General features: G+C 70.4%; 46 protein-coding genes, 7 pseudogenes and 1 riboswitch (1 of these 54 cut by a window edge). Of the genes and pseudogenes, 30 read left to right on the plus strand and 23 right to left on the minus strand.

Annotated features, from left to right (window positions below):
- Positions 1 to 148: pseudogene (locus tag OO54_RS49050) on the plus strand (DUF4097 family beta strand repeat-containing protein); the annotation flags it as partial.
- A 1,064-nt stretch (positions 149 to 1,212) separates the two neighbouring features.
- Here OO54_RS49050 and OO54_RS27185 read toward each other — a convergent pair.
- Positions 1,213 to 2,106, minus strand: a complete 894-nt coding sequence (locus OO54_RS27185) for a serine hydrolase (RefSeq protein WP_078905364.1) — start codon at positions 2,104 to 2,106, stop codon at positions 1,213 to 1,215.
- 438 nt (positions 2,107 to 2,544) lie between these two features.
- Here OO54_RS27185 and OO54_RS27190 point away from each other — a divergent pair, with 438 nt between their 5' ends.
- Positions 2,545 to 2,928, plus strand: a complete 384-nt coding sequence (locus tag OO54_RS27190) for a hypothetical protein (RefSeq protein WP_200146747.1) — start codon at positions 2,545 to 2,547, stop codon at positions 2,926 to 2,928.
- Positions 2,929 to 2,933: 5 nt separating this feature from the next.
- On the opposite strand, the pseudogene OO54_RS43965 reads toward OO54_RS27190, so the two are convergent.
- A pseudogene (locus OO54_RS43965) lies at positions 2,934 to 3,739 on the minus strand (IS5 family transposase).
- 48 nt (positions 3,740 to 3,787) lie between these two features.
- Here OO54_RS43965 and OO54_RS47585 point away from each other — a divergent pair.
- Positions 3,788 to 4,240, plus strand: a complete 453-nt coding sequence (locus OO54_RS47585) for a hypothetical protein (RefSeq protein WP_234439517.1) — start codon at positions 3,788 to 3,790, stop codon at positions 4,238 to 4,240.
- A 201-nt stretch (positions 4,241 to 4,441) separates the two neighbouring features.
- The gene (locus OO54_RS43970; protein WP_234439516.1) at positions 4,442 to 5,152 is read left to right on the plus strand and encodes a transposase family protein; all 711 of its coding nucleotides are present in this window, start codon (positions 4,442 to 4,444) and stop codon (positions 5,150 to 5,152) included.
- Between the two features lie 47 nt (positions 5,153 to 5,199).
- On the opposite strand, the gene OO54_RS27215 is transcribed toward OO54_RS43970, so the two are convergent.
- Entirely contained in the window at positions 5,200 to 5,568 is a 369-nt protein-coding gene (locus OO54_RS27215; protein ID WP_033207457.1) for a VOC family protein, read from the minus strand.
- Between the two features lie 234 nt (positions 5,569 to 5,802).
- On the opposite strand from OO54_RS27215, the pseudogene OO54_RS48850 reads away from it, so the two are divergent.
- Positions 5,803 to 6,179: pseudogene (locus tag OO54_RS48850) on the plus strand (transposase); the annotation flags it as partial.
- A gap of 29 nt (positions 6,180 to 6,208) precedes the next feature.
- Here the strand turns inward: OO54_RS48850 and OO54_RS47595 are convergent.
- Positions 6,209 to 6,463: a DUF6924 domain-containing protein gene (locus OO54_RS47595; protein ID WP_234439515.1), complete on the minus strand. Its 255-nt coding sequence runs from the start codon at positions 6,461 to 6,463 to the stop codon at positions 6,209 to 6,211.
- Positions 6,463 to 6,630: a DUF6924 domain-containing protein gene (locus OO54_RS45985; protein WP_157856524.1), complete on the minus strand. Its 168-nt coding sequence runs from the start codon at positions 6,628 to 6,630 to the stop codon at positions 6,463 to 6,465. The genes OO54_RS47595 and OO54_RS45985 overlap by 1 nt, the downstream gene beginning before the upstream one ends.
- A gap of 782 nt (positions 6,631 to 7,412) precedes the next feature.
- Here OO54_RS45985 and OO54_RS27230 point away from each other — a divergent pair.
- Entirely contained in the window at positions 7,413 to 7,898 is a 486-nt protein-coding gene (locus OO54_RS27230; protein WP_033207458.1) for an AbfB domain-containing protein, read from the plus strand.
- 1,063 nt (positions 7,899 to 8,961) lie between these two features.
- On the opposite strand, the gene OO54_RS27240 is transcribed toward OO54_RS27230, so the two are convergent.
- Entirely contained in the window at positions 8,962 to 9,633 is a 672-nt protein-coding gene (locus tag OO54_RS27240; RefSeq protein WP_033207460.1) for a TetR/AcrR family transcriptional regulator, read from the minus strand.
- Positions 9,634 to 9,805: 172 nt separating this feature from the next.
- Between OO54_RS27240 and OO54_RS27245 the strand changes: the two genes are divergently transcribed.
- Positions 9,806 to 11,542, plus strand: coding sequence for an amidase (locus tag OO54_RS27245; protein ID WP_033207461.1), 1,737 nt, complete (start codon positions 9,806 to 9,808; stop codon positions 11,540 to 11,542).
- 392 nt (positions 11,543 to 11,934) lie between these two features.
- On the opposite strand, the gene OO54_RS27250 is transcribed toward OO54_RS27245, so the two are convergent.
- Positions 11,935 to 12,672 carry a DJ-1/PfpI family protein gene (locus OO54_RS27250; protein WP_033207463.1) on the minus strand — a complete coding sequence of 246 codons (738 nt, stop codon included), beginning with the start codon at positions 12,670 to 12,672 and terminating at the stop codon, positions 11,935 to 11,937.
- Between the two features lie 196 nt (positions 12,673 to 12,868).
- Between OO54_RS27250 and OO54_RS27255 the strand changes: the two genes are divergently transcribed.
- Genes OO54_RS27255 through OO54_RS27265 form a run of 3 tightly spaced genes read left to right on the plus strand, consistent with a single transcriptional unit; the run spans position 12,869 to position 15,137 of the window.
- Entirely contained in the window at positions 12,869 to 13,504 is a 636-nt protein-coding gene (locus OO54_RS27255) for a metal ABC transporter ATP-binding protein (protein ID WP_017238370.1), read from the plus strand.
- Positions 13,501 to 14,379: a metal ABC transporter permease gene (locus OO54_RS27260; RefSeq protein ID WP_033207464.1), complete on the plus strand. Its 879-nt coding sequence runs from the start codon at positions 13,501 to 13,503 to the stop codon at positions 14,377 to 14,379. Before OO54_RS27255 ends, OO54_RS27260 begins: the two co-directional genes overlap by 4 nt.
- Positions 14,328 to 15,137 carry a metal ABC transporter solute-binding protein, Zn/Mn family gene (locus OO54_RS27265; RefSeq protein WP_033207466.1) on the plus strand — a complete coding sequence of 270 codons (810 nt, stop codon included), beginning with the start codon at positions 14,328 to 14,330 and terminating at the stop codon, positions 15,135 to 15,137. The genes OO54_RS27260 and OO54_RS27265 overlap by 52 nt, the downstream gene beginning before the upstream one ends.
- A gap of 51 nt (positions 15,138 to 15,188) precedes the next feature.
- Here OO54_RS27265 and OO54_RS27270 read toward each other — a convergent pair whose 3' ends face one another.
- Together OO54_RS27270 and OO54_RS27275 are read right to left on the minus strand one after the other, a co-directional pair.
- Entirely contained in the window at positions 15,189 to 16,862 is a 1,674-nt protein-coding gene (locus tag OO54_RS27270; RefSeq protein ID WP_033207467.1) for a class I adenylate-forming enzyme family protein, read from the minus strand.
- Positions 16,859 to 18,646, minus strand: coding sequence for a CoA transferase (locus OO54_RS27275; RefSeq protein ID WP_033207468.1), 1,788 nt, complete (start codon positions 18,644 to 18,646; stop codon positions 16,859 to 16,861). The genes OO54_RS27270 and OO54_RS27275 overlap by 4 nt, the downstream gene beginning before the upstream one ends.
- 144 nt (positions 18,647 to 18,790) lie before the next feature.
- On the opposite strand from OO54_RS27275, the gene OO54_RS27280 reads away from it, so the two are divergent.
- Positions 18,791 to 19,972, plus strand: a complete 1,182-nt coding sequence (locus tag OO54_RS27280; protein ID WP_033207469.1) for an acyl-CoA dehydrogenase family protein — start codon at positions 18,791 to 18,793, stop codon at positions 19,970 to 19,972.
- 112 nt (positions 19,973 to 20,084) lie between these two features.
- Here OO54_RS27280 and OO54_RS27285 read toward each other — a convergent pair whose 3' ends face one another.
- Complete coding sequence (locus tag OO54_RS27285; protein WP_078905367.1) at positions 20,085 to 21,191, minus strand: sugar ABC transporter permease; 1,107 nt, start codon at positions 21,189 to 21,191, stop codon at positions 20,085 to 20,087.
- The gene (locus tag OO54_RS27290) at positions 21,170 to 22,393 is read right to left on the minus strand and encodes an MFS transporter (protein ID WP_033207470.1); all 1,224 of its coding nucleotides are present in this window, start codon (positions 22,391 to 22,393) and stop codon (positions 21,170 to 21,172) included. The genes OO54_RS27285 and OO54_RS27290 overlap by 22 nt, the downstream gene beginning before the upstream one ends.
- A gap of 241 nt (positions 22,394 to 22,634) precedes the next feature.
- Here OO54_RS27290 and OO54_RS27295 point away from each other — a divergent pair, with 241 nt between their 5' ends.
- From OO54_RS27295 to OO54_RS27310, 5 genes and pseudogenes are all read left to right on the plus strand, one after another.
- Positions 22,635 to 23,324 (plus strand): hypothetical protein, encoded by a 690-nt coding sequence (locus OO54_RS27295; protein WP_051787220.1) that lies wholly within the window; start codon positions 22,635 to 22,637, stop codon positions 23,322 to 23,324.
- 156 nt (positions 23,325 to 23,480) lie between these two features.
- Positions 23,481 to 24,176: a sigma-70 family RNA polymerase sigma factor gene (locus OO54_RS27300; protein ID WP_051787221.1), complete on the plus strand. Its 696-nt coding sequence runs from the start codon at positions 23,481 to 23,483 to the stop codon at positions 24,174 to 24,176.
- A gap of 401 nt (positions 24,177 to 24,577) precedes the next feature.
- A pseudogene (locus tag OO54_RS43985) lies at positions 24,578 to 24,742 on the plus strand (dihydrofolate reductase); the annotation flags it as partial.
- Between the two features lie 461 nt (positions 24,743 to 25,203).
- Positions 25,204 to 25,632: a protein-tyrosine phosphatase family protein gene (locus tag OO54_RS27305; RefSeq protein ID WP_033207474.1), complete on the plus strand. Its 429-nt coding sequence runs from the start codon at positions 25,204 to 25,206 to the stop codon at positions 25,630 to 25,632.
- A 429-nt stretch (positions 25,633 to 26,061) separates the two neighbouring features.
- Positions 26,062 to 28,212, plus strand: a complete 2,151-nt coding sequence (locus tag OO54_RS27310; protein WP_051787226.1) for an ATP-binding SpoIIE family protein phosphatase — start codon at positions 26,062 to 26,064, stop codon at positions 28,210 to 28,212.
- Positions 28,213 to 28,279: 67 nt separating this feature from the next.
- Here OO54_RS27310 and OO54_RS45215 read toward each other — a convergent pair.
- From OO54_RS45215 to OO54_RS27320, 3 genes and pseudogenes are all read right to left on the minus strand, one after another.
- Positions 28,280 to 28,845 (minus strand): annotated as a pseudogene (locus OO54_RS45215) (IS5 family transposase); the annotation flags it as partial.
- 29 nt (positions 28,846 to 28,874) lie between these two features.
- Positions 28,875 to 29,822, minus strand: a complete 948-nt coding sequence (locus OO54_RS27315; protein WP_051787222.1) for an ATP-grasp domain-containing protein — start codon at positions 29,820 to 29,822, stop codon at positions 28,875 to 28,877.
- A complete protein-coding gene (locus tag OO54_RS27320) occupies positions 29,819 to 30,073 on the minus strand; it encodes a hypothetical protein (RefSeq protein WP_033207475.1) in 255 nt (84 codons plus the stop codon). Before OO54_RS27320 ends, OO54_RS27315 begins: the two co-directional genes overlap by 4 nt.
- 251 nt (positions 30,074 to 30,324) lie before the next feature.
- Between OO54_RS27320 and OO54_RS47600 the strand changes: the two are divergent.
- Positions 30,325 to 30,480, plus strand: a pseudogene (locus OO54_RS47600) (IS5/IS1182 family transposase); the annotation flags it as partial.
- Here OO54_RS47600 and OO54_RS27330 read toward each other — a convergent pair.
- Both OO54_RS27330 and OO54_RS41785 read right to left on the minus strand, forming a co-directional pair.
- Entirely contained in the window at positions 30,459 to 30,971 is a 513-nt protein-coding gene (locus tag OO54_RS27330; RefSeq protein WP_033207476.1) for a hypothetical protein, read from the minus strand. The pseudogene OO54_RS47600 and the gene OO54_RS27330 overlap by 22 nt on opposite strands.
- Positions 30,972 to 31,213: 242 nt before the next feature.
- Positions 31,214 to 32,928, minus strand: a pseudogene (locus OO54_RS41785) (sugar-binding protein); the annotation flags it as partial.
- Between the two features lie 1,050 nt (positions 32,929 to 33,978).
- Positions 33,979 to 34,120: riboswitch (SAM riboswitch) on the plus strand.
- Between the two features lie 190 nt (positions 34,121 to 34,310).
- Here OO54_RS41785 and OO54_RS27340 point away from each other — a divergent pair.
- From OO54_RS27340 to OO54_RS27355, 4 genes are all read left to right on the plus strand, one after another.
- Entirely contained in the window at positions 34,311 to 35,033 is a 723-nt protein-coding gene (locus OO54_RS27340) for an IclR family transcriptional regulator (RefSeq protein ID WP_033207478.1), read from the plus strand.
- A gap of 370 nt (positions 35,034 to 35,403) precedes the next feature.
- A complete protein-coding gene (locus OO54_RS27345; RefSeq protein WP_051787223.1) occupies positions 35,404 to 35,988 on the plus strand; it encodes a matrixin family metalloprotease in 585 nt (194 codons plus the stop codon).
- 2 nt (positions 35,989 to 35,990) lie between these two features.
- Positions 35,991 to 36,569, plus strand: coding sequence for a hypothetical protein (locus OO54_RS27350; RefSeq protein WP_033207479.1), 579 nt, complete (start codon positions 35,991 to 35,993; stop codon positions 36,567 to 36,569).
- Between the two features lie 1,385 nt (positions 36,570 to 37,954).
- The gene (locus OO54_RS27355; RefSeq protein WP_200146746.1) at positions 37,955 to 38,785 is read left to right on the plus strand and encodes a DUF2785 domain-containing protein; all 831 of its coding nucleotides are present in this window, start codon (positions 37,955 to 37,957) and stop codon (positions 38,783 to 38,785) included.
- Positions 38,786 to 39,281: 496 nt separating this feature from the next.
- On the opposite strand, the gene OO54_RS27360 is transcribed toward OO54_RS27355, so the two are convergent.
- Entirely contained in the window at positions 39,282 to 39,494 is a 213-nt protein-coding gene (locus OO54_RS27360) for a DUF4287 domain-containing protein (protein ID WP_033207481.1), read from the minus strand.
- A gap of 76 nt (positions 39,495 to 39,570) precedes the next feature.
- A complete protein-coding gene (locus OO54_RS27365; RefSeq protein ID WP_033207483.1) occupies positions 39,571 to 40,239 on the minus strand; it encodes a DUF998 domain-containing protein in 669 nt (222 codons plus the stop codon).
- Positions 40,240 to 40,709: 470 nt separating this feature from the next.
- On the opposite strand from OO54_RS27365, the gene OO54_RS27370 reads away from it, so the two are divergent.
- Positions 40,710 to 41,162, plus strand: coding sequence for a hypothetical protein (locus tag OO54_RS27370; protein ID WP_234439514.1), 453 nt, complete (start codon positions 40,710 to 40,712; stop codon positions 41,160 to 41,162).
- A 370-nt stretch (positions 41,163 to 41,532) separates the two neighbouring features.
- Entirely contained in the window at positions 41,533 to 42,117 is a 585-nt protein-coding gene (locus OO54_RS27375; RefSeq protein ID WP_033207484.1) for a DinB family protein, read from the plus strand.
- A gap of 57 nt (positions 42,118 to 42,174) precedes the next feature.
- On the opposite strand, the gene OO54_RS27380 is transcribed toward OO54_RS27375, so the two are convergent.
- Positions 42,175 to 42,741 carry a DUF4291 domain-containing protein gene (locus OO54_RS27380; RefSeq protein WP_033207485.1) on the minus strand — a complete coding sequence of 189 codons (567 nt, stop codon included), beginning with the start codon at positions 42,739 to 42,741 and terminating at the stop codon, positions 42,175 to 42,177.
- A gap of 784 nt (positions 42,742 to 43,525) precedes the next feature.
- Here OO54_RS27380 and OO54_RS27385 point away from each other — a divergent pair.
- From OO54_RS27385 to OO54_RS27395, 3 genes are all read left to right on the plus strand, one after another.
- Positions 43,526 to 43,810 carry a hypothetical protein gene (locus OO54_RS27385; protein WP_033207487.1) on the plus strand — a complete coding sequence of 95 codons (285 nt, stop codon included), beginning with the start codon at positions 43,526 to 43,528 and terminating at the stop codon, positions 43,808 to 43,810.
- A gap of 67 nt (positions 43,811 to 43,877) precedes the next feature.
- Positions 43,878 to 44,195 carry a hypothetical protein gene (locus OO54_RS47605; protein WP_234439513.1) on the plus strand — a complete coding sequence of 106 codons (318 nt, stop codon included), beginning with the start codon at positions 43,878 to 43,880 and terminating at the stop codon, positions 44,193 to 44,195.
- 136 nt (positions 44,196 to 44,331) lie between these two features.
- Positions 44,332 to 45,105 (plus strand): DUF485 domain-containing protein, encoded by a 774-nt coding sequence (locus OO54_RS27395; RefSeq protein WP_033207491.1) that lies wholly within the window; start codon positions 44,332 to 44,334, stop codon positions 45,103 to 45,105.
- A 114-nt stretch (positions 45,106 to 45,219) separates the two neighbouring features.
- Here the strand turns inward: OO54_RS27395 and OO54_RS27400 are convergent, their stop codons facing one another.
- Both OO54_RS27400 and OO54_RS27405 read right to left on the minus strand, forming a co-directional pair.
- Positions 45,220 to 45,777, minus strand: a complete 558-nt coding sequence (locus tag OO54_RS27400) for a TetR/AcrR family transcriptional regulator (protein ID WP_418953277.1) — start codon at positions 45,775 to 45,777, stop codon at positions 45,220 to 45,222.
- A gap of 5 nt (positions 45,778 to 45,782) precedes the next feature.
- Positions 45,783 to 46,145, minus strand: coding sequence for a DUF1304 domain-containing protein (locus OO54_RS27405; RefSeq protein ID WP_033207494.1), 363 nt, complete (start codon positions 46,143 to 46,145; stop codon positions 45,783 to 45,785).
- 233 nt (positions 46,146 to 46,378) lie between these two features.
- Between OO54_RS27405 and OO54_RS27410 the strand changes: the two genes are divergently transcribed.
- Complete coding sequence (locus OO54_RS27410) at positions 46,379 to 46,891, plus strand: GNAT family N-acetyltransferase (protein WP_033207496.1); 513 nt, start codon at positions 46,379 to 46,381, stop codon at positions 46,889 to 46,891.
- A 126-nt stretch (positions 46,892 to 47,017) separates the two neighbouring features.
- Here OO54_RS27410 and OO54_RS27415 read toward each other — a convergent pair whose 3' ends face one another.
- The gene (locus OO54_RS27415; RefSeq protein WP_033207499.1) at positions 47,018 to 48,010 is read right to left on the minus strand and encodes an aldo/keto reductase; all 993 of its coding nucleotides are present in this window, start codon (positions 48,008 to 48,010) and stop codon (positions 47,018 to 47,020) included.
- Positions 48,011 to 48,150: 140 nt separating this feature from the next.
- Here OO54_RS27415 and OO54_RS27420 point away from each other — a divergent pair, with 140 nt between their 5' ends.
- Positions 48,151 to 49,035 (plus strand): LysR family transcriptional regulator, encoded by an 885-nt coding sequence (locus tag OO54_RS27420; protein WP_033207500.1) that lies wholly within the window; start codon positions 48,151 to 48,153, stop codon positions 49,033 to 49,035.
- Positions 49,036 to 49,283: 248 nt separating this feature from the next.
- Here the strand turns inward: OO54_RS27420 and OO54_RS27425 are convergent, their stop codons facing one another.
- Positions 49,284 to 49,889 carry a hypothetical protein gene (locus OO54_RS27425; protein WP_157856525.1) on the minus strand — a complete coding sequence of 202 codons (606 nt, stop codon included), beginning with the start codon at positions 49,887 to 49,889 and terminating at the stop codon, positions 49,284 to 49,286.
- 929 nt (positions 49,890 to 50,818) lie between these two features.
- Here OO54_RS27425 and OO54_RS41790 point away from each other — a divergent pair.
- On the plus strand, positions 50,819 to 52,165 hold the full coding sequence (locus OO54_RS41790; protein ID WP_209440904.1) for an MFS transporter: 1,347 nt from the start codon (positions 50,819 to 50,821) through the stop codon (positions 52,163 to 52,165).
- A gap of 11 nt (positions 52,166 to 52,176) precedes the next feature.
- Positions 52,177 to 57,334: the beginning of a hybrid non-ribosomal peptide synthetase/type I polyketide synthase gene (locus OO54_RS27440; protein ID WP_078905370.1), read on the plus strand. It continues 6,089 nt past the right edge of the window; 5,158 of the gene's 11,247 nt are visible here — the first part of the coding sequence; the start codon lies at positions 52,177 to 52,179; its stop codon lies off the right edge, out of view.

The raw sequence follows: 57,334 nt of genomic DNA on the forward strand, positions 1-57,334 counted from the left end.
CGCCGCCCGCGGCACCTCCGCCACCCTCGACGCCGGCACCGCCTACGGCCGCATCTCCAACAGCCTCACCAACAGCGAAGGCGCCGACGCCGCCCTCGCCATCCACGCCACCACCTCCTACGGCAACATCACCGCCCGCAGCAACTGAACGACAACTCACCCCGGCGAAGCCGACAAGAACGCGTGAGAAGCGAAGAGGAGGGATCGCCCGGGAGGTAGCTGACAGCAGCACGGATGCAACGACTTGGGGGAGGCGACACTTCCTACGGCATGCACAGCGCTTCAGTCCTCCCCCGGCAACTCCCTCCGTCGCCTGTTGTCGTTGACCTGGTGGTCAAGGCGAGGGAGAAGGAACATGGTCACTGCTGAGGTCGCCAGCCGCATCAGGCGGCACTACAGCCCCTGCCCGGCCAAAGCCGAGGCCCGGTGGACGCTGCCTGGCAACGCTACGAGAACCGCCCCGGAAACCAGGAAGAGCCAAAGCTCCCTCACTAGATGATCCGACCGAACCGGTCCGGAGGGTCCTGCACCGGAACCGCTTTCGCTCTTTCGCGACGGTCGGGGTCGAAGCAGCGCCCGCCAGCGTCCGGGACAGGACTCTGACCAGGTCGGACCAGCAATGCTCATGTCCGGGACAGTCGGACACCGTTGCTCCGGCCCGGCCCATACGAGCAAGCTCGACGCCGCACATTCCTCATGCCTGAGTGCTGACTTTCCTGGGAGGAAGGTCTTCCACCACACGTCTCGATCAGGACGCGCCGCCGCTACACTCGCTGCGGCCTTCGGGCTCTTCGCCACGGCCTCGCCACAGCGCCTTCCGCCCTCGCAGCGTGAGGGAGGTGTCCCCTCGCGCGCAGGAATCAGGCGCCCCGGACAAGACGGGGAAGGACCCGTTGGGCCCTGCCGCGTGCGCGGCGGGGCCCAACCCCGCGCGAGCGGCAAGCAGCGTGTGCGCAGCTTGCCGCGGAGCAGGCGGGTGGGACCGTCCCTGCCGTACGCGGCGGGCGGCGTCCCCTGCTCCGCGCGGTGCGGGAGGCAGGGGACGGCGGTTACGGCCATCCCGATGGCCGGCGGGGCCATCCCCTGCAGGTGCGGGAAGCAGTGCTTCCGGAGCAGGTATTCCAGCTCGGGTGTGGCAGGAGGCGACGCAGGACGCTGCGGGAAGTGTGGCTCACGTGCTCCGTTCGCCCTCTTCGCGCGTGATCGAGGGCGTCAGCCCTGGGGCACCGCGACGTACGCCTCCCTGGGCGTGGTGGTCGGTACGTAACGGGTGGCGGTGCGCGCGGTCGGGATCAGGTCCCGGTGGATCACCTTGGACACGGCCTGGATCGTATTCACGCCGTAGGTCATCGTGCTGTTGCCGTCGGTGAGCACGGTGATGGTGTAGTCGTGGGCGGCGTCCTTGAAGGTGCCGATGCTGTGCACGCGCCAGCCACGTGTGGCGCGCTGCAGCCAGCCGTTCTTGACGTGCACGGACAGGGAGGAGGGCGCGCCGGCGGGGGTTCCCCACTTCTGCGAGGTGATGACGTTGCCCATGAGCTTGAGGATGTAGGCCCGGGCGTTGTCACTCAGGACGTTGTTCTTGGCGGTGATCAGTGAGAGCAGCCGCTGCTCGTCGGTGACGTTGATCCGGGTGAGCCCCCAGTAGCCGCCGGACCCCGGCACCGTACGCGTCATGCCGGCGGCCGCCAGGAAGCCCTTCACCTTGGTGACGCCGAGCTGGTTCCACAGGGAGGTGGTGGCGGCGTTGTCGGACTTGGTGATCATGGCGGTGGCGAGGTTGGACTCGCGTGCGGTCAGCTGCCGGTTGGTCTTCTTGGCGTCCCACAGGAGCGTCGCGAGGACGGTCACCTTCACCACGCTGGCCGAGTCGTAGGCGGTCGTGGCGCGCAGGGTGCAGGTGGTGTTCGTGGTGCGGTCGCGCAGGCCGACAGCGACCGTGCCGGCACGTGTGGCGAGGGCGGCGGTGATGTCCCTCTGCAGCTTGGCGGCGAGCCCGGCCTTGCCCGACGTGCAGCTGACCTGCGGCGCGGTAGCCGCTGCAGCAGGCGCCGCGCCCACGGCGACGGGCACGAGCACCCCGGCCGCAGCCACGGCCGGCAGCATCCGGGCACGCAGGAATATGTGGTGAGTCATGTGGGTCCCCCCGTAAACGAAACGAACACGCCTGCGGCGCACTCGTCATAGATGACTCTCGAGCGTGCGGATGGTTGTACGAACCCAGCAAAAACTCGGGGAATCAGGCGCCACCCGTGGCACGATGCCACCGCGAACAGCCCGGCTGCTGGTCCCGGAACAGCAGCCGGTCACCTATGGACGGGTTGACGCTCCGGGGCCTGCCGCCAGAGCTGACACATCTGCACCGCTTCGAGGCGGCTGAGACAGTGGACGTCTGATGTGACAGATGGGGCGGGCGACGCCCTTCGGAGGTCCGTTTCGGTCCTTTCGCTCCTGTCGGATCCCAACACCGCGAGCGGCACATCGGCGTCGTCACACTCGGGCTCCTCCTAGGGACTGTCTCTTTGAACCGCCCGTGAGATCGTCGTGCTCGTGATCGAGTCTTGGGTGATCAGTGACGACAGCCCTGTGCCTGTGTCGTCCGAGGTGGTGCTGGAGGCTCTTCAATCGAGGATCGACGGCGGGCAGCTGGAGACGTGGCTGATCAGTTCGTCCGGACGGTCGTTGGCCTTCGTGACAAATGCCGAGCGCGCGATGGTGATGCTGCTCGAAGACGAGGGCGATCCCGGCGAGCATGCCGTGGACCCCGGGGCCCAGGGGTCGAGCGGCGGGTTCGTCCTCTCCAATGGGCAGGACGACGAGTACCCGGATGAGGACACCGTCCCCCTCCGTGAGGCGTTCCGGCTCGTGAAGCAGATCGTTGGCACGGGCTCTTGGCCTGCGGACGCGCGCTGGGTGGTCGATCGCTGAGCGGGCTATCGCCGTGCCCGGATGAGAATGGCGGCGAGGTGGAGTGCGGCCTGGTAGGCGATGGCGAGCTTGTCCGTTCGCATGGCCAGGCCGCGCTACTGCTTGAGCCGGTTGATGCAGCGTTCGACTGAGTTGCGCTGCTTGTATGCCTCGGCGTCGAACGCTGGTGGGCGACCGCCGACACTGCCTCGCCGCAGCCGGTGGCCGATCTGGTCGGAGGGCTGGGGGATGACAGCGCGGATTCCGCGTCAGCGGAGGTGACGTCGGATCGCGCGGGATGAGTACGCGCGGTCCGCCAGGACGACATCGGGGCGGGTCCTCGGTCGTCCGGGGCCGCTTCGCGGAACGCGGATGGCGGCCATGACGGTCTCGAAGGCCGGGGCGTCGCCCGCCTGGCCTGCGGCGACGCGAAGGGCCAGGGGCCGTGCACGGGCGTCGCTGGCGAGATGGACCTTTGTGCTCAGGCCGCCGCGGGAGCGTCCGAGCGCGTGATCGTCGGGTTCGGCCCGGCCTGGAGCCCCTTTTTCCTGGCTCCGGCGGCGTGCTGGTGCGCTCGGCAGACGGTGGAGTCCACCGACACGGTCCAGCCGATGTCGTCAGCGTCGTCGGCAGTTGCCAGAACTGCGGCGAGGATGCGTTCCCAGGTGCCGTCCACGGCCCACCTGATCAGGCGTTTGTGGGCGGTCCGGAACGAGCCGAGCTCGTCCGGCAGGTCGCGCCAGGGAGAGCAGGTGCGGTACTTCCACGCGATGGCTTCCAAGGTTCGGCGGTGGTCGGCCCACCGTCGGCCGCGGACCGGATCGGCCGGCATCAGCAATTCCCGTCCGGCACTGCCGGGGCCGCTCCTACGATCCGCCGTATGGAGCTCGAGGTGGTGGAGCGGATCACCGCGCGACGTGCGGAGCTGGACGAACTCGAGGAACAGCCGGCCAAGCAGTTGTCCGAGGTGCGGGCCGAGCGGGACGAGCTCGCCGTGGCCGAGCGAGTTTTGCGGCGGATGGGCGAGCAGATCGCCGAGGAGCGGGCGGCGGCCGGCTCGCCGGTCGTCCAGGTGGCGGGGCGGTCGGTGCGGTTGGTCCCGGACCGTGCGCCGGGCGTGGCGGAGAGTGCGCTGCCGGCGGAGTACCAGCGCATCCTGGTCGCCGTGCGGCAGGCCGCCGGTCCGGTCGCGACCCGGCAGATCGGTGAGGTGCTGGGGCTGGAGGTCGGGGTGCGGGGCAAGCTGGAGCCGCTGCGCGGAAAGCTGACCAAGCTCGCAGACCGCGGCTGGCTGCACAAACGGCCCGACGGCCGGTTCACCGTCCGCCCATGACCCTGGCGGGAGCACGAACGACGGCGCCCGGGAGCGTAACTGCAGCGCCCCCGGTGGCCGTTGGGATTGTGTGACGAAAACCAAAGACCGGGCCGGGGACGCCGTGTCCCTGGTTTACCAGTGCCGCCTGCCGCTGTCCACGCGCACCCTGTCCTACCTCGCCGACCTGCTGCGACGCCATCTCAAAGCGATACGGTCGAGGTGGCGGACACTGCCACCTGGGAAGACCGCCGTGATCGTCCTGGCCGTCGTACTGCGGCACGACCAGCGCCTAGCCGACATGGCCGGCGGGAACGACATCTCCGCCACCACCGTGCGTCGCTGGCGGGACGAGCTGATCGGCTGCTGGCCGCGAAGGCCCCACGCCTGGACCGCGCCCTGAAGAAGATCGCCCGGCGGGGCGGCGAGGTCGTCCTGATCGACGGCACCCTCATCCCCACCCAGCGCCGCACCGGGAAGGCGAACCGGCCGAACTACTCGGGCAAGCACCACCGTCACGGCCTGCACGTCCTCGCCCTGACCGACGAGAAAGGCCGGCTGATCTGGATATCTGCTGCCCGGCCCGGCCGCACCCACGACATCACCGCCGCCCGCCGCGACCACCTGCTGGCCCACCTGCGCGCTGCCGGCCTCGGCGCCCTGGCCGACCTGGGCTTCCTCGGCCTGGACGACGATACGGACAACCCCGTAGTCGTCACCGGATTCAAGGCCACCCGCGCCCGCAAGCTGACCCCCGGCCAGAAGGACGCCAACCGGGCACTTGCCGCCGGACGCGTCCCCGTCGAACGCGGCTTTGCCCATCTAAAGAACTGGCGGATCCTCACCAAGCTCCGGACTGACCCCGCCCGTGCCACCCACCTGTTTCGCGCGCTGCTCGTCCTGACGAACATCGAGGCCACTAGCGACAATTGATCTCTACCGCAGGTAGCCCACGATCAGCACATGCCCTCGGAACCGCGTCACCGGGCCGGGATCGGCTGAGTGAGGTTCACCGGGTTGCCATCGGGGTCCTTAATGTGGGCGACGCGCTGTCCCCACGGCATGTCGTTGGGGCCTCCGTTGACCGAGCCGCCGAGCGCCTCCACCCGGGCGAGCGTCTCGTCGACGTCGTCGACACCGATGCTGAGCAGGATCCGCGGCGCCGCTCCGGTGCCCGGGTTCGCCTTGGCCACCAGCCCGAGGTCGGTGTCGCCGATGCGCAGGCCGAGGTAGAAGGCGGCGCCTTCCTCCGGTACCCGGAAGATCTCCTCAGCGCCGAACAATTTCGTATAGAAGCCGAGCAGAACGTCCTGGTCGGCAGTCAGGATCACGGGCTGGATGGTGGACATGGCACTCCTGTCGAGAACGGTCGTGTCGCTGGGTAGACCGTTCGAGGACGGTGAACTCATCGGCGAAACCACCCCGCCGGACGATCTACAACACAGACTGCCGCCCGCCACCAGCACGAGCACCCCGAAACGAGGTCACGCCACCCCCGCTGACCAGCCACTTCAAGATGGCGCGGCTTCACTAATCGGACGGACACATCTGATCAACTGACCATCCGATCAAAGAGACACGCTCTAGCCGTGCTGGTCACCGCAGCCGGTGTCTCCGACGACGTCGGCGGCATCCACCTGCTCTCGAGCATGGCCGTCGACCGCCCCCGCATCACCAAGGCCTCGGCCGACACCGGCTAGCGCACCAAAGCCGTCGAGCACGGCGCTCGGCTCGGCATCGACGTCGAAGCCATCCGCCGCGACCCGCCCAGAAGGGCTTCAAGGTGATCCCGCGGCGCTGGGTCGTCGAGCGGATCTTCGGCTGGCTCATGCATCACCGCCGCCTCGCCCACGACTACGAAGCCCTGCCTACCCGATCCGAAGCCATGATCAGCCCCGCGACGATCGACCTGATGAGCTGTCGGCTCATCCGAGAAGCCACGTTGAACTGGCGTGGTAGCCCGCCCCGGCGGGCCGCAACGAGAAGGCATCACCCTTCGTCGAAACCGCGGAAGGTTCGTGATTCATCAGTGGCGTCGGCGAACTCCACAAAGTCCATGTTGGCGATGCTGAGGTTGGCCGAGACGTCAGGGAACCACCGAGCGGGGACCCTGAACGTCTCCCCAGGTTCGTTTGAGAGATCTATGACCAGGAGCGGGTGATCTGGGTCGTTCAGCGTGGTTGCGTCCGCCAGGAACACGTCGCCGATCTGGTCGTCTTCGTCCGCAGCAGCCTCTTCTACCATCAAGGCATGGTCCCCACGTCGACGAAGCGGAGATCGCTGACATACGTCGCAAAGGAGTACTCGCCAGCCGCATCAACTGCGGCGCGAACCAAGTCCCATGCCCCCTCGTCGCCGAAGTCGGTACGCAGGACCAGCGAAGTCAGATCGTCAGGCTGAGGCAGAGACATCTCGTGACGCTCTCACCGACTCCTGGTTTCTCGAACCCACCAAGGCCGACCCCTGGGCCGGAAACCGGCTTCCACACTTCGAAGGCCCCCTGCGACACGCCCTCGTGGCCACGGCCATCGACCGCACCAATACCTTCGAGGAGCTCCTGCCGGCCGCCCTGGCCTCCGTGTCGTTGTGCAGCAACCTCACCATCGCCGACGACTGGGCCCCTGCTCGCCGCGGCCTTCCCGTCCGGCCACGACCAGCGCACCCCTCTCACACCGGCCCAACACCGCTACCTGAACGCTCTCGTCGACCACAACCTGTGCTGGCGCCACACCCACCTCATCACCACACGGTTCGACGACCTCGGACTCCCTACCCACCCGCAACGCCATCAAAGCCCTCCTGACGGACCGCCACCGTGCCAACAGACCGACCCCCGAACCGAACCTCTCCCCCACCACGGCATCACAGGAATACCGCACAGTCCGAATGACTCCCCATTCCGCTGAGCAGAGTTCACGGAGCCTGGCGCGAGACATGCACGAAAGACCAGGACAGCCCTGACGGCGATGTGCCGGCTGGGGTGGTCGAAGCGGTCAGGCTGTCCCAGCCGTGGGTGAGGGTGTCGGCGATCGGGTCGTGGGAGACCTTGGGCTCACTGCCGGTGCGTCGGCGCGTCGGTCGGCGTGTAGGGCATGGATCGGTGGGCCTGCACACCGCCACGCACTCAAGGCGCGTAGCCGCACCATTGCTTCTAGCATGGAAATTGACACCTTGCTGGCTTGAAGGAGTCAAAATGGTAGAGATGGTGAATCTTCAGTCATTCAATCGTCAAGACATGTACATTCAATCCCATAATTTTGAAGGCGAATTGAATCCGTTCGATCCGAACAGGAAGTCCCGATTCGTCTTCCAAGTTGAGCGCGGAAACGCTTTCGACGGCACTGAGACCGCGCCCACGGTCCGCTTCAAGTCCGTCCGTCTGGACGAGGGAAATTTCTACCTACGCCATCGGAACTTCCGGCTCTATCTTGAGGCTTGGAACCCCCCGGCGCCCGTCGACGGCTTCCTGGACGATTCACTCTACTTCCTGCGTGGCGGAAAGGCTGGAAACGTGGATGCCGGCTGGGTTTCCCTCCAGTCGTTCAACTTCCGCGACCGATGGATTCGGCACCGCGACTATCACGTCTACGTCGAATCCCTGGGCGTCAACCCGGCTTCTGCAAAGGAAGACGCCACGTTCAAGATGGTGCCGACAAGCTGGTTCTTCTTGGAGCCGTAGATCGGCTGAATTGCGACCCGGCGCCGAACCGGTCCGGTGTTCGTACGACTGCGGCCAAGTGGTGAACTTCCGGGCGGCATTTGGAGATGCCGATGGCAGCACCGGCCAGGGCCTGGTGGCTTTGTCCACGAGACGGGTTCTGGTTCAACTCCGTGCTGAATGGCGCTCCGTTGCGGCGGGACGTCGAAGAGAGCGATGGAAGGGGTGGCGGGGCGAGGAAGGCGGGTGAGTATGGTTCGCCACTGCTTCCATCCTTCCGGGTCGAGCCAGTCTGAGGCCGGCCCGGCCCATCGTCGTCGCCGACCACATCGCTGACCCGAACCTCCCTCCCACCAGGGCGGAGCGGGAATACCCCTCATCTCGCGTGACGCTCCCTGCCAGCTGACGCGAGCGCTTGGACGCCGCGCGGCGGGAGGCGTACGCGTCCCGACGTGGCAGTGGCCTGACGAGGTGGGGAAGCTACGAGCGATGACGTCCTGTCGATCATTCCAAGTGATCCGCGGTGGCAGCCGGATCACGATACCGTCGATCGCGTCATCACTCTCGTCGAAGACCTGACTCCCGGAGCTGCCGACTGGGTGAGCGTGGAGATCGACGTGACGTGGCACGACGTAGTGACCCTCGTCGACTGAAGGGGCACCTGGCGAACATCGGCTGCCCCTTCCGCCAAGCATCCATCGACACGGATTGGTGGGGCGACCGCGTGGAGGCTCACTGCGACAGTGTTCCTCGAAGCCTCGCGCGTGGTCGTCGGCGTGGGAGCTGCGGCCTCACACCATGGCCACGCCTGATACGAGATCGCCACAGGAACGATGACGCCGGCCACCATCGGCTTCGCGGCGACACCCAGCGCCGGAATCGTCAGTTGGCTGCTCGGCGACCGACTCGTCTCCCTGACCGGCCGACGCGCGCTGCCCCGCTCGGGACACGTCCCCGTCATCGCGCCCGCCCGCTCAATCTGGCACCGCACCAGGGATGTCACCGCGTCCGACGCATCCGCTCCGCTCCGAAGCGCCCTGGGTCGAATCCGCCGGTGACGCCCGCGGGCACCGGGTTCCGGTGGTCAGTCCTGGCCGGCGGGACGCAGTTCGCGTTCGAGGGCGGACAGGGCGAAGGTGTGAGGGGAGGTGTGCCTCCAGCGGGAGCGGCCGAACATCACGTCCTCGGAGAGTCCGCTCAACATGGCCACGGCCCGGATGGTGAACTCGGGGAGGTCGACGTCGGCGAAGTGTCCCAGGTCGCGGCCCTCGCGCAGGATGGCTTCCAGGCGCTCGTCCCAGCCGTCGAGCAGTTCGGTGAGGATCTGGTGGCCCGCTTCGTCGTGGCGCTGGGCGAGGACCTGTGTCCACAGTGCGTAGCGTTCGTCGCCTTGGTGGCGGGGCAGGTAGAAGCGTACGAACAGGTCCAGCTTCTCGGCGGGAGACGCAGCCTGGTCGGCGGCGTGCTGGAACCGGGTCCAGAGGTCCGCTTGGCTCCAGGCGAGGACTTCGAGCAGGAGCCGGTCCTTCTTGCCGAAGTGGTAGAGGATGTGGCCCGTGCTCATGCCGGCGCGGGCGGCGATGTCCGACATTCGCAGGGCCGCTGTGCCCTTCTCGGCGATGACGCTGATGGCGGCCCGCATGGCCCGCTCCCGCGCGTCGTCCCCGCTGGGCTGACGTTTCCTGTCGATCGGGACCCGGGCGGCGGGCCGCGAGGCGGCGCCGTTCTCGACGGGCCCGGTCTCTGACGTCGGCATGCGCTCACTTTCGGTTCCGGAAATCCAGGTTTCAAGTGTAGGTTCCGAAATTCTAGACTCTTAGTCTAGACTGAAAATCAAGTCAGAGCGATGGGGTGTGACGGCCGGCAGTGCGCGGTCGCCCCGACGGCCAGCGGCCCGCCTGCCCTACTCACCCCCAGGAGACACCCACATGACGAGCGGATTCGATGTCGTCGAGACCTGTATCGCCGACCTGCGCGCAGCGCTGGAGAAGGGCGAGACGACGGCGGTCGGCCTGCTCGACGCCTATCTCGCGCGGATCGACGCGTACGACCGGCCCGGTACGGCCACCGCTCTGAACGCGATGGTCGTGATGAACCCGCACGCCCGGGCGGAAGCGGAGGCCTCCGACGCCCGCCGTGCCCGCGGCGAGACGCTGGGCCCGCTGGACGGCATCCCGTACACCGCCAAGGACAGCTACCTCGCCGAGGGGCTCACGGCGGCGTCCGGCTCCCCGGCGTTCGAGCACCTCGTCGCCCAGCGTGACGCCTTCGCCATCGAGCGGCTGCGCGCGGGCGGCGCGGTGCTCATCGGGCTCACCAACATGCCGCCCATGGCGAACGGCGGCATGCAGCGCGGCGTGTACGGCCGTGCGGAGAGCCCGTACAGCGCCGACTGGCTCACCAGCGCCTACGGCTCCGGCTCCTCCAACGGCTCCGGCACGGCGACGGCGGCGTCCTTCGGCGCGTTCGGCCTCGGCGAGGAGACCTGGTCCTCGGGGCGCGCGCCCGCGTCGAACAACGCGCTGTGCGCCTACACCCCCAGCCGCGGAGTGATCTCGGTCCGCGGCAACTGGCCGCTCGTGCCGACGATGGACGTCGTGGTCCCGCACACCCGCACCATGGCCGACCTGCTCGAACTGCTCGACGTCATCGTCGCCGACGACCCGCACACGCGCGGGGACCTGTGGCGGGCGCAGCCGTGGTTGGCGCTGCCCCCGGCGTCGCAGGTACGTCCCGCCTCCTACCCGGCCCTCGCGCCCGCCGACGCCGAGGCAGCGTCCGGCGCTCTCGCCGGCAAGCGCGTCGGGGTGCCCCGGATGTACATCAACGCCGACCCCGCCGCCGGAACGAACCCCGCCGGAGGCATCGGCGGCCAGACCGGGCAGCGCATCGACACGCGCCCCTCGGTGATCACCCTCTGGGAAGCCGCCCGCCGCGACCTGGAGGCCGCCGGGGCCGAGGTGGTCGAGGTCGACTTCCCCGTGGTGTCGAACTACGAGTCCGACCGCCCCGGAGCGCCCTCGCTGTACACGCGCGGACTGGTCAGCCGCGAGTACCTCGCCTTCGAGATCGAGGACCTGTCCGCCTGGGCCTGGGACGACTTCCTGCGCGCCAACGGCGACCCGGCGCTCTCCACCCTGGCCGACGTCGACGGCGACCGCATATGGCCCAAGCAGGAGGGCGAGCTGCCCGACCGGTACGACGGCTTCGACGACACGATCGGCGAGTACCCCCGCTTCGTGCGCGAGCGCCCGTACGCGTCCCTCGCCGACATGCCGCTCCTCGAGCAGGGACTGCGCGGGCTGGAGGAGACGCGCCGCGTCGACCTGGAGCTGTGGATGGACGGACTGGGCCTGGACGCGGTGGTCTTCCCCGCGGTGGCCGACGTGGGCCCCGCGGACATGGACGTCAGCGTGGCGTCCGCCGACCTCGGCTGGCGCAACGGTGTCTGGGTCGCCAACGGCAACCTGGTCCCCCGCCACCTCGGCATCCCCACGGTGACCGTGCCCATGGGCACCATGACGGACACCGGCATGCCCGTCGGGCTGACCTTCGCGGGCCGCGCCTACGACGACAACGCCCTGCTCTCCCTCGCGGCGGCCTTCGAGAAGACCGGCCGCCGACGGACGGTGCCGCCGCGCACGCCGCGCCTGTCGGCCGAGTGACCTGACGAAGGCCCCCCGAGCGGATCGCGGCGGCCGGAAGCGGAAGCGAGCAACCGACGACACCGGGGGGAGGGCGTGGCATTCGCCCACGCCCTCCCCCCACGCTCGGATCAACGGGCGCCGGTCACGCAGGGCAGTTCCACCAGGGTGTCGGCGAGGCGATCGGTGGCCGGTCCGCCGTCCTGGTCCGGCTCCGGGGAGCCGCCGTCGCGTCCGCCGAGGAGCTGCCTTGACCAGCAAGGCCGCGTTCAGGCCCGCCTCGTGGGCGGCCTCGTTCACCGCGAGCCGCCCACGCCTGCCACCGTGCCCACGCCCGCCACCGTGCCCACGCCCGCCACTGGCCGACGGCCGCGCCGACCCGCCCGGCTCGGCCCTCACCGGCCGTCCCGGTCTCAGGCAGCGGGCCTCGATGTCCATACGGTGCCCCGGGCCTCGTACTCCAGCATGGCCTCCAGGGCGGTCGCCGTGTCGGAGCCGAGTTCGCGGCGGGTGAGCCAGAGGGCGAGTTCGAGGCCCGAGGTGATGCCGCCGGCCGTCACGAGGTCCCCGTCGTCGACGACCCGTGCGTTCTTCACAAGGCCGCCTCGTCGTTCGAGGTCGGCCTTCGCCCTGTGGTGCGTGGTGCAGGGACGGCCACGCGTCAGCCCGGCGGCGGCGAGCAGCATGACCCCCGTGCAGAGGGCGCCCAGGGTGAGACCGGGGCGGGAGGAAGCCGCCGCGAGGGCGCGCGGCAGGACGCCCCGGTCGGTCTCGGCCCACACGCCCGGGCTGTCACGGCGGGCATAGCCGCCGCCGGGGACGACGAGGAGGTCCGCCTCGTCGGGGGCCCAGCGGTGCAGATCCCTGACCGTCGTGCCGTAGGCGGCGGTGACCGACCGGGCTCCGGTCGCCGACACGTAGCGGACCTCGACCGGCCGGGAGGTGAAGAATCCGGCCGCGGAGAAGACCTCGTACGGGGCGGCGAAGTCCAGCTCTTCCACACCGTCGAACATCACCACGTGGACGCGCAGCGGCCCGGTCGCCCCGCCGGCGGACGCGCGTGCGCTCCGGGTGCCCGCCAGGGCGCCCGTGGCGCTGGCGGCCGTGGCGCCGACGGCCGTGGTCGCACGGAGTACCTGCCTGCGGTTCATCGAGGGCTCCTGTCTCGGAAGGGACGACGGGAAGGGGGTCGGGCCGCCGTCCCGCCCGGTTCCCGCGGTCGTCCGGGAACTCGGAGGCCCCGCCGTACGATCCCTCCCGCCCGGTTCCCGCGGTCGTCCGGGAACTCGGAGGCCCCGCCGTACGACTCCTCCACCGCACCGGCACGGAAGCGGCGAGAGGCACGGGATGGGCGGACTGGACATACGCATGCGCGGGGTCGCCTGTCGGCACGGTCGCGCCGAGGCCGTCGTGGGGGTCGATCTGGAGATCGCCGCCGGGGAGCGGGTCGCGCTGACGGGGACGAACGGGTCCGGGAAGACGACGCTGCTGCGTGCGGTCCTCGGGCTGCACCGGCAGACGTACGGCTCCATCGAGGTCGGCGGGCGCGGCGCGCGCTCGACCGCCGAGTGGGCGTGGCGGCGCCGGTCGTGTGCCTGGATCCCGCAGAAGCCCGCGGCCGGCCGTTTCCCGCTGCGCGGTGACGAGCTGCTCGCGAGCAGCGGTGCGCCCGGCGAGGCGGTGCGGGCCGCCGGGCGGCTCGGGGTCGGAGCTCTGACCTCGCGTCCCGTGGGCACCCTGTCCGGTGGGCAGTTGCAGCGGATGTATCTGGCGCGGGCGATCGGCTGCGTCGCCGCCGGCGCGCAGGTGCTGCTCGCGGACGAGCCGACCGCCGCCCTCGACTTCGAGGGGCAGGAGGAAGCGGCCGACGTGCTGGCCTCGCTGCCGGTCACGCTCGTGGTCGTGACCCACGACCGGGCGCTCGCGGATCGGTGCGACCGGGTCCTGGAGATGGCCGCCGGGCGGCTGCGGGAGGTGCGGTGAGCACGCTCGCGGCGGCCGATCTCGGCGTCATGCTCCAGCTCGTTCCGGTCCAGCGGGCCGGGGTGGCACTGCTCCTGGCGGCCGTCGGTCTTCCGGTGATCGGCGTCGTCATCGTCGGGCTCGACATCATGCCGGTGCGGTTCGCGATGATGCACGTGGCACTGCTCGGCATCGCGGTCGGGCTGCTGACGGGGATCGATCCGATGGTGTGCGCCCTGGTGGCGTGCGCGCTGTCGGGGGCCGGCGTCGCGCCGCTGGCCCGGACGCCGTCGGGGCTCTCGGGGGCGATGGGCCTGTTGATGAGCCTCGCCATCGCCGCCGCGCTGCTCGTCCTCGCCGTCTCGGGCGTCAACGCCTCGGGGGCCTTCGCGCTGCTGTGGGGGTCGATCCTGTCCGTCGGCACGGCGGACCTCGTGGTTCTCGGCGCGCTCGCCGTGGTCGTGCCCGCGCTGTTCTGGTGGCGGCGTCGTGAGGTGGCGCTGCTGCTGTACGACCGCGAGCTCGCCCAGTGCTCGGGGGTGCCGGTCCGTTTCCTGACCACGGCTCTTCTCGTGCTGGTCGCGGTCGCGGTCGCCGGCGCGATCAAGCTGACCGGGGCGCTCCTGGTCGACGCGCTGACCCTGCTGCCCGCGCTCGCGGCGCGCCGTCTGGGCCGCTCGCTGGGGTCGATCACGCTGTGGGCGGTCGGCATCGGCGTCGCGGTCAACGTCACGGGCTTCCTGCTGGCCCTGTGGCTGGACTGGCCTCCGGGCCCGGTCCTCGTCCTGACGGCGGGGTTTGTCGTCCTCGCCGCGCATCTCATTCCCGAACGGAGAACCAGCTCATGGCGCGCACCCGCGTCCGTACCGCCCGTCTCGCTTCCCTCGTCGCACTGAGCGCTGTGCTGCCCTTGCTGGCCGGCTGCGGAGAGGACGAGCCGGCCGCGGGCACCGACCGCAACGGGGCGGTCGGCAAGCCGGTGGTCGTCGTGACGACCACGTGGGAGGGCGCTTTCGCCAAGGCCGCCGGGGCCGAGGACATCACGGTGATCGTGCCGCAGTCCGTGCACCACGCCCCGGACTACGACCCGAAGCCGTCCGATCTGGCAGCCGTCGCGAAGGCGGACTTCGTGCTGTACGCGCCGTTCGAGCCGTACGCGGCGAAGATCAAGGAGGCGGCCGGCTCGAAGGCGAAGCTCGTCGAGGTGAACCTCGACAACGACCCGGTCGAGGCCGGAGCCGAGGTCGAGCGTCTCGGCGGCCTGTTCGGCACGAAGGACAGCGCCTCGCGGTGGAAAGCCGGCCTCGTCAGCGAGGTCGCGAAGCTGAACGGCGAGCTCAAGGCCGCCTGGCCGGGTGGCAAGAGCCCGGCCGTCGTCTCCCAGGTCTTCACGACCTGGGCGGCCGGTCTCGCGGGTGCCACGCCGGTGGGCACGTACGGCCCCGAGCCGGTCACCCCCGCACAGCTGGCCTCCCTCTCGGCGAAGAAGCCCGCCTTCGTCCTCGACAACGCGCACATGTCGACCGGCACCGTGCTCCCGGACTCGGGCGCGAAGCAGGTCACGGTCGTGAACTACCCGGGCGAGGACCTGGATCTGCTGGCGGTGTACCGGAACGCGGCGGCCGAGCTGAAGGCGGCGATGAGCGGCTCCTGACCGCAGGACGAGCGAAGGGGGAGGGCCGTCACGCGGCCCTCCCCCGAGTCGTCACGCCTGGGCGAGTGCGGACGTCCGGTCCTCCGCGATCCGGGTCCGCAGCGCGGCGCGGTCGGACTTTCCGGCGGCGGTGAGCGGCAGTTCGGGCAGGACGAGCAGGTGCTCCGGGTGCTTGTACCGGTCGATTCCGCGCTCGGCGAGGTACACCCCCAGTTCGGCGAGGGACGGAGCCGTCGGGCCCTTGACGACCAGGCAGGCGGCGAGGCGTTCGCCCATGAGCGGGTCGGGCACGCTCACGCAGACCGCGTCGCGGACCTGAGGGTGGGAGACGAGTTCGCGTTCGACCTCGGCGGGGCTGATGTTGGCGCCGCCGCGGATGACCACGTCCTTGAGGCGGCCGGCGACGTGGAGGAGGCCGTCCTCGTCGAGGAAGCCGAGATCCCCGGTCCTGACCCAGCCCTCGGGTGTGCGGTAGCGGGCGTCGAGTTCGGGTGATCCCACGTAGCAGAGCGGGGTCATGGGGCCGCGGGAGACGATCTCGCCGATCCGTCCGTCGGGCAGCGGCTCGTGGGTGTCGGGGTCGGTGATGCGGATCTCGGCGACCCGGGGGTCGGGGCGGCCGGCGACGACGCCGGAGCGGTCGGTGGGCGGCACGGTGTGCTGGAGCCCGGTGTGGCAGTTGACGCCGTCGGCCGATCCGTACAGGTTGACGACGGGGCAGCCGAAGGCTTCGGCCGCCGCCTTGGCGGTCGTCTCGTCGAGTGGTGCGCCGCCGAGGACGAGCGCGGTGGGGACGGGCAGGGGCTCGTCCGTGCTCTCCAGGGTCTCCAGGGTCTCCAGGGTCTCCAGCATCATGCGGATCATGGTGGGCACGCCGAGGATGTGGGTGGGCCGGTGGTCCCGTACGGCGGAGAGGGCGGCCTCGGGGGTGAAGTGGTCGAGCAGGACGAGCGTGCCGCCGTGGCGGGCGAGGGTGACGGCCGTGCCGTTGGATCCGAAGGCGGACGCCAGGGGGACGAGGAAGAGGCAGCGGGGCGGTGTGTCGTCGGGCATGAGGGAGGCGAGGAAGTTGCCGCGTCCTCCGGCCAGGGCGTTGTGGGAGTACGCGACCATCTTCGGCTCCGCCTCGGAGCCGGACGAGACGAGGATGCGGGCGGCTCCGTCGGGATCGGGACGGGCCGGGACGAAGCCGGCGGGGTCGGTACGCAGCAGCCGTGTGAGCGGAATCGTTCCGTCGGGGACGTCCCGGCCGGCGGCGACGACGTGCCGCAGGGCGGGCAGCGCCGGGGCCAGGGCCTGGAGGTCGGCGGCGTGGGTCTGCCCCCGGTGCTCCACGGCGGCGACGACGGCGACGGCCTCCGCGCGGCGCAGCAGGGATTCGGCCTCGACGGCCCCGCGCCCGACCGGGAAGGGGAGGGCGATCGCGCCCAGGGCGGCGAGGGCGAGCTCCGCCATGACGGCGTTGCGACTGTTGGGCAGTTGGACGCCCACGACGTCCCCGGCACCGATGCCGAGCCCGCGCAGGCCCTTGGCCAGACAGCGGACCTTGCGGTCGAGGGCCGTGTAGCAGAGCTCGCCCTTGGCGTCGATCACGGCGGTGCGGTGCAGGTCGGCGATCTGTCTGGCGCGGTAGAGGCTGTAGAGGTCGAGGTCGGGGCAGGTGCCGTCCACGACCCAGGAGCGGCGGAGTTCGGTGGGGAGCAGGTCGGTCAGGGTGACGGTCACGCGAGGCTCCAGGGGTCGGGAACGGCGGGGGCACCGTGCGCGTCCCGGCCGATCTGGCCGGACAGGCGCGGGTCGTGGTGAAGGGCGGAGAGGTCGGTGGTGACGGCGGTGACGGTGAGGCCGTGGCCGCGCAGTCGGTCCAGGGCGTCCTCGGTGCACAGTCCCGTGACGTCGTACGCCACGGCGGCGGGCGCGCTGGTGTCGCTGGGGGCGATCCAGCCGTCGGAGGTCCGGAGCGGGTGCCGGAATCCGGCGGGGCGACGGGGATCGACGCCGGCAGCGGCCCGTGACAGGTCTGGGGCGAGGAGGGTGTCGGCCGCGCCGAGCAGTGAGGAGTCGACTCGTACGCCGTGGCCCGTCCGCTCGCGCAGGAGCAGGCCCGCGAGGACGGCCTCGGTGCCGTGCAGGCCGCCCAGGACGTCGAGAAGCGTCATGAGGGAGGGGGCGGATGGTTCACCGGCCGGGTGGACGGCCTCCCCCACGCCGGTGCGTGCTTGCACCATGAAGTCGGTGCCCATCGGCGCGTCGTCGATCCGGTCGGCCCAGCCGCCTGCGTACGCGTAGACGAGGGACGGGTTGACGGTGGTGAGGTGCTCGGCGTCGAGCTCCAGTTCCGCCGCTTTGCCCGGTGCCCAGTTGTGCAGGAACACGTCGGCCTCGGCGACGAGTTCACGGAGTCTCCGTCGGTCCCCGGGCGCCTTGATGTCGATCTCCACCGCCTCCTTTCCCCGGTTGAGCGCGAGCCAGCGGGCGGAGATCCCGTCGCAGGCCGGCGGCATGCCCCGGAGCGGGTCACCGCCCGGGGGCTCGATCCGGATCACACGGGCGCCGAGCAGGCCCAGCAGGTGCGCGGCGAGTGGCGCCTGGATCCGGCGGCCCGCCTCCAGGACGGTCAGTCCGGCCAGCGGCCGGTCCGCCGTGTCGGCCGCGGCGGTCGCCGGGCGGCCCGGACCGAGCGTGCGCAGGGACCACGGGTCGGCGCCGCCGTCCTCGCCGGCACGCTCGGCGAGCGTGCGCAGTCGGCACACCTCGGCTCCGGAGACCGCGGCGGCCTGCCGGATCCGCGCCCACGAGTGCCGACGGGTCACCTCGTGCAGCTCTGCCGGGAAGGGCGCGCAGGCGGTGGCGTACCGGAACTGGAAGGGCCGCCAGCCCGCCCGTATCGCGTCGGCGGGAGCCTCCAGAGCGCGCCAGAACGCCGCCCAGGCCCCCGGGTCGAGCGTCTCCAGTTCGAACAGGACGCCGTCGGCGGAGGTGAACGGCGGTCCGCCCGGCGCGGGTTCGACGGCTTCCGGCTCGTCGGCACCGGCCGCGGCGAGGTACTGGGAGACGGTGAGCAGTCCGGCCCTGTCGGCCGTCGTCGTCCGTACGCGGGCCGGAGGGCCGCCCCGGGCGTGCCCGACGAGCCCTGCGAGCAGCCCCTGGACGGTGAGCACACCGGTGGCGGTCGCCAGATAGTCGACGGCGAGGCCGCGCGGGGCACCGTGGCGGCGGCCATGGACGGCCATGACACCGGTGACGGCCTGGGCGGTGGCCTCGTCCTCGATCCCGGAGCCGGCCGCTCCCCATGCGGTGCGGGCCGTGAGGGGCGCGAACCCCCCGCCGCCGAGCGTGATGCACTCCGGGGCGCCGTCCCGCACCGTCGCCCCGAGTCGTCGCAGGTGGTCGGAGACGACCCGGGTCAGGGGCTCGGGGCCACCGATGTCGCACCGCAGTACGTCGAGCGGACGGGCTGTGTCGAGCGGGCGGCGGACCGCGGTGTGCGCGGTCGCTGATGACGCCATGCCTCTCCTCTCCTGGCGCGGCGGCGATGGCCGTCGCACGGGGACTTCCACGGTCACGGGAACCGGGGGGCCGGTACGCCCGACCACTTCCACGGGCAGGCAGTCGGACGTGTGTTCTGCCGAGTTCCCGAGATGGAGGAATCAGTGACGGATCATGACGTAACGGATGTCGATCTGCTGCGGAAGCGGGTCTCCTCGTTCGTCCGTGACCGTGTGTTCCCCGTGGAGCAGGTGCTCGACGCGGGCGGGCCGCCCGCCGGGGAACTGCGCGAGCGGCTGCGCGAGGAGGCCCGGAAGGCCGGTTTGTGGGCACTTCCCCTCCCCGCCGAACTGGGCGGCGGGGGGCTGCCCTTGAGTGCGTACGCGTCGCTCGCCGAGGCGGAGGGGGCCAGCGACCACGGTCCTGCGGCGCTCGGCTCGGCTTCGCTCCTCGACGCGACCATGCTGGCCCGGCACGGTTCGGCCCGGGTGCGCTCGGCCTGCCTCCCCGGCGTGGTCTCCGGCGGTCTCCGCACCTGTTACGCGATGACCGAACCGGACGCACCCGGCACCGAGCCGACGCTGACGGCGACCCGTGCGGAGCGACTGCCGGGCGGCGGCTGGCTCGTCACCGGCCGGAAGTGGTTCGTGTCGAACGCGGGGCACGCGGACCTGGTGACCGTACTCGCCCGCACGAGCGGATCGCCAGGAGACCGCACCGGACTGTCGCTCCTGCTCGTTCCGACCGCCTCACCCGGATTCCGGGTCCTGCGCGAACTGCCGATCCTGGGCGCGACGGGTCAGTACGAGATCGAATTCGACGGCGTCGAGGTCGCCGGTGATCACCTCGTCGGCGACACCGGGCAGGCCCTGGCCATCGCAAGCGAGCGGCTCCAACTGGGCCGCGCTCTGCGGGCGTTGCGGTGGCTCGGTCAGGCGCAGCGGGCCTTCGACCTCCTCTGCGACCGCGCCACGGAACGCCAGGGCGCACGAGGGCCGCTCGCGGACCGCCAGCTTGTCCAACAGCACGTCTTCGAAGCCTTGTTGGCGCTGAGGGCGACACGTCCGCTCGTGTACGAGGCGATGGCGCTGGTCGCGGACGGACGCGACGCCCACGTGGAGGTCGGTCTGGCGAAGACGGCGGCGGCCCGCACCCTCCAGGACGTAGCGGACCGGGCCGTCCAGGTGTTCGGCGCAGCCGGGCTCGGCCCCGACACGCCCCTGCCGGCACTGTTCCGTACCGGGCGAACGGCCCGGATCCTCGACGGACCGGACGAGCAGCACGTCTCCTCGGTCGCCCGGCGCGTCCTGCGGAGCCGCCGGAGTGGTGCCGTCACACACGCCTGAGGTCGATCCGGCCGAGAAGCGGGTGCCGTCACACACGCCTGAGGTCGATCCGGCCGAGAAGCGGGTGCCGTCACACACGCCTGAGGTCGACCCTGCCGAGAAGCGGGTGCCGTCACACACGCCTGAGGTCGACCCTGCCGAGGAGCGCCGCCAGCCCGACGGCCAGGAAGAAGTCGCCCCAGACGAGTTCGTGTCGGACCGCCGTGCCGCTGTGCGCGTCGTAGCAGCCGTCGAGGAGCATGCCGGCCGGACGGGTCCCGCCCGGCCGGGTGAGGTGGTCGTGCGCGAGCCGGTGCAGGACTGCCTCCGCGCGCGACCCGCACGCCGTCGACCATGCGGCTCCGGGGACCAGCGCGAGCTTCATGAGGGCGACCGCGGTGATGGCGGCGGCCGAGGTGTCGAGCAGGCCGTCGGCATGGTGGGCGTCCGTCGACGGGACCAAGGGGCCGACGAGCATCGCGCAGCCGGAGAGCAGGAGTTCGGCCGCCTGCGTCAGCCGGTCCGTCCGCCAGAACGGGGCGTCCGCGAGCAGCAGAGCGTCCGCGACGGCGAGGAGGAGCCACGCCTCACCGCGGGTCCAGCCGGGTGCGGGATCCTCTTCGGCCAGCCAGCCGTGCGTCTCGTCCCAGCGCCATGCCGGGCGGGGGCGCCCGGTGCCTTCGAGGGGCAGGCACAGGTCCAGGTGGCGGTGCACGTGCGCGGCGGCCACCGCCCGCCCCTCGGGTCCGGCCGAGGCCAGTAGGGGTACGAGGCCGGGGACGCCGTCCGAACGAGCCCGCAGCCGCGCGCCACCGAGGGCCCCACCCCACGGGACGACACCCAGTTCCGTGTCGAAGGCGCCGACGGCGGCCTTCGCCGCGCGCTCCCTCAGGGCCTGCGCTGCCGCGTCCCCGGCGGCCAGGGCCGTGCCGTACCAGAGGATGAGGCCGCGGGTCGCGGTGTCCGCCTCGGCCCACAGGGCGAGTCGGGCGGTGGCGGCGGAAGCCGCCGCACGGTCCGTGTCGCCGCCGGTGCGGCCGGCCCGCAGCCACAGAAGTCCCGCCCAGAAGCCGCCCGTCCACGAGCCGCGTCCCGTGGACGTCCAGCAACCGTCGGCCGGATCGGCGTACAGGGGAAAGCGATCACCCACCTGCTCCGAGGTCTCCTCCACGCGGCGAAGCACGAGGTCGAGGGCTTCCTCGGCCCAGCCCGTGCCGGTCATCGCGAACCGTCCGCGCACGTACGGCGGTCCCGTACCGCCCAGGCGAGCGCCACGGCCGCCGCGACGGCGAACTCCACGGCGACCAGGACCCAGCCCTCCCCGTACCGCCCGCGCTCCGCGAGGAATCCGAACAGCGGTGGCCCCACGGCGAAGCCGGCGAAGAAGCCCGCAGCGACCAGCGCGGAGTCCTGACCGGCGCGGCCCGGGGCGGAGCGCTGCATCACGAGCACCATCGAGACGGCGTTGCCGGAGACGGCGAACACGCCGACCGCCACGGCAGCCGTCCATACCAGCGGTCCGACGTGGACGGCGATGGCCAGGAGCACGGCCGCTCCCACCGCCCCGCCCGCGAGCAGGCCCGGCATCCATGGCGCCCGGCCGGGTGTGGCGGCGCGGGACCAGCCGACGCGGCCGGCGATCCCTGCGACGCCGAGGACGGCGACCAGCGCGCCCGCCACCGTGGGTCCCATGCCGAGGCACTGGGAGCCGAACAGGGCGAGGTAGGTGTTGACGGAGGCGATGCCCGCGCCGAGGAAGAGCGAGAAGGCGGCCAGCCAGGGCACGGGACCACCGGGGCGGGACCGTGCCGGACCGCTCGTGGCCCGCTTCGGCGGCGGTGCCGCGTCGGCCGGCAGCCCTCTCCAGGCCCACAGGGCCGCGATGAGCGCGGCACCTGCGGCCACCCAGACCGCACCCCGCCAGCCGATCGCGCTCGCAGCCACGGCGAGCGGCAACCCGGCGACGAAGGCGCCCAGTTGGACACCGGACTGCTTGGTGCCGGTGACCGCGCCTCGTCTCGACGCCGGTACGGATGCCAGGATCGCCTTGTTCGTCGCCGGGTTGGCGAGCGCCTGGGGCAGCCCGCCGAGCGCGACGGCCACGAGAAGGAGGCCGGAGCCGGGTGCGGCGCCGATCAGGCCCAACGCCACCGCGGAGAGGGCGAGCAGGGCCACGAGGGCGCGGCGGGGGCCGACGCGGTCGACGAGCCGGCCGCCGACGGGCGAGAGGACGGCCGCCGTGCCGAAGCCCACGGTGGTGGTCAGCCCCAGCACGGACTCCGAGACACCGAGCCGGTCGACGAGACGCGGACCCAGCGCACCGAGCAGGAACAGTTGCATCATCGAGAAGGCCATGGCCGTCGTCAGCAGAGCGGTCAGCCCGCGAGCCGGCCCCCCTCCGATGCCGGCGGGTGCCCCCGTCGCCGTACCCGCGCTCGTCACCGCGTACTCCTCCCCCGTTCGGTGATCGGGCCGAACACCGTCGCCTTCGAGGAGTCGTGGCGCCCGTGCCGGAAGTTCCCGAGGCGCTCTTGTGGGGCGCGTCACAGTCGCGTACTCATGTCCCGACAGGTCGAGGGGGCGGCCGCGCGACGTCCGTAAGCGCCCTCACGCCTCCGGAGAGGGGTGCAAGGATGGGCGTGCCATGACACCAGGCCGATGTTCGCGAGGAGTGCGGGCCGCGATGTTCGCGGCCGTCTGTGTGCTGCTCGCTGCCACCGGTCACATCCTGATGTCGGGGCGGGGTGTGCCCGCCTGGACGCTCTCTCTCGTCTTCGCCGCCACCGTGGCGGTCACCTGGGTCCTCGCGAGTCGCGAGCGCGGCCTCCTTGCCGTCACCGGGGCGAGCGTGGTCGTGCAGAGCGCACTCCACGCGGCCTTCTCCTGGTCCCAACCGACGACGGCGACGGCGATGCCGATGCCGATGCCGATGGGCGACGTGCACGCGGCACACACGCACATGTCGCACGCAGCCATGGGCCACGTGCACGCGGCACACACGCACATGTCGCACGCGGCCATGGGCCACGTCGACCTGTCCTCGTCCGTCGGCATGATCTCCGAAGTCCCGGCAGGGCACGACATGACAAACATGTCCGCATCCTTCGGCATGCTGTCGGCCCACCTCCTGGCCGCCCTCCTGAGCGGACTGTGGATGGCGTACGGCGAGCGGGCCGCGTTCCGTCTCCTGTCCGCCGCGTCCCTGCGGCTCTTCCGCCCCCTGCACCCGCTGCTCGCGTCATTCGTCCCCGTCGTACGGAGCCGGCGTCACTTCCGGCCGGTGCGAGCCGGTGACGAGCGCGTTCCCCGCCAGCTCCTCCTCGCCCATGCGGTCATCTCCCGAGGTCCTCCCCAGGCACTCGCTGTCCTCTGACAGCCGGCTCCCCGAGCACGACGGCTCCGTTCCGTCCCTCGGGCATCGGTCATGCCGCCACCGCCCGGTCGCGGCCGGCCGTACCAGTCACCGGCACGGCGCCGCCCTCATCCGCGCGCCGACCGGATTCCCTTTGCCTCATAAGGACTTGTGGCGATGACTCCTGCCCACGACACCCTCCTTCAGCGTCCGACGAGCCCCTCCCGCTCGCCACACGCACCGGACGCCGACACCGACGCGGCGACGACACGGCTCGCGCTGGCCGCCCGGGACGGCGACCCGGACAAGGCCGATCTCTTCGTTCGCGCCCTGCACCGCGACGTCCGGCGCTACGTGACCTACCTCAGCGCCGACCGTCAGGCGGCCGACGACCTCACTCAGGAGGTGTTCCTCCGCGCGCTCGCCGCACTGCCCCGTTTCCAGGGACGCTCCTCGGCCCGCACCTGGGTCCTGTCGATAGCCCGCCGGACGGTCGTCGACAGCCTGCGGCACGCGGCCGCCCGCCCACGTCTGTCCGACCGCGACGACTGGCAGGCCGAGGCCGAACACACCCAGCCCCGTGGACTTCCCGGCTTCGAGGACGGCGTCGCGCTCGCCGAGCTGCTGTCGGCCATCCCGGCCGAGCGGAAGGACGCCTTCGTCCTCACCCAACTCCTGGGCCTGCCCTACGCCGAGGCCGCCGCGGCCATCGGTTGCCCCGTCGGCACGGTCCGTTCACGGGTCGCCAGGGCCCGGACCTCCCTGGTCGCCCTGGTCCAAGGCGCCGAGGAAACAGGGCCGCCACCGGCGCCCGCCCCGCAGGGCGGCGTTCCGGCCCGCAGGCGGTTCACGCGGGCACCGGCGCTCGCCTGACCGTTCGCTCCGGTTCGAGGACGGATACGGGGGCGGGGTCGCGGCATCACGCCGCGCCCCCGTCCCGCCCGTGCACCTGGGAACCGGACCGCGCGACCGTCCGACTCCTCCGGAAACACGGCCCGGTCCCCCGGTGCCGCACGACGCGTTCCGGAGAGGCGACCGATGGACAAGTCACGCGAATCCTCGTCCCCCGTGGGAGCGACAGGGCGGTTCGGTTCCCCTCCCATCGTTCTGGGGGGATTCCTCCTGCTGCTGGCCCTGGTCTTCATGGGGTCGTACGCACTCGGAGCAGCGGTCGGGCCGATCGGCCCCGCATCGGACGCGCCTTCGGCGACGAGCCCGACGCCCGCCACGGAGGACGCGCACCACGGGGGTCACTCATAACGCGTCGTGGACCGGCCGCGGGTCTGATCGACGAGGTGCGCATGGACGTCGTACCCGTCGTGTTCGGGTCCGGCAAGCGCTGCTTCGGGTCGGTCCACGCGCAGCACCTGTTGGAGGATCCTGACGTGGTGATTCAGGGCAACCGGGTGCTTCACCTGCGCTATCGGGTGCGCCGTTGACCGATCTGAGCGGGTACGCGAAGAAGTCCACTGCGAACGGCGACACAAGAGAGGATTCGGCTGCGTGCCGCACCTGATCGGCCCGCCGGGGCCGAGGTGGTTGAGCTGGAGTCCGACCAGCGGATCCGCGCCCGCCATGGCGAATACGTGAGCGGACTCGACCGACCAGAAGCCTCGGTCAGCGATGACCAGGTCTCCAGGGCCGACGGAGCCGGCCAGCAGCAGGCGGGGGCATCCCGGTGATCCGTAAATCGGACCATCCCCGCGACGGCCGGATCGACGGGCGCACGCGTCGCTGAACCGGCGCGGGGCGTGAATCGGCTGGAGCCGCCGTATGCAGGGACGTAGCCAAGACCCTCGTGTCGGCCCCCGACGTGTTCCCCATGAGAAAGGCTTCCGCTGAGGCGGCCGACGGTTGAAAGCCGCCTCACCGTGAAGCGAACGGGGGCTACGCTCCCACCGTGACTGCTGCGTGGGAACCGACGACACCGGGCGTGCTGCGACTGCCCTCAGGCCGGCTCGTCCGCGGCAGGGGACTGAGCCGGCCACTCCCCCAGGGCCCGCAGCCCACTTTCGCGGTCTACCTCCTGGGACACCAGCCACCACCGGTCGCCTGGGAAAGCCGCTGGCTGCGCTGGCCCGACTTCTGGCTGCCTTCCGACCGCGCCGCGACCACCGCCGCACTGCGTGAGGCATGGGCACGCGCCCAGACGGATCGCGTCGAGATCGCCTGCGCCGGCGGACGCGGACGAACCGGCACCGCGCTGGCATGCCTCGCCGTACTCGATGGGGTACCCAACGAAGAGGCCGTCGCCTACGTCCGGGAGCACTACGCTCCACGCGCCGTCGAGACACCGTGGCAACGCCGTTTCGTCGCCCGCTTCCAGTAACGGCATCGCTCAACAGCAACAAGCGCGGGGCGAACAAGCACGGGGCGCCCCACCAACCTGGCAAATCCACTCATGCACAGCTGTCGGCCGGCACATGAACGTGGCTTTGGCGGAACTCCGTAGCCGGAGATCCCCCGAGTCGTGACGGAGCACTTCGGCTCGCTGCGAGGCGCTCAATCAGCCGGTGCTGTCCTTGGCGACGGTCGCGCGGCCGTCCGTGGCGCCGGCCCAGGCTGCGCTCTCGCGAAGCCGGGCGGCGCCGGCAGTCCGGGTCGAGCCGGGTCGATCCCAGGTCGAGGCATTCAGGCATGACAACGTCATCAGCTGTCCGAGATCTCCGAATCGGTTCGACGGTTCTGCACGCGGACATTCAAGGCCGCCCACTGACGCCCGGTGGCAGCCGTCCTTCGTATGGCGCAGACTTTCCCTATGGGGACCGATGCCGAGGCGTTCCTCCGCCGGCTGGCCCAAGAGCTGAGGCCGCAGTCCAGCCGCTCGGTCGAGGTGATCCTGGAACGGGTCAGCGAGAAGCTTCCGGAACTGTGGGAGCACGAAGACCTCGCCGCCATCGTGCTGACCGATACGGCCGCTCACGTCACCGCCTTTCTCGATGTCCTCGAACACGGCCTGGACGCGTCGCAGGCCGATGCCCCCGACGGCGCGCTCGAACTGGCCGGACTGTTCGCGCGACGGGGACTGTCACTCAGTTCCCTGCTACGCGCCTACCGGATAGGACAGCTGAGCTTCCTTCAGCTGCTCCAGACAGAAGCGCCCCGGCTGACCGACGACGCCGAACTGCTCAACGCTGCTGCGATGCGCATGACGGAGGCGGCCTTCACGTACGTGGACCGCAGCTCGGAGCAGGTGGTCGGCGCCTACCACGAAGAGCGGGACCGGCGCCTGCGACGGCACCTGGTCGTGAGCTCGGAGGCAGGCCGGCGAATCGGGAGCACGCTCGACATCGTGCGTACCGCCGAGGAGCTGGCTGCGGTGGGCATCGAGGACTTCGCCGACGCAGTCACCGTCGACCTCCTCGAGTCGGCCCTCCACGAGGACGGCGAATCAGAACCGCCGGGTGCCGAGCCGCTGCTTCGGCGGGTCGCTCAACTACCCAGCACGGAAACGGGTTTCCCCGTCGCCGCCGGCCGGACGCACCGCTGTCCACCGCGTTCGAGGCCGGCCCGGACCTTGGCCACGGGTACCTCTTGCCTGGCCCAGGAGGAGGGGTTCTCGCCATGGTGGCCTCCGGCGAGTGACGACGATGTTTCGCTGTCGGTCCTGCTGTTGCCGCTCCAGGCACGCGGGAGCACCCTAGGGCTCGTGCAGTTCGTCCGCGGCTCGACCACGGACCCGTTCGACACCGACGGCCTCCACCTCGCCCAGGAGATCGCAGCCAGGGCGGCCGTGTCGATGGACAACGCCCGCCGCTACACCCACGAGCGCCTGACTTCCCTCACCCTCCAGCGCAGCCTGCTCCCCCGGCACACAGCCGAGCAGTCAGCCGTGCGGACAGCCTCCCGCTATCTGCCCAGCGGTTCCCGGGGAGGCGTCGGTGGCGACTGGTACGACGTGATTCCACTGTCCGGTGCCCGTGTCGCTCTCGTCGTCGGCGACGTCGTCGGTCGCGGCCTGCATGCCGCCGCCACCATGGGGAGGCTACGCACAGCGGTCCGCGCGTTCGCCGCCATCGACCTCATGCCCGATGAACTGCTCACCCATCTCGACGACGTCGTCATCCGCATGCAGAGCGAGGAAGGTCGCGGCAATGGTGAACTCAGCGCCACTTGCCTGTACGCGGTGTACGACCCGGTGTCCCGTACGTGCTCGCTGGCCAGCGCCGGTCATGTGCCTCCGATCACCAGCGCCCCGGCCGACCTCACCGACGTGCTCATCGGTCCGCCCCTGGGCTTGGGCGGGCTGCCTTTCGAAACCACCCAGCTGACCCTGCCGGAAGGCAGCCTGTCGGCTCTGTACACCGACGGCCTCATCCAGAGCCGCACGCGAGACGTCGATACGGCGCGTGCCGCGCTGAGCGACATCCTGGCCGGGTCACCGACGGCTCCGGTGGAAGAAGTCTGCGACCGGCTGTTCTCCACACTCTTGCCCGACCGACCCCCGGACGACGTCGCTCTCCTCGTGGCCCGCACCCGCGTGCTCGACCCCAACCACGTCGCGACCCTCGACCTCCCCTCAGACCCGGCTGCCGTCGCCAAGGGCCGCGCCTTCGCCTCCAAGCAGCTCGACACCTGGGACCTGGACGAGCTCGGTTTCACCACCGAACTCGTCGTCAGCGAGCTGGTGACGAACGCGATCCGATACGGCAAACCACCCGTCCGACTACGGCTCATCCTCCGAACCACCCTCACCTGCGAGGTCTTCGACGCCAGCAGCACCGCCCCCCACCTGCGCCATGCCCGGGATTTCGACGAGGGCGGCCGCGGCCTGCTGCTGGTCGCCCAGCTCACTGACCGCTGGGGCGCCCGGCACAGTCGGGAGGGCAAGGTCATCTGGGCCGAGCAAAAGCTCCCTGTCCGAGAGCCACACGTGGATGAGCGGTCACAGGCCTCGACTTCTCGGTGAAGTGACCGGGCTTTTGCCGGAGTCGATCTGTTGATGGAAGCCCCGGCGGCTGCGGTAAGGGGTCATCTCATGTGGCGAGTCTGCGGTAGCAGAGGAGGGTGCAGGCGATGCTGGTGAAGGCGAGGAAATGCTCGGCTTTACGCTCGTAGCGGCGGTGGGGACGGTGGCAGCCGGCGCGCCAGGCCATGGTGCGTTCGATGGTCCGGCGGTGGCGGCCAAGTCGCTGCGAGGGACTCGATGCCCTGCGGGCCATGCGGTGAGTAATACCGCGTCCGCCTAACCATCTCCGCAGGTGGGCGTAGTCGTAACCCTTGTCCCGCGTGGAGCTTGCCTGGCTTACGCCGTCGGCGGACGCGGCGCGAGCGGATGAGCGGTACTCCGCGAACGAGAGGCTTGAGGGCCTGGCTGTCGTGCAGGTTCGCGCCCGAGATTGCGACAGACAGGGGCAGGCCGGTCCGCTCCGCGATCAAATGGATCTTCGACCCGAACTTGTCCCGGTCGACGGGATTCGGACCCGTCAGCTCCCCTTCTCAGGTCCCGCATGTCCGCCGAGTCGATTGCACAGCGAGACCCGTCCAGCTCGCCACGGGCGCCGAGCTCGTCGAGGACCAGGCGGTGGAGCTTGGCCCACAGCCAACCCAATGCACCAAATGAGATGATGCCTAAGCCGCCGCGGACAGCAGAAAATCGGCGAAGAGCTCGGTCAGTGGCTGGCCGGTCAGTGGTTCCAGGAACAGGAACTGGCCCTGTGGGTTCACTTCAAGCCATACCGGCTCGTCCTCCGGTGTGAGTTTCAGATCCACCACACCCATGCGAAGCCCCAGGCGGCGCAGCACTTCTCCGACCTGCCTGCTCACGTACTCGGGAACGGGCCACGCCGAAATGGGCACATTGAGGTCGGGGCGCCAGTCAAGCGCTTCTGTCGCGATGAGCGCCCCGTACATGTGGTCACCGAAACAGTTGAGCCTGACGTGCCGATTGCCCTCGATGTACTCCTGGTAGGTGGCGGGACAGACCTCGAACGACTCTTCAGGGATCGACTCCGGTCCGTCAATCCAACTTGTGTAGAGCGAAGGCCCACGGGCGCCGACCACGGGCTTGACGATGGCTCGTCCGACTTCCTGGGTAAAGGCGATGACATCCTCACGTGACTGCGAGACCAGGGTCTGCGGCACCCGGAACCCTGCCTCCCTCGCTACGGCCAGTTGATACACCTTGTCCGAGGACCGGTCGGTTGCTTCAGGGGATGAAACCCAGTCCCCGTGGAAGGCGGCGGCGAGGACGCCGGCGAGCGCGCCGCGGCAGTCGTTGTTGATCAGGCTGCGCTCGTGGGCACTACTCACCCTGTCGCTGATCTCCTGATCAGCCCTGGCTCGCCGCCACCACAGACGGCTCGCCTCCTCCGGATCCACGGTCGTGCCCTCGGACGTCACCAGGGTTGCCCTTCCCGGGGCATGGCTCTCTTCGGCTCCGTGCGAATGCCACGAGAGAGCCGCTCGTCCACCGATGGTGTCGCACTCCACGATGTGAAAGTCATGACCCCGACCGCGCACCGCGTGCTGAACCGCGACCGCATGGAAGTCCTCACGGTAGGAGACGGCCAGAATCATGCCAAGTCACACATATCGCTGCGAGATGTGAGGTCGACTTCGCACCCGGATTCGCAGACGTGGCCTGCGAGACTGTCGGCAACTATCTCAAGGCCCGTGGTCAGGCGCACCGCCTCTTCCCACGCCCGGAGTTCCTCGGGGCTCTTCAGCCGAACGTAACCGGTCGGCTGGGTCTTGAAGACCACAGGGGGTGGAGTGTTGACGAATTCCGTGCTCTCATCGATTCGATCGCCCAGCCTGAATTCAGACATAGCCCGACCTCCTCGGCTTGCGGTGGTGGATACAGGTTCCCCTCATTCCACTGAACCACCGATACGCCGTCGGTGCAGCCGGGCCGCGGTGACGGCTACGTGATGAAGGAGCCGCTGTCGTGGCGGAACGTCACGCACGTCACCCAGAGCTATATTTCCCCATGCCTTCCGGCTCTCAACGTCACGCCGATCCGGGCTTCACGTCGAGGGTCCGCACACACCTCGTGCCGAGCGGTGAGAGCCGGACGCAGCGACTTGGCCGCCACCGCCGGACCATCGAACGCACCATGACCTGGCGCGCCGGCTGCCACCGCCTCCACCGCCGCTACGAGCGCAAAGCCGAGCATTTCCTCGCCTTCACCAGCATCGCCTGCACCCTCCTCTGCTACCGCAGACTCGCCACATGAGATGACCTCCAAGTGTTCTTGCCGTGCCGTCGGCGCAGCTCCTCCAGGCGCGTACGGGCCGCGTCGCGACGGCTTGTCGGTGGAGTGGCGTGTGACGGGAGGGGGACAGAGGGGTGGGCGGGGAGGTTGAGGAACGTGGCCGCGAGGGTGAGGAAGGATTCCAGGTCAGTGGCGGCGAGGTAGGCGAGGGTGTTCTTGTTCAATCCGCCGAATCGTGAGCTGTCTCTGCGGAAGGATGCCCAGAGCCGCGCCTTGCGGGTGGTGAAGTTGTTGCGTTCCGCCCGGGGGTTGAGTCCGACCTCAAGAGTCAGGTCCCGTGGTTCGGTTTGCGACCACCAGGCACGCCAGCGCGGGTCGTTCCGGATCGTCTCGGCCACGGAGGTCGCCGTGTCGAAGTACGCGGTGGGAATTTCGCTTTCGCCGTGCAGGGCGAGACTCAGCCACGGGGGATCCCCGGCCGCGGCGTCGGCCGAAGCGTCCGGTTCGGCCACGTGGAATCCCGGCAGGGGGCCCTGCCACGGTTCACCGGTGGTGTTCTCGTAGGCTCTGGAGACCGCTTCGGCGAGTTCGTCGGGTTCCGCGAAATCCCAGATGCGGTCGGCTGCTTCGTGGGATGCGCCAGGACGCGCAGAAATCGTGACCTGCCCGCTGCCACGATCGCGAAGTGGAGGTTGTCGAGGGCGTCACCGGCCAAGGGAACTCTATCGGCAGCTCTTCGCCTGTCCCGGAGGGCAGTGGCGATGCCGGTCGGCGCGGAGGGTGCGGCGGTGTCGACCGTGAAGGTCTTCCACTCCGGCCAGCCCAGGTTGTAGTGCGTGCCGTCGTAGGGGCTGCTGCGGAACTTGTACGTCTTGCCGTTGACCAGCACACCGGCCGGTGTGACGAGCGGGGCGGGCTGTCCGGACGGCACGAAGGCCGACCGCAGGACCGCTTCGACCTGGGTGTCGGTGACGGAGTCGAAGATCTGGTGAGCACCCTGGACCTTGTCGCCGTTGGGGTCGACGAACGTGTCGCGCAGGGTCGGCGTCGTGGTGTTGACGACGTAGGCGCCGGAGTAGGAGAAGTACGGCGGACCGGCCTCCTGCTTCGTGCCCGTGCGGGGCCGGTAGTTGTACGTGACGACCGGCTTCGGCGGGTTGGTGGCGGCCTTGGCGGAGGCCCATTCCTGCACCGTCGTGGTGAGGTTGGCGTTGATCCAGCCGTCGGGCTGGGTCGCGCAGGAGGGGTTGCCGCGGGTCTCGGACGAGGTGGCCTTCTCCGCGGTCCAGGACGGCTGGGCCGTCCATCGCGACGACGTCGAGGCGGCCCCCGTCGACCACACCTCCCACGGCTGGTTCGGACAGGCCGAGCCGGTGTAGTTGGCGGAGTGGAAGTTCCACAGCGACAGCTTGGCGTCCATCACCAGCGCGTCGGAGATCGGCGCCGTGTTCCACGAGACGAAGGAACGCGCGGTGCGGTAGGTGCCGTCGGCGTTCTTCGTACCGGGGTCGCCGAGGTCGAGTTCGACGTCGTTGGACCAGTCGACCGTCGTGCCCTGCTGCACGTAGGTGTCGAAGACGTTCGACAGCGCGGACGTCGACGGGTCGACGCTCACCGGGTACTTCGTCGCCGGATCGGCGAGGAATCGGCGTCCGGCGTGAGCGTCAGGTCGACGCCGTCCTTGGTGGTGACGACCTTCATGCCGACCTTGACCTGGCGCGTGTGCTCACCGGAGACCGGATCGACCGTCGCGTCCCACATCACCGGGGCAGGCATGACCGCGGTCTTCTTGGACTTCCTGTCCGTGAACAGCACGCTGCCGTCCGGCTGCTGCCGCACCTTGAGCCCCTTGGACTTCAGCGGCAGAGTGCAGGAGGAGCCTGCGTCGGGCCTCGTCCTGATCTCCACGAACTGCTCGAAGCCCGTGCACGTGGCCTCCACCACGACATCGGCACCGGGCACCGCGTCGGCATAGGTGGCGCGGGTGCCGTCCACCTTCGGGGCGGGCAGACCGCCCCTCCACTGCAGGGTGATCCTCTCCTCGCCCTGCCCGAGGGTGACCAGGCCGATGGCCGGAGCCGACCGCGCCGCCAGCAGCGAACGCGCCGGCGCGCCGGTCCTCCCCGCCAGCGTCAGCCCCTGCGGGTGAGCCTTGGAGGCAACCGAGCCGACCCGCCGCGCCGCGAGCGCCACGTCGACGTCACGCCAGACACCCGTCACCGCATCCCGGAACCGCACCGGTCCCGCCGACAGTTCCGTCGTCAAGGAACCGTCCTTGTTGACCCACGTCGTCGACGTCTCGGTCCGCTCCGAGAGCGCCTCCACCCGCTGGCCCGACAACCGGGCGGCGACCCGCGCCGACGCGAGGTCGGCCGCCTGCGAGGCGGCCGGCTTCACAGCCGCGGCCGTTGCGTCGGCCGGGAGGGGGCCGGCCATCACCTCGGCGCCACCCAACAGCGTGACGGACATGGTCAGGGCAACGCTTCCCGCTATACAGCCGGAAGCCCTCCCGCGCCAATTCCGCCATCGCGTCGATGGTGGAGATATTCGAATCATCAGCGATCCCTTTGTCTGCACTTGTGCATGCGCATCACATTCATGATTGCATCGTGAACGTATCGGAGGAAAAACGCTCCGCAATCGAACCAAGAACACTGAAGATCGACTTACCCCCACCTCCAGAGGCGTGCAATCTGCATCACATTCCTGCCCGCCTCTCCCGCGGCGCCACGGAGGCGCCCGGATCCCCTCACGAGAGGTTGACTGAATTTTCAGTTTGGGCCAGGATGGCGGGCGTGGCCCTCCTGCTCACCCGCCAGGAGAGCCCAAGGGACAGGCGCGCACACACCGGCTCGGGTTGCCCGCGGTCCGGAAAACTCTCTCGGCGTGCCTCGGCATGGCTATGTACGCGATTTCCGAAAATACACGTGGTCGTCATTCCGACTGTCCCCGACCAAATGTTTCGGCGCCCACCCATCGTGCGAGCGAGTCAGCTGTGGAGCTGATTCTTTTCATTCTCTCCACGCACCCGTGCGGACAATTGAGGGGCCGCAGGTACGAGGCAGGCGTCGAATTACGAGGCGACATCACGGTGTTTCTTTCTGGCGCCCTTGAGGTACGCGGCGCCATCGCTGCGCCAGTGGGTGTGGACCCGGGCAGACGGCGGCAACGTCCGGGATGAAGCGCTGGCACAACCTGAGTAGGGGCCGGCGGGCGACGGCCGAGCTCGCGCGTTCCTCTGCGCGGGCCGTCCAACCCGGCGGGTGCTCTGCGGTTCAGCCACCGGGGCGCGGGCCTCACGGCCGGGCTGCCCCGTATTGCCTCTGCACGGGTCCTCGGCTCTGGCCATCGGTTCGGCTTTTCGATCGCAGGTGAACGGTCCCGGCTACGACGGATCGGCGGCAGGAGCCTGCACGCCGCCAGCCCACCCGCCGGCGGCATCACGGCCGGCCCGACCTGCCACGCCCTTGGCTGGAACCCGTTGGCAGGCAGCCCCGGGAGTCTTGTATGGTTCCTCGCGAATCATCCAGAGGGGTGGAGGGACCGGCCCTACGAAGCCCCGGCAACTCCCCGGTCGACTCGGCGCTCAATGTTCGCGCCGCGCCGTCGGGTTCAGTGCCAACTCCGGCCCGCGCCAACGTGGCGCGGGAAAAGATGAGGAGACACGGTGCTCTCTGTGCTGCCTTTCGCCCCGGCGCTGTCCGCCCCGGGCTTTCCGCGTACCCGTCTCGTGATCGCCGCGACATACCGGCCGACCGCTTCGGCCCTTTCCCGCTGATCATCCCTGCCCTCCCCTGCGTGAGGTCGCCGCGAGTCATGGCTCGCGGACCGAGACTGGAGTACTCCCCTTCATGGACATTTCGGATATTTCTAGTGGTGTTGGCGTCCTCGACAAGACCGCGGTGATCCTCGGTGCGCTGGCGGCGGGCCCGGCCACCCTGGCGGGGCTGGTCGCCGCCACCGGCTTGTCGCGGCCCACGGCCCATCGACTCGCCCTCGCCCTCGAACGCCACCGGCTGGTCGGCAGGGACGTGCAGGGCCGCTTCGTCCTCGGCCCTCGGCTCGGCGAGCTGTCGGCTGCCGCGGGCGAGGACTGCCTCCTGACCGCGGCCGGCCCGGTCCTCACCTCCCTTCGGGACACCACCGGCGAAAGCGCGCGGCTCTACCGGCGCCAGGGTGAGATGCGCATCTGCGTCGCCGCCGCCGAGCGCACCGCCGGCCTGCGCCACATCGTCCCGGTGGGGTCCACGCTCCCCATGAAGGTCGGCTCCGCCGCCCAAGTCCTACTGGCCTGGGAGGAACCCGAGCGCTTCCACCAGGGTCTGCAGGGCGCCCGCTTCACGGCAGCAGCCCTCAGCGGCGTACGGCGCCGAGGCTGGGCCCAGTCGATCGGCGAACGCGAACCCAGCATGGCCTCCGTCTCCGCGCCGGTCCGAAACGCGTCCCACCGAGTCGTCGCGGCCATCACGGTCACCGGCCCCGTTCAGCGCCTCACCCGGCACCCCGGCGCCCGACTGGCGAAGGCCGCCGTCGACGCGGCCGACCGCCTCACCGAAGTCGTCTCCCAGCCCTGACCTCGGCAGCACCACGTGGTGGTCCTGCCTCTCCCCCGGTTGGAGTCGTCGCAGAGTCATCCCTCCACCCACCCACGTGACTCCCAGGCTCTGACGACGCCGTCGCCATCGAAGTCGCCGTCGAAGTCTCCGCGCTCGACGGCGCCCCGGTCGATGCCGCCCGACCGCCGACCGGGCGGCACTGGTGCGGTACGCAGAGGCCCGCGAGACCGCCGTCGTCCACCACGTTCGACCCCTTGCGCCGCCCAACGCGCTCCTGTTGCACCTGTGCGCCGACCCCCTGCCGGGTGGCGCCGTGACCAGTTCCGCTCCTGCTGCGGAGCCGGCTCCTACCGTTGCGCTCAACGACCTCAAGGGAACCCGGCTGCCGATGACTCCTCTGCGCTGTCTGTCCACGCTCGCCTGCGCGACCCTGACCGCCCTCGCCACTGTGACCGTCACCTACGCCGCCCCGGTCACCGGCCGCGCGGCCGAACAGGCGGCGCCGTGCGTCCGCGGCGAGACGGAGGGGAGGGGCGAGTCGGCCGTCGATGACGGGGAGATCAGGTACACCGAGGCGAGCAAGTACGACACCCTGCGCAAGCACGCCCACAAGGTGTGGCAGGCCGGCTCGCTGTCGAGGATCAAAATCCGGGCGGACTCCGCGACCACTGTCAACGACCTGGAATGGCGGGACTACAAGAAGAAGGACGGCCACGGCGGCTACTACGAGCGCCGCGGCGCGATCGCGGCCACCGACTACATCTACCTGAACTCCTACTACCTGGACCCGCCGGGCAACCTCAGCAATCTCGGCAGCGGGCAGTCCGTCGCCGCCCACGAACTCGGCCACGCGCTCGGCCTGTGCCACAAGAGCGACAACGTCTTCTCCGTCATGTGGAAGAACGTCGCCAACCCACCGGTCACCGGCCCCAGCGACGTCGACAAGGCCAACTACAGGAAGATCTGGGGCTGAGTGTGCAACACAAGCGGACCACCCTGACCGTTCTGGCCGCCGCCGCGGTCCTCACCACCGCCGGCGCCGCCTGGTACACCACCCTCGACACCCCGACCCACACTGGTCCTCCGGCGGCCGCGCACGGCGTGTGTCTGCCGGCGACCGACACCGACGAGGACAAGGCCGGCTATTCCCACACCATCGCCGTGGTCACCGTCGACCGGACCGTCGAGTACCGCGAGGAAGGCGAAGCCCCGGGCGGCGCGCTGCTGTCGAAGGTCACGGTCGTCGAACCACTCAAGGGCACCCCGCCGGCGACGATGACGATCGGCCAGTCGGTCCTCCGGCAGACGGGCGGCGGATACGCGAAGACGAAGCCCGCCTACCTGCCGCTCGAGCCCGGCCACCGCTACGTCGTCGGCACCGTTCCCGACCCGAACTACGACGACGGCTGGGTCTGGTTCGCCACCGCTGCCGACGACGACCTCACTGCGGCCACAACCCGCTGGACCCGCGCAGTCACCCACCAGATCGCCCCACACCCCGACCCCGCCTGCAACGACGTCATCGACGACGGATCCAGCCCCGCCACCCCCTGAACCGGTCGCCGAGGACAGCGCCTCCTCGGGCGTCTCCTTCGTGGGCCCGTACAGCAGCGTCCCGTGTACACAGCTCCGGCCGCCGACAGCAGTTCGTATGCCGCCGGCTACGCGAGGCCAGGTGCGGGCGCTGTTCAGTCGGCTGCGAGCGTCCCGTCCAAGGTCACGAAGCGGTCCGTGAGTGTGGCCAGGTGTAGGCGGTGCCGTATGCGTCGCTTCCGAGTTGCCTGCGCGCGGCGCGTTCGGACCCTTCCCGCAGCGGGCCCAGTTCCGGGGTCCCCCGCTGCGGGTGCCCCACCATGTCCCAGAACGCCTGGCCCGCACCGTAGGCGACGGCCGATTCGCTCGCCCGTTGCAGTGCCGCCAGGGCGGCGGCAAGGAGATCGAGTCCCAGGCCGAGCCCGAAGGCGTCCCCGACGGTCCGCTTGTCACGCAGCAGGGCCCGGGCGTGAGTGACCGCGTCGGCCGGCCTAGGTCTGCACCGGAAACGCCACGCCTTGGAGCTAAAAGGCCGTTGTCTCACCCATTGGTTCGCTTGGCGGTCGAACGAGATTTCCCGCCAGGGTGAGCTTCCGGTGGCGCCGGAGAACGCCGTCCTGGCGAGCGCTGTCCGATGTCGTCCATCCCCTGCTTGCCGTCGACACCTTGGGCACCTCCGGCAGGTCGTCGCGACACGTGGCGTCGGCAGTCGTGACAGTCGCGGTCGGGCTTCTTGACGGCGAGCAGCGGTCGTTCAACCTACCGGCGTGAACAGCGCCTCCCATCAACGGTAGGCCGCATCCGGCCACCGACAACGTACGTCCTGAAAGGATCCCGCATGCGTTTTCCACGTACCGCGCGCGCCCGGCCGTGGCAGCGGCCGCGCTCACAGCGAGTGTGTTCACCACCGCTCCGGCCTCCGCGTACACGACTTCCGGCTGGAAGCCCTGGGGCAACTGGGCGAACGTGCAGTGTGGGCAGACCACCACGCACCCTCTGACAACGAGGGTCAGCTTCCAGACGCGCATCATCCGCGGTTCGGGGTGCGATCCCAGCCGAGCGGTTCCAGGAGGTCCTGTTGTCGCAGAGACGGCGCGGGACACGACGGCGCCATCGTCGGGGTGCCGACCGCGCTCTCGGCGCGCTGTTCCCTGATCCGCCGGGCCAGGCTCTCGTCGTACACCAGCCCCCGCCGCCCCGCAGGGAACGTGATCCGTCCCGGCGCGGCGCGGCACGAACTCCCGCAGCCGACGACCGTCGGCGGTCAACTTGGTTCCGTGCGTGGTCATGGGGTGAGCGTGGTGAGGCGCACTTGCCGGCGGGGCCCCGTCGGGCCGGGCTCTGCTCGCTCCACGTCCGTCCGATAATCGGTTGCCTGGCCAGGGGCCTTCCCCGAAGGTGAGGCAGTGAACAAGACCCACGACAGGCCGCTGATCGACGCGGCCCGATGGCTGAACCTCTACGAGAGCGGCTGCCCCGCCCCGGCGGCGGCCGAACTGCCGGACCTCGCCGCCGAACTGACCGAGGCCCTCCGCCACCCCGACCCGGACATCCGCGACGGCGCTCCCTACGTGGTGCTGCGAACGTGGATCCAGCGCGATGTCATCGACAAGCCGCTGCGCGCCCGACTGGGTGCCGTGATGGCCGACCGGTTCGACGACCCCGAGATCCAGGCGCGCACCTTCGCCCCACTCGTGCTCGACATGATCGTCAGTCGCGGCGACCTCGACCTGGCGTGGCTCGCCGCCTTCCGACGCTGGTTCCCGGCCGAGACGGACCTTCGCGCGTACGACCCCGAGATCGGCTGGCTCCACGCCGTCGCACACGGCGCTGACCTGCTCGGCACCTTCGGACTGCATCCGGAGGTCGACCCGAAGGAGATGCTCGCGCTGGCGGCGGAGCGGCTCGTGGTTCCGACCGACGAGCTCTTCGCCCAGCAAGAGGACGACCGGCTCGCCCAGGGCATCGCCCGCACGCTCACCCGCCCGGAACTGTCCGAGGCCGACGCCGTCGGCTGGCTGGACGCCATCGAGACGGACTTCGCCGCCGGCCGACGCGGCGCCCCCACCGTGGCCGCCCACACCTCCAACGCCATGCGCACGCTGCGGATGCTGTACCTCCTCGCCGACACCGGGGTCCGGATCGACGGCGCCCCCGCCCCCGTACGCCCTCCGCACGCGGAGGCGCTGAAGCGGCGTCTGACGGAGGTGCTGGCGCTGACCTTCCGCGGGGCGTGACGGACGGATGCCACCGCTCGGTGAGGCAAGTCTCCCGGAGGCGCGCCTCACTGGCAGGCACCCGACGGCCGACCAGGCAGTTCAGCGAGTTCCCAAGCACGCCTAGGCGTGTTGAAGAAGGTCAGTCCAGGCTGGATATCGATCCGCCTTCCGTCGGCCCGCCATGTCGTCGATCTGCCGTCCGTGAAAGTCGCCCGGCCCCGCATGACCCTTGTGCTGTTCGGTGCGATACGCCAGCACCGCCTCTCTGCGCCTGCTCCCGTACTCGAAGCGGCTGCCCGGGGTTCCCGCCATCCGGGCATGGCTGACCGGCTGCGTCGCCGGCCGCCGCGGCTCACGCCTGGTCCCGATCACGACGAACGGCACCCCACCCTCGGCCAATGCCGGCCCCGCGTGGGCGGGGCCGACTACACACCTTGGGCCGTGCAAGCGAGCGCGAGAGCACCGATTCTCGGCACTCGCTCCTTGCTACTGGCTACTGGCTACTGGCTACTGGCTACTGGCCGGAATCCTCGGCGAGGGTGTGGGCAACGAGGGCGTTCGCGTGGCCGTGTCCCAGGCTGTGCTCGGACTTGAGCCAGTTGACGAGCTCCATGTGCTTGGTGAGCGGAGAGGTGCGAATGAGCTCCTTCCACTCCGCGATCGGACGGCCGTACTTCTTCTCGATGGAGGGGAAGTAGCTGGCAGGACCCTTCACCGCGTCGGTCATGAGATGCCCCGCTTCCTGTCTGGGAGGACTAGATGATCTTGACGTTGTCGATGATGCGCGCGAGAGCGGCGGCCGTCTAGCGGCCCGCCGGGACGGCGACCAAACGGGCTGTCACCGCGGCCAGCCACACCAGGCCGAGGCCCGCCGCAGTGGTGAACGCAAGGACGGACGCGGCCGAGGCCATGAATCCGGCGAGAACAGCGATGGGCACCAGGCGCGAGGCGACGGCCCAGCCGCGGTGGCCCCGGGCGGCGAGCGGGCGGGCCAGGACGACGAACACGGCGCACAGGGCGAGGTAGCCGACCATCCCCGCCAGCATGTGCACGGAGCCATGCCCGCTGATCACGGTCGTGTCAGGAGCGCCGGCGGGGAAGCCCGCGCCGGCATCCACGGGAAAGGCCGCCGCGGCCCAGAACGAGACGCCGAAGACCCCGGTCAGGGCCGGACCCCAGGTGCCGCCCACACCGCCGCCCAGCGCGCGGCGCAGCCCGGCCGCACCCACGATCAACAGCGCTCCCGCGATCAGGAAGTTCACGGTCTGGATCCAGCCCGCCTCGCCGAGGGCAAGCTGACTGATCGCGTTTCGGCTGAAGTCGAAGCCGTCACGGGTCAGCCCCTGGACGATGCCCGCCCCGAGGAACAGCGGTCCCGCGACGACCGCGCCGGCCGCCAAGCCACGAGCCGCCGACCACGAGGTGGGCGAGATACGGACGGCGCGGGAACGGGCGCTGAGCGTCTGGGTCATGGCGAGCCTTCCTCATTCGAGTTCTGTCGCACCTATGACCGGAGGCAACCGGGGAACTCATCGCCTCGACAAGGGTGACTTGGATCACGCGACCAGAACACAGACAAAGCCGGACCGCCGGACCCCGGACCCCGGACCCCGGACCCCGGACCCCGGACCGCAAAGGGTTGGAGCTGTCCGGCTGAGACCGGTCAGACCAGGCCGCCCCAGCGGCCGTTCGGCATGACTCGGCCCCGCATACGAGCCACGAGGCGAAGATCGCGACCAGGACTCCGGCCCAGGATGTGGCTTCTCAATGGATGAGGTCGTTGATCGTTCGTCTCTGTAGTCAGTGCAGGCCGTTGAGGAAGCCGATGGCGACCGCGCCCCACCAGCTGATCAAGGCCGAGCTGTTTCGAACGGATCCTGGGCCCGAACAGCTGAGGGCGGGAGATGTCTGCCGGGTCGGCGTGCCGCCTACGGTCGTGCACGTGACGGCTGTCGACCACCACGGTCCCCCTCTGGAGACGGTCTGGCTGCCGCATCCCACTCATACCGTGACCATGCTGCGCCGAGGTCTCTCCTGTCGCGACTTCCCGGACGAGAGCCATCTCGATGGACTGGGGTACACCATCCACCCTGGCGACGGCATTCCCTTCGCCTTCGAACTGCTGATGCGCCCATACGCGGTTCTCCAGGCGGGTGACGAGGTCGCCGACGCCGACGGCCGGGCCTGGCGGTTCGACGGGCCCTGGGATTGGACCGCCTTCGATGGAGAGCCGGCCGCCGCGGGCCCCGCGTGGCCGCTCCTCCTGCTCACCCGAGCAGGAGCTCCGTGCACCATCGAGGACTCCGCGGCGGTGGCTGCGAGCACAGCGAGCGGCTCGCACCAAGAGACGGTTGGAGACTGGATGGCACTCACCAAGGCCTCGCCTACACCGTGACCTGACGGCCGCCCACCGCACCATGCCTGGACGGTTGAGCCATCCGGTGGCCCTGTGGTGCTGCAACACTCATGGAAGGAATGCTTGCAGGGCAGTACGGGCTGCGGTGTCGCCGCGGAGTTCGTCGGCGTAGGGCACATGTTGACCCAAACCTCCTGGCCGCTCGCCGCCTTGACTGCCCCTCTGCCCTCCGGCCCGGGACTCCCGAAGCGCCAACCCGGACGACTGAGGTTGTCTGACGTGGCAAGTTTCGCGAGCTTCTTGTAACAGGTCAGGGCGGTGGCCATGGCCAGGCTCCGGCTCTGCCAGTCGTTGCGGACCACGTACGGGATCTTGAGACCACGAGCAGGCCATGGCAGGCTCATGCCGCATGATCGACGAATTCGCGAAAGACAACCTGCACGGGAGACTGCGGCGGGACCGTAACGCGCTGCTCTGGAAACTCGACGGCTTGTCCGAATACGACGCCCGCCGACCTTTGACGGCGACCGGGACCAACCTCCTCGGCCTGGTCAAGCACGTGGCCACGGTCGAGGCCAGGTACTTCGGCGAGGTCTTCGACCGCCCTTCCCCGGAACCGCTGTCCCGGTGGCAGGACTCCGACGGCAGCGATCTGTGGGCGACCGAGGACGAGACCCGCGATCAGATCATCGGGTTCTACCGGCGCACGTGGGAACACTCGGACGCGACGATCAACGAGCTTTCCCTCGACGCCCCCGGCCACGTGCCGTGGTGGCCGGAGCCTCATGCCGACACGAACCTGTTCGGCATCATGGTCCACGTCCTCGGCGAGTCCATCCGGCATGCCGGGCACGCCGACATCCTGCGCGAGGGCCTCGACGGCCGGACCGGGTTGCGCGCCGAACACGAGAAGCAGATCGACGAGGAAGCCCGTGCAGCCCACTGGGCGAAGATCGAGCAGGCCGCCAGGTCGGCAGCACCAATCAAGGCTTAGGGCGTCTATCGAGAGTGCTCGTAGTACGGGCCGTGGGCGGACCTCACCAGTCCGCCGCTATCTAACCGGGGAAACGACGTCTTCCAGTGTCAGGGGCATCGGGTAGGTGCGCTCCGCAGGAAACAGCCGCTGTGCCTTGGTGGCGTGTCCGGTTTGCATCAGTGTCGAGGCCTTGCGGATCTGGGGGGTGAGGTCGGTGAGACTGACGATCCAGTCGTCGGTGAACGTGCGGATCAGGTGGCGGCCGATGCCGACCTGGATGCTGTAGTGGTTCAGTGCCGCTCCGCGCGGCGAACGCTCCGGGTCCCACTGGACATGTACGGCTGCCTGGGCCACCGCTGCCGGGTCGGCGGTTGTCAGCACGGCCTGGGACAGGGCCTCCTCCCAGCCCTCCCGGGTGATCCGCACCGCGAGAACACGTTCCTGGCCCGGTTTGCGGGCCCAGTTGCTGCGGTGCATCAGCCACATGAACGACGGCTTGATCCACGTCATACGGTGGAACGAGAACGGCGCGACGAAACGGCCCGCCCTCAGTGCCGCGTCAGCGATGGCAGGCGAGTACGCCTGATAGACCACGATCGTGCGAGCGTCGTAGTCGGCACGAATCTGATACTGGGGCGTCATGCGCCGCACCCTGCCATCTGGTCCGCCGGCGCGGCGAGCCGATTTCGCCTCACCGCCCCCTGGGGCAGATTCGGATGCACTACTCAAAGCCACTCGCGTGACGAGCGGGCCGTGTTCACGGCAGTGGCGTACGCGCTGACCAGCGGCTGTGCCGGCGGCACCTGTCGCCGACGTTCGGCACGTCGCCCGCCACCGCGCATCGCCGCTTCACGGTATGAACCGAGGCCGGCCTGTGGCGTCGGCTGCAGCGGGCGGTGCTGGACGAACTCGGGGCCCGGGGCAGGGTGGAATGGACCTCGGTGATCGTCGACGCGGCCTCCGTTCGCGCCAAAAGGGGGACGCTGACCGGGCCTGAAGCCGGTCGATCGCGGCAAACGGCGGCGGTGACTCGTCAAACTCCGGGCGAACAAGGTGTACTTCTCCGCCGAACACCTGGCCTGGCTGCGCGAGCGCGGGCTCGTCGCGCGCATCGCGCGGCCCGGCGTCGAGTCCGGCGAACGCCTTGGTCGGCACTGCTGGAAGCTCGACGGTCGATCGCCTGGCTCTTCGGCTACCGCCGCCTCACCGTCCGGTACGAACGAAAGGGCTCGCGCTTCCTCGCCTTCCTGGGTCGGGCCGGCGCCCTGACCTGCTCCAAGAAGCTCGCGAAAGTTGCCGTGCAAGAGACCCTCTAACCCGAACCGCCAACCCGATCGTTAGAGGAGAACGTCATCCCGGAACGTTAGCAAGCTAACGTTCTGGGCTAGGGTGGAAACAGGAATGGTGATTCCACTGGAGGGCCAGGATGAGCAGGGAACCGTGGACGATCGAACGGATCTGCGATGCTCTCGGAAACCCCGCCCTCACCCAGCGCTTCCTGGGAGAGATCAACCGTGCGCCGGCTCACGAACTCCTCACGGTCTTCGCGAAGTGGGAGCGCATCGCGAAGGACACCGTCGCTGCCGTCGAACGTGGCCGCAAGCTGGCGGCACATGACGCTCGCGGCGAGGAACCGCCGGGGGTGTGGGTGGACGCGACAGCCAAGATCCAGGCCGTGGTCGAGCGATCTCGCGCCAGCGGCGCCGCGTGAAGGCGATCCGTTCTTCGCGTGAAGGCGATCCGTTCTTCGTACAGTCAGCGACCCGCTACGCTGTGTCGTGAAGGATCACTGTCTGCCGTCCAGTGATTTCGTCGCGCCCATCGTGGTGCCCGAAAATCAGAGGACCACCCAGGTGTACCGCCTCAAGTACGACCCGGCAGCCGAAGCCGTTCACGAAGCGATGCCGGCCACCTCCAGCGAGGCGCTGACACTCGCTCTCGCGGCCGCCTGCAGTGACCCCATCGGTGCCACAGAGCCCTACGGGGAAGACGACGGTGTGATCCGGATGCTGGTCACCGACGCGGCCTTCGCGGTGCTCCTCGTCGGCGACACCCTCAAGGCAGTGACTGTCCTGCAGATCAGCTACTACGACTGAACACCCCCGCTTCCCGCCGGGACGGAGCTTGCGAGCGCGGGGTGTCGGGATTCGTCGTGCGCGGGCTTGGCCACAAGTTGGTCACCGATCGGAGACCGGCGCACGAGCGGGCGCGGCTTCCGACAACATCGCCCACATGTCAGCCCCAACCCAGCACGACGAGGCACGTGCGGTCTATCACCGCTGCCGGCTCGGCAAGAGCGAACTCAACCGCCTGTTCAACCTCGCTCCAGAAGGAATCGCCGCAGCTGCCGTCACCATCTCCACCCAGCGCAACAGCACCCGCTATACGGCGAACACCCTCACGGACCTTGTCGACCACGTCCGCAACTCCAACGCGGGAGGCAACCTCGAGAAGTGGGAGAACCTCAGCCTCGAAGCCGCGGACACCGCCGGCGACCGGAAGATCACCATCAGCTGCGACACCGAACGAACCGAGTTCCAGGCCTCGGGGAACGATGCCACCTGGGTCCATGGGCAGGCAGCCAGGCTCGAACGCTTCCTCACTGATGCGGGAGGGGAGAAGAAGCAAGAGGACGGGTACAAGTTCCTCCGCAAACAGGGTCCTTGGATGGCGCTCTTCGCCATTGCGCTGTACGCGTCCATGGACCTTTCCGGACGGACCCTGGCCCCGGAAGTCATGAAGAGCACCAAGAGCGCCGCAGAGCAGCTCAAGATGACCATGGCCCTTCTGGTCGGCGCCGCTCCCATCGCCCTCGCCTGGGTGCTCGGTCACTGGATCGTGCGTCGCGCCAATCGGGCCCTGCTGCAGCCGACGACGGACATCCCGCAGGGCTCATGGTGGAGCCGGGCCACCAACGCCGACAAGATCGCCCTCGCGGCACTCGGCGTCGGCATCCTCAGCTTCTTCGTAGCCCTCGCCACCCTCGGCAAGGACCTCATGAAGTAGGCCCGCCCGGCCCGCAGACGCTCAGGTCGGTCTCAGGGCCGGCGGCCGGCCCGGACACGACGAAGCCCGCGACCGATCGGTCGCGGGCTTCGTCGTGGCGGTACGACGCATGCGTCAGGGCAGGGGTGTTCGGTGCAGGTTGATGAGTAGGCGCCACACGCGGTGGGCGATCTCGGCGGGGGTGGCGTCGATGAGGCCGTGCAGCCAGTCGGCGAGGACCCCGGCGAAGGTCGCTGCCACGGCCGAGGCGACCAGGTCGGGCTCCGGGGCACCGGCCAGGGCGCGCTCCGTGCGGCTGCGGGCGCGTAGGTCATGGTGCAGGACGTGGCCGAGGGGGCCGCTGCCGCCCGGGCGTAGCAGTTCGCGGTAGAGGTCGCGGTGTAGGGCGAGGCGCTCGAAGAAGGCGGGCAGGGGCGGCGGAGGGGCGGAGGGGTCGGGTGAACCGCGCCAGGCGTGGAGGGCGTCGACGGCTTCGCGGACGATGTCGGCGCAGGCGTCGACGGCGAGCGCCTCCAGGTCTGGGTAGTGGAGGTAGAACGTTGCCCGGCCGACTCCCGCACGGCGTGCGAGCGCGGCGACGCTGACCTCTGCCAGGGGGCGGTGGGCGCATTCCTCCAGTAGCGCCTGGCGCAGTTTGGCCCGGGTCCGTGCCGTGCGGGGATCTTCCTGCACCTCGGTCACCGGGCGAGCAGGACGGCGGCCAGGGCCAGTGCCCCGGGCAGGGCCTGGACGACGAAGATGCGCCGGTTGGCGGTGAAGCCGCCGTACAGCCCGGCGATGATCACGCAGGAGAGGAAGAAGACCTGCACCTGGAAGCCTGTCGGGTCCTCGGCGATCAGCCCCCAGACCAGCCCGGCGGCCACGAACCCGTTGTACAGGCCTTGGTTGGCGGCGAGCGGGGCAGTGGCGCGGGCCATGCTCGCATCGAAGCCGGAGAGGTCGCGGCCCGGCTTCTTCTCCCACAGGAACATCTCGAGAACCAGGATGTACGCGTGCAGCGCGGCTATCAGCGCGACCAGCACGTGCGCGGTTGCGTTCATGGGGCACCTTCCTTCAAAGATCATGGACAGGTGTCCATGATACCTGGACACCTGTCCATGAACTTCGCCGGGGATTGGCACCCGCCGTCCTGCCTCCCCTTCCGGCTGCCGGCGGACGAGCCCGCCTGTCGACCTGTCGACCCGTCGGCCTGTCGGTCCGTCGACCCGCCGACCCGACCAAGGAGTGGTGGGGCAGCAGCGCGGCCGCCGCGCCCTGAGGCAGGCTGGGCATCATGAGCGACTTGTCCGGTGCTTCTGTCGTCCTGCGTCCTTCCGACCTCGAGGATGTTCCCGCCCTCGCTGCCATCCGGGCCACGCCCGAGGTCCGGGCGCGGTGGCTCGGCGAGGACGACTTGGCCGGGGAGGTCGCCTCCGATCTGGAGGATCCCTCTACCCGCTGCCTGACGGTCCGGTATCGCGGACGGATCGTCGGGATGATCCAGTGGTACTCGGAGGAGGACCCGGGGTATCGGCACGCCGGGATCGACCTCTTTCTCGATCCGTCGGTGCATGGCCGGGGGCTGGGTACGGACGCCGTCCGTACCCTGGCCCGATACCTCGTCGACGACTGCGGGTACCACTGGCTGGTCATCGATCCGGCGGCCGACAACGCGGCCGCGATCCGCTGTTACGAGAAGGTCGGGTTCCGGGCCGTCGGTGTGATGCGCCAGTACGAACGGGGCGCGGACGGCACCTGGCACGACGGTCTGCTGATGGACCTGCTGGCGGCGGAGCTGGTGCGCTGAGTTCCGCTGGTCACGTTCTGCCGGGCCGGTGGGGATCCCTCCCCTCGTCGGCCCTCCCGGTTGCGGTGACGGCCCCCGTGCGTGGCCATGTCGTGACCTCTCGCGTTACGGTCCGGGGTTCGCGGCTCAGGGACGGGCCAGGGTGTCGATGAGGGTCAGCTCCTCGGTGTCGAAGTGGAGGTTGCGCAGGGCGCCCACGCTGTCCTCGACCTGGCGTGCGCTGCTCGCTCCGACCAGGGCGGAGGTGACGCGGCCGCCGCGCAGCACCCAGGCGAGGGCGAGCTGGGCCAGGGTCTGGCCACGGGAGGCGGCGATGTCGTTCAGGGCGCGAAGGCGGGTGACCAGGTCCCCGGTGACGGCGTCGCGGTTCAGGAAGGGGCTGTCGCTCGCGGCTCGGGAGTCCTCGGGGATGCCGTCGAGGTAGCGTCCGGTGAGGAGGCCTTGTTCGAGCGGGGAGTAGGCGATGGAACCGACTCGCAGGTCGTCGAGGGCGTCGAGCAGGCCCTCGTCCTCCGGGCGTCGGTCGAGCATCGAGTAGCGGGGCTGGTGGATGGTGAGGGGCGTGCCGAGCTCACCGAGGATGCGGGCGGCCTCGCGGGTCTGTTCGGCCGAGTAGTTGGAGACGCCGACGTACAGTGCCTTGCCCTGCTGGACCGCGGAGTGCAGGGCGCCCATGGTCTCCTCCAGGGGCGTCTGCGGGTCGAAACGGTGCGAGTAGAAGATGTCGACGTGGTCGAGGCCGAGCCGGCCCAGGCTCTGGTCCAGCGATGACAGCAGGGACTTGCGGGAGCCCCACTCGCCGTACGGTCCGGGCCACATCAGGTATCCGGCCTTGGTGGAGACGACCAGTTCGTCACGGTAGGGCGCGAAGTCGGTCCGCAGGAAGTCACCGAGGGCGGACTCGGCCGAGCCGGGCGGCGGCCCGTAGTTGTTCGCGAGGTCGAAGTGGGTGATCCCGAGGTCGAAGGCGCGGTGGAGGATGGCCCGCTGGGTCTGGACGGGGCGGTCCGGGCCGAAGTTGTGCCAGAGCCCCAGGGAAAGGGCGGGGAGCTTGAGGCCGCTGTGCCCGGAGCGACGGTAGGGCATGTCGTCATAACGGTCGGAATGTGCGGTGTACAACGCGACTCCATGGCGTGGGGACCGGCGCACGGTGATGCGGTGCGCGGCGGGTTTGTCGTGGCGTGACCAATCTCCCCTGACCTGTGGGCATGAATCCAACAGGAGAATCCGATGGGATTCAGCGAATAGGGTTCTGAGTCATGGAACTGCGCCATCTTCAGCACTTCGTCGCCGTCGCCGAGGACCGCCACTTCACGCGGGCCGCGGAGCGGCTGATGGTCTCCCAATCCGGTCTTTCGGCCTCGATCCGGGCCTTGGAGCGGGACCTGAAGGCGCCGCTTTTCGTACGGAGCACCCGCCGGGTGACGCTGACGGAGGCCGGGCGGGCGCTGCTGGTCGAGGCGGAGCGCATCCTGGCCCAGGTACGGGCCGCGCACGAGGCGGTGGCGGCCGTGCAGGGGGTGGTGCGCGGCACGCTCTCCCTCGGGGCCGAGCAGTGCGTCGCCGGAGTGCACGTGGCGGGGTTGCTGGCCGCGTTCAGACGGCGGCATCCGGAGGTCGAGATACGGCTCCGGCAGGAGGGCGGGCTCTCGCTGGCGGAGGACGTGGCCGCCGGTCGCCTCGACCTGGCCTTCGCCTACCGCACCCGGGCGGACTCCGACCAGCTGCGCTCGGTACCGCTGGCAGCCGAGCCGATGACGCTCCTCTGCCACCCCGAGCACCCGCTCGCCACGGCCGGGCCGGTCCTCGCGCTTCACGACCTGGCCGACGAGGTCTTCGTCGACTTCCACCCCGGATGGGGACCGCGTCGGGCCACGGACGCGGCCTTCGCCTCCGCGGACGTACCGCGAACCGTGGGCCTGGAGGTGAACGACGTGCACAGCCTCCTCGACCTCGTGGAGGAGGACCTCGGCGTCGCCGCCGTACCCCGGCATTTCCGGCACAAGAGGGACTCCCTGCACGCCATCCCTCTCGCCGACGCCGGCGAGGCGGTGTACGAGACGGTGGCCCTGCTGCCCCCGCCGCAGACCACCAGCCCAGCGGCCCGCGCGCTGATGAGCCTGCTCGAGCGAGGCAGTCAGTGAGCATTTTCCGCGTTGACGCTCCGGGGTGGGGATGGCTGCGGCGATCCGTGCGAGCGGGTCACGTTGAAGGAGGTAGATCAGGGCACGCTGGTGCGAAGGAGCTTGCAGCGGCGGTCACCTGAAAGAGCTCACCGGGCCCGGCACCGGGCAAGGGGGAGGGCGAACCGCGATGTGACTGATGCCAGAGTCATGCCTCTCCTGGCCGGACGCGGCATGGGAGAAGCGGCTCAGTTCGCCCAGATGGTGACCTACATGGGCACGGGGCCGGTGCCGTCGACCGTGCCGGTCTCGATGCCGGCGATCAGCCCGGTGGGGGAATACGCGCACAGCGAGGCGTTGTCCCAGTCTTGGTCATGAAGGGTTGTCTCGAAGGCGGACTGCCGGCGACAGGTCTGGTAGGTGGCGTTCTCACGGTCCTTGAGCAGGACCAGGCGGGTGTCTCGGCGGGCCAGCAGGAGGCTCTGGTGGCTGCTGTTCCACAGGTCGTACTTGCTGCCGGTCTCGTCGATGTCGCCCGGGCCGGGGCGCAGGGGTGCGTCTTCGATGTCGAAGCCGTACCCGCTGGCGAGGTCGAAGGTCTCGGTGCGTAGGACCGTTCCCGGCGTGACTGCCGGACTGGTGGGCGGGCCTGAGGTGGCTGGCGTCGACGGCGCGCTCGGGGTCGGCAATGGTGACGGTGTGCTCGGGCTCGGTGTGGGTGTGCCGGTGGACGGCGGCGGCGCCGCGGGAGGAGCGGCCTCGGCCGTCGGCTCGGACCGGGGCTTGGTCGGAGATGTGCTGCCCACGCCGAAGATGACCAACAACACACCGGTCACCGCCGCCACCGCGGAGACCGCTGCGGCGATCTCTCCCACACTCCAGTGACGGGAGCGCCCCGTCGTCCCGGTGCCTGTGCTGTGCGTGCCCGCAGAGGAGTCGCCGCCTGCTCCTTGTCCCGCGCTGTCGCTCATTTCCGACCCCCCTGTGCCAGGAACACTTCGGTCCGGACGGATATTGAAAGCCAGGTGGGGTCATGTCGAACAGCATGATCCTGGCCGCGGCTTGAATTCGCCGTCGCGCTGTGCGTGCCTGTGGCGCGTCCAGGCCATCATTGAAGACGCGGTTCCCGCAGTCGAGCACTGGGCGGAGGTCGCCTCCAGTCACGGCCCTACTCGTCCTTGGAAGAGCTCAGCCATCGCCTCATGGTGAGCGATAGACGGATATGGGACCCAAGTCGATTCTTCCGAACCTGCTTCCGGTAAGGCCAGTTGGGCACAGTGAGCAGGGCGGTGAAGTTCGTCTCCCAAGTGCTGTCGCCGCCAACTTCCGCAAGCGGATAAAAGGGCTCATTCCCGAGCCCGAATTGCTCGGGAAAGGTCCATCTACGGTTTTCTGTGCGGCACTTGAAAGCGATCGCGTTGATCACCTGCCGGTGATCACGCATTGACACACATCAACTGACGATCAGATGATCCACAGGGAACGGCCTTGCCGTTCGCCTTTCCGAACATGCTGGTCGCCCCCTGTGTGGACCTCGTCTCCCTGTGGCAAGGACTGCCCGGACGAACCGTGTGGGGCGAGGAGCGCCGAAGGGAACGGGCGGAACGTCCGGGTCCCACGACGCAGCGGCCCGAGGCGGAACCAGATCGGAGTAACTCCCATGTACGGCACAGGACGTGCGCATCGCGCGCGCCCGGCAGAGGAGCCCCCCGCTCGGCGGCCGGCGCCCCTGGGCCTCCGGTTCCGCATCCTGGCCTCCGCCTACGCCGTCTCAGCGTGCGGCAACTACCTGAGCCTGATCGCGTTGGGCCTGTTCTCCTACACCGTCACCGGTACGGCCTTCGGAGTGGGCGCCGTGATGGCGCTGCGGCTCTTCTGCGGTTTCGTGGCGGGGTTCTTGTCGAGCACGCTGCTGACCTGGGTCGCCCACCACACCGTGATGATCGGCGCGGACGTCGCCCGCGGCACCGTCATGGTCGTCCTGGCACTCGGCGGCGGACGTACCTCGACGTGGGTGCTGGCCGCGGCGGTCGCCGTCCTCGGCGCGGGCAACACGTTCTCCAATGTGGCCCTGCGCAGCTGGATCCCCGCCCTGGTCGGCGGGTCGGCTCGCGCCCGCGCCAACGGCTCCCTGGTGATGGGACGTTCCCTGGCCACGGTGGTCGGCTTCGCCTCGGCGGCTCCCGTCATCGCCTTCGGCGGCTATCCGCTCGCCTTCGCCTGCAACGCCGCCGGCTTCGCCGTATCCGCAGGGGCGCTCCTGGTACTGCAGCGGGCGGCACACGGCGAGGGCGCGGAGGACGCCGAACCTGCGGCGGACGCCGGGGCCGTGAAGCCTGCTTCCGGCACGGAATCCCCGGGTACGGAGGCCCCGGCGACGGGCTCGGGTATGAAGGCCCAGGCGACGGGCGCGGGCACGAAGGCCCAGGAGCCCGCTGCGGATCCGGTGGCCGGGGGGCGCCCGAAGGAACCGGTGGCCGCGGGGCGCCCGCAGGAGCCGGTGCGTCGATCGCGGTTCCGATGGCGGCAGACGGCCGCGCCGTTGTCGGGCGTGCTCCTCATGATGATCGTGCTCAGGGGGATCGACGCCTTCGCCTCCTCCTCGCACAACGTCGCCCTGCCGGTAGTGGCGCACGACGCGCATCCCGGCGAACCCGCTCTGTTCATGACCCGCTTCTGGGCCACTTGGGCGGTGGGGACGTTCCTCGCCCACCTCGTGCTCCGCCGCAGGAAGAGCGAGGCGGCCTGGGGGGAGAGCGCGTTCGCTCTGGGTACCTGCGCGATGGCGCTGTCGTTCGCGGCGGCGTTCTGGGGACTGCCCGCGGCCGTCGTGGTGGCGGCGGCCGCGTCGGCGGGGTTCGCGGACGGCTGGACCGAGATCGTCTACGCCTCACGCCTCCAGGCCGCCGCCGAGCCGCTGCGCAGCCGGCTCTTCGGGCTCTCCGCCGCGGCCGAGCAGTCCGGTTTCGCGCTCGGCACCATCGCGACCGCCGCGGCGCTGGAGACGTTGCCTGCCTCCGTCGTCGTGAGCGCCTTCCACGGCGTGGCCGTCTGCGGTGCCCTGGCCCTGCTGACATCGCTGTACGTCTCGACCCGCCGGCGTCGCCTTTCGCGCACCGGCGAACGCCCGCAAGCACTCTCCCGAAGGTAAGCGAGGAGCACATGAAACGCCCACCGGGACAAGCACTCTGTCGCGGACCCGAACTCGAGAGGACGGAGGACGATCCGCGCGACGCCGTACAGGCATTGCTGCGCGCCGCCCAGTCCGCCCCAGGGGCCGTGATCACGCTCGATTCCGATGGTCGGACGTCCCGCCGGTCGTACGCGGAACTCCTCGACGAGGCACGGCGTTCGCTTACCGCGCTGCGGGAGCACGGGGTGCGCCGCGGCGACACGGTCCTGCTGTGCGGGCTTCCGCTGGCCGAGTTCTTCCCCGCCTTCTGGGCGTGCCAGCTCGGCGGCGTACTCCCCACGGCCCTTGCGGAGCGCCCCTTGGCCGGTTCCCCGGCCCTGGACCGGCTGCTCCAGGCGCACGAACTGCTGGACGGGCCTCTGGTGCTCACGGACGAGGCCGGCGCGGCGGAGCTCGCGCGGGCCGCGCCCTCGCTGCGCACGGTACTCGCGCGGGACGGCATGTCCGCGGCGCCCGCCGAGGGCCACTTCGAGCCGGACGGATCCGACACCGCCCTGCTGATGCTCTCGTCCGGCAGCACGGGGGTGCCCAAGGCCGCGCGCTTGACGCACGCCGGGCTCGCGGACTTCGCGGCGAGCAGCCGCCGAGTCCTGGACGTGCGCCCGGACGACACCATGGTCAACTGGCTTCCGGTCGACCACAGCGGCGCCTTCCTCCTGTACCACCTGCTCGCGGTCTTCACCGGCTCCACCAACGTGCACGCGCCGACCGAGTACGTGCTGGCCGACCCGCTGCGCTGGCTCGACCTCATGGACGAGCACGGCGCGCGGCACGGCTGGGCTCCGACCTTCGCCTACCAGCTCGTCGTGGACGCGCTCGCCCGCCGGCCCGAGGACTCCGCGGCGCGGCGCTGGGACCTGAGCGGCCTGAAGACGGTGGTGTCCGGAGGCGAGCAGATCATCCTGCCCGTGATGGAGCGCTTCCTCGACGCAACGGCCCCGTACGGGATACGAGAGAGTCACATCGTTCCGGCATGGGGCATGGCCGAAACGGTCACGGGGGTCACGTACGGGCGGCTCGACCGGCCGGGCACGGTGCACCGCCTGCTGAAGAGCAGCCTGAGCGGTGACCCGGAGCCGGCCGGTCCGGGGACACCGGAGGAGGACTGCGTCACCTTCGTCGCGGCGGGCGCGCCCGCGCACGGCGTCACCCTGCGCGTCGTCGACGACCACGACGTCCTCGTGCCCGACGGCAGGATCGGTCGGCTCCAGGTGCACTCGGCCACGCGCCTGACACCCGGCTACGTCAACAACCCGGAGGCGGACGCGGCGGCCTACCCGGCGGGCCGGGACTGGCTCGACACCGGTGACCTGGCGTTCCTCGCCGAGGGGCAAGTCGTGATCACCGGCCGCCGCAAGGACCTCGTCATCATCAACGGCCACAACGTCCAGTGCCACGAGGTGGAGGAGGCCGCCGCCACCGTCGACGGAGTACGCCGGGGCGAGGTGGCCGCCTGCGGTGTCCCGGACCGCGAACGGGGCACCGACGAACTGGCCGTCCTCTTCGTCAGCCGCGGTGCCCACGAGGACGTACGGATCGCGGCCGCGATCCGTGCCGCGGTGTTCACCCGGCTCCGGCTGACCGCGACCCACGTCCTGCCCGTACCGGTCGGGGAGTTCCCCCGAACGCCGGCCGGGAAGATCCGCCGCGCGGAGCTGCGCGACCGGCTCATCGCCGGGGCCCTCGACGAATCGACGGCCGCTCCCGAAGCGGGGACGGCGGCCACGGCTTCCCTGCCCTCCACCGCCTTCGCCGACACGGTGGCACGCGCGGTGCGGGAGGAACTGGGTGCCCTGCTCGAAGGCTCGGCGGTGGACACGGACGTCCCGTTCTACGAGCTGGGCCTGACCTCGGTGCGCCTCGTGCAGCTGCGCGCCCGGCTGGCTGAGCGGCTCGGTGTCGGCATCGCCCAGGCGGCCCTCTTCGAGCACCCCACAGCCGCTGCGCTCGCCGCTCACCTCGCGGAGTCCGTCCCTGCCGTGGAGGGCCCTCCCGAGACCGCCGCCCCGGACCCCGACCCCGCCGACGATCCCGCCGACGGTTCCGCGGACGGTTCCGCGGACGACGCCGAGCGGCGGATCGCCGTCATCGGGATGTCGCTGCGGTTCCCGGGCGCGGACTCGCCGGAGGCGTTCTGGGCGAATCTTCGCGACGGTGTGGACAGCATCCGGGTCTTCGGCGACTCGGAGCTCGCGGCGGCAGGGCAGGAACGCCTGCCCGGGCACGTACCCGTGGGCGGTGTCCTCGACGGCGTCGACGGGTTCGACCCGGACTTCTTCGGCATCAGTCCCAAGGAAGCAGGCCTCACTCACCCGGCGCACCGCCTCTTCCTGGAGTGCTGCCACCAGGCGCTGGAGAGCGGCGGCTACGAGTCGACCTCTCCCGGCACACGCGTCGGCGTGTTCGCGGGCTCCGGCATGAACCTTTACGACCACCAGCAGGAGTCGGCGGGAGGTCCGGGGCAGCCGGGCGGCGGGGCGGAGCCGGGGCTCGGCATCCAGCGGGCTGTCGGCCGGCAGCCGGACTTCCTCGCCACCCGCGTCGCGTACCGCCTCGGGCTGACGGGTCCCGCCATCGGTGTGCAGACCGCCTGCTCCACGTCGCTGGTCGCCGTGCACCTCGCGGTCCAGGCGCTACTGAGCGGTGAGACGGACCTGGCGTTGGCGGGAGCCGCGGCCGTCCATCTGCCGCAGGAGTCGGGTTACGTCAGCGAGCCGGGGTCGATCCTGTCGCCGACCGGGCGCCTGCGGGCCTTCGACGCGGCGGCCGACGGCACCGTGGGCGGCAACGGCGTGGCCGCCGTCCTGCTCAAGCGGCTCGACCGAGCCCTCGCCGACGGCGACACCGTGCACGCCGTGATCCTGGGCTCGGCCGTCAACAACGACGGCGCCGACAAGGTCGGTTTCAGCGCGCCCGGCGTTGCGGGTCAGGCCGAGGTCGTGCGCCAGGCCCTCCGCAGGGCGGACGTGCCCGCGGAGACGATCTCGTACGTCGAGGCGCACGGCACCGGTACCCGGCTCGGCGATCCGGTGGAACTGCGGGCGCTCGGCCGCGCCCTCGGCGAGTCCACCCGGCGTACGGGATTCTGTGCGGTCGGCTCGGTGAAGCCGGCCATCGGGCACCTCGACAGCTGTGCCGGCATGGCCGGGCTGATCAAGACGGTGCTCATGCTGCGACACCGCACCCTGGTGCCCACGCTGCACCTGAGCCGCCCCAACCCCGAGCTGGAGCTGGCGGGCGGTCCACTGACCCTGGCCACCGAGTTGCGGCCGTGGACGGTCCCGGACGGCGTGCCGCGCAGGGCCGGTGTCAGCGCGCTCGGTGTCGGTGGCACCAACGCGCACGTCGTGCTGGAGGAGTACGCGGCAGCCGTGAGGCCCGGGTCCGGGCCTGCCGCTGGGTCCGCCCTCCTTCCCGTGCTGGTCCCCGTGTCCGCCCGCGACGCCGAAGCACTGCCGGAGTACGCAGGACGGCTGCGCGACCACCTGCGACGGCACCCCGAGGAGCGGGCCGAGGACGTGGCGCTCACCCTGGCGCTGGGACGGCCGCACCGGGGCGCGCGCACCACGGCCGTCGGTCGGGACGCGGAGGAGCTGGCGCAGTCCCTCGGCGAACCGCCGGCCGCGCCCGCCGCCCCGCTCGGGCCGGTCGCCTTCGCCTTCTCCGGGCAGGGCAGCGCGCGCCGCGGCATGGCCGTGGGCCTGTACCGGGCGTACCCGGCGGCCCGGCGCACGCTCGACCGGTGCGCGCGGCTCTTCGCGGACGAGTGGGGAGGCGACCTGCTGCCGCTGCTCGTCGACCAGGTGGATCCCGCGGACGGCGAGGACGGTGCGGGCGACACGGTCTGGCCCACGGAGACGGCCCAGGCAGCCCTCTTCGCCCACCAGGCAGCGCTCGCCGACGTCTGGCGTGCCGCCGGTGTCCGTCCCGCCCTGCTCCTCGGCCACAGCGTCGGCGAGTACGCGGCGCTGTACGCGGCTGGTGGTCTGTCCCTGGAGGACGGTCTGCGGCTCACAGCGGCGCGTGGACACCTGATGCAGACGGAGTGCCCGCCGGGCGGCATGCTCGCCGTCCGGACCGACGAGGCGACCGCCGAGCGGGTGGCCCGGACCACCGGCGCCGTGGTGGCCGCGGTCAACGGGCCCCGGGCGACCGTGCTCGCCGGTGCGTCCGAGGTGCTGGCACGGACCGCCGGACTGCTCGATGCCGAGGGGATGCGGTGGAAGGCTCTGCCCGTGGACCGGGCGTTCCACTCCCCCTCGATGGAACCGATGCTGGAGGAGTTCCGGCGCCACGCGGAGAAGGCGGTGTTCCGCCCGCTGGAGATCCCGCTGGTGACCACGGTCGACGGCGAGGTGCGCGCGCCCGGGTGGGTCGCCGACGCGGACCACCTCTTCCGTCACGCCCGGCAGCCGGTCCGGTTCGACCTGGCCATGGCCGCGGTCGCCGCGCGGGGCTGTACCGACTTCGTGGAGATCGGGGCCGGCGCCACCCTCACCGGTGTCGGCCGGCACTGCGTCCCGGCGAGCCGCTGGGTACCCGGGCAGGGCGCGGGCGACGCGCCTGAACGCCAGGTGCACGGCCTGCTCACCTCACTCGGCACCCTGTACCGCAGGGGTGCCGACCTGGACTGGCGTGCGCTCGCTCCCCAGGGGAGCCGGATCCCGCTGCCGAGCCATCCGCTGCGGCGGCGCCCCATGCCGTACGGCGACCCCGTCGACCGGACGCCGCGGCGTCCGGCGCGGCCCGGTCCCTCCCCCGTACCTGAGCCGCCTCTACCTCCCGAGGTGTCCATGACATCGACCCAGTGTTCCCCCGCACCCGTGGCCGGCCCGGCGCCGGACGGACTCCTCAGCTCCGTGTGCGCGCTGACCGCCCGCAAGTTGGGCCACGAGCCGGCCTTGGTGTTGCCCGACAGCTCGTTCTTCGAGCTGGGCGCGGACTCCCTGTCCCTGATGGGGCTGACGGCTGAGCTGGACCAGCAGTACGGCGTACGCGTCCCGGTGCGCGAGCTGTTCGACACCGCGGACACTCCGCGCCGGCTGGCCGAACGGCTGGCGGAGCTGGGGGTCGGCGAGCCGTGGGCGGAAGCCCCCGTGGCGGAAGCCCCTGCGGAGGCCCCCGTGG

Origin of the sequence: Streptomyces wedmorensis, from assembly GCF_000716445.1 — a bacterium.
Lineage (GTDB): Bacteria > Actinomycetota > Actinomycetes > Streptomycetales > Streptomycetaceae > Streptomyces > Streptomyces wedmorensis.

Excerpts from the sequence above, each read along its gene's own strand:
- OO54_RS27185 (WP_078905364.1), bottom strand. The coding sequence starts at position 2,106 with ATGCTGCCGGCCGTGGCTGCGGCCGGGGTGCTCGTGCCCGTCGCCGTG.
- OO54_RS47585 (WP_234439517.1), top strand. The coding sequence starts at position 3,788 with ATGGAGCTCGAGGTGGTGGAGCGGATCACCGCGCGACGTGCGGAGCTG.
- OO54_RS27215 (WP_033207457.1), bottom strand. The coding sequence starts at position 5,568 with ATGTCCACCATCCAGCCCGTGATCCTGACTGCCGACCAGGACGTTCTG.
- OO54_RS47595 (WP_234439515.1), bottom strand. The coding sequence starts at position 6,463 with ATGGTAGAAGAGGCTGCTGCGGACGAAGACGACCAGATCGGCGACGTG.
- OO54_RS45985 (WP_157856524.1), bottom strand. The coding sequence starts at position 6,630 with ATGTCTCTGCCTCAGCCTGACGATCTGACTTCGCTGGTCCTGCGTACC.
- OO54_RS27230 (WP_033207458.1), top strand. The coding sequence starts at position 7,413 with ATGGTAGAGATGGTGAATCTTCAGTCATTCAATCGTCAAGACATGTAC.
- OO54_RS27240 (WP_033207460.1), bottom strand. The coding sequence starts at position 9,633 with ATGCCGACGTCAGAGACCGGGCCCGTCGAGAACGGCGCCGCCTCGCGG.
- OO54_RS27245 (WP_033207461.1), top strand. The coding sequence starts at position 9,806 with ATGACGAGCGGATTCGATGTCGTCGAGACCTGTATCGCCGACCTGCGC.
- OO54_RS27250 (WP_033207463.1), bottom strand. The coding sequence starts at position 12,672 with ATGAACCGCAGGCAGGTACTCCGTGCGACCACGGCCGTCGGCGCCACG.
- OO54_RS27255 (WP_017238370.1), top strand. The coding sequence starts at position 12,869 with ATGGGCGGACTGGACATACGCATGCGCGGGGTCGCCTGTCGGCACGGT.
- OO54_RS27265 (WP_033207466.1), top strand. The coding sequence starts at position 14,328 with ATGGCGCGCACCCGCGTCCGTACCGCCCGTCTCGCTTCCCTCGTCGCA.
- OO54_RS27275 (WP_033207468.1), bottom strand. The coding sequence starts at position 18,646 with ATGGCGTCATCAGCGACCGCGCACACCGCGGTCCGCCGCCCGCTCGAC.
- OO54_RS27295 (WP_051787220.1), top strand. The coding sequence starts at position 22,635 with ATGTTCGCGGCCGTCTGTGTGCTGCTCGCTGCCACCGGTCACATCCTG.
- OO54_RS27300 (WP_051787221.1), top strand. The coding sequence starts at position 23,481 with ATGACTCCTGCCCACGACACCCTCCTTCAGCGTCCGACGAGCCCCTCC.
- OO54_RS27310 (WP_051787226.1), top strand. The coding sequence starts at position 26,062 with ATGGGGACCGATGCCGAGGCGTTCCTCCGCCGGCTGGCCCAAGAGCTG.
- OO54_RS27315 (WP_051787222.1), bottom strand. The coding sequence starts at position 29,822 with ATGATTCTGGCCGTCTCCTACCGTGAGGACTTCCATGCGGTCGCGGTT.
- OO54_RS27320 (WP_033207475.1), bottom strand. The coding sequence starts at position 30,073 with ATGTCTGAATTCAGGCTGGGCGATCGAATCGATGAGAGCACGGAATTC.
- OO54_RS27340 (WP_033207478.1), top strand. The coding sequence starts at position 34,311 with ATGGACATTTCGGATATTTCTAGTGGTGTTGGCGTCCTCGACAAGACC.
- OO54_RS27345 (WP_051787223.1), top strand. The coding sequence starts at position 35,404 with ATGACTCCTCTGCGCTGTCTGTCCACGCTCGCCTGCGCGACCCTGACC.
- OO54_RS27360 (WP_033207481.1), bottom strand. The coding sequence starts at position 39,494 with ATGACCGACGCGGTGAAGGGTCCTGCCAGCTACTTCCCCTCCATCGAG.
- OO54_RS27365 (WP_033207483.1), bottom strand. The coding sequence starts at position 40,239 with ATGACCCAGACGCTCAGCGCCCGTTCCCGCGCCGTCCGTATCTCGCCC.
- OO54_RS27375 (WP_033207484.1), top strand. The coding sequence starts at position 41,533 with ATGATCGACGAATTCGCGAAAGACAACCTGCACGGGAGACTGCGGCGG.
- OO54_RS27380 (WP_033207485.1), bottom strand. The coding sequence starts at position 42,741 with ATGACGCCCCAGTATCAGATTCGTGCCGACTACGACGCTCGCACGATC.
- OO54_RS27385 (WP_033207487.1), top strand. The coding sequence starts at position 43,526 with ATGAGCAGGGAACCGTGGACGATCGAACGGATCTGCGATGCTCTCGGA.
- OO54_RS27395 (WP_033207491.1), top strand. The coding sequence starts at position 44,332 with ATGTCAGCCCCAACCCAGCACGACGAGGCACGTGCGGTCTATCACCGC.
- OO54_RS27405 (WP_033207494.1), bottom strand. The coding sequence starts at position 46,145 with ATGAACGCAACCGCGCACGTGCTGGTCGCGCTGATAGCCGCGCTGCAC.
- OO54_RS27410 (WP_033207496.1), top strand. The coding sequence starts at position 46,379 with ATGAGCGACTTGTCCGGTGCTTCTGTCGTCCTGCGTCCTTCCGACCTC.
- OO54_RS27420 (WP_033207500.1), top strand. The coding sequence starts at position 48,151 with ATGGAACTGCGCCATCTTCAGCACTTCGTCGCCGTCGCCGAGGACCGC.